The organism is Phytopseudomonas dryadis, assembly GCF_004327355.1.
Taxonomy (GTDB): Bacteria; Pseudomonadota; Gammaproteobacteria; order Pseudomonadales; family Pseudomonadaceae; genus Aquipseudomonas; species Aquipseudomonas dryadis.
On the sequence record NZ_QJUM01000004.1, the window covers coordinates 1 to 57,671 of the forward strand.

Sequence of the window (57,671 nt, forward strand, 5' to 3'; positions counted from 1 at the left end):
CGATATTCTTCTGCGACCCTCATAGCCCTTGGCAACGCGGCAGCAACGAAAATATCAACGGCCTGATCCGTCAGTACCTTCCCAAGGGGATGGACTTGTCGGGACACAGCCAAGAACAGTTGGATGCCATTGCCTTGCAACTGAATATGCGCCCCCGTAAACGCTTCGACTTCAAATGTCCGATCGAAATGATGAGTGAGGTGATGCAAAAGGCCATGGCTATGCGGCACGATGCGCCCACTTCAATTCAATAACCGTGTTGCACTCAGCTACTGCAACCGCCGAGACTTTAAAGGGCGGTGGATAAAAAAGCGTTATCCACCCTACTTGCTGAACGTTTCGCCACCATCGCCGCCGATTACTATCCGCCGCTCGGCGAACCCGCCTACACCCACGACCGCATCGTCCCCGGCATCAAGCTGCGCGGCCTCTGGCTGCAACAGGCCGGCTTCCAGGTCAACGAGAAAATACGGATTCGCGTCATGCAGGGCTGTTTGGTGATTACAGCGGAGTGAGGAGACAGGGCCCCCGGCTTAAACGCCGGGGGGCGTTGGACGATCAGGGATTTCCAGATAAAACGATTCCGCATGAACTTCCCAAAACATCCATCCAGGCCCAGGAGGAACGTCAAGAACACCTTCCAACAAATACTCTTTTATGTTCGACCGCGTGGCTTTCGGCAGATCAAACCTCTCTATAAGCTCGCCGCCTCCCGGCTCTTTCCTGCCTTCGATATATTTGCCTATCTTTCTAACCGAAAAAGAAACACCCTCAAAAACAAACCAACAATCTCCAACGTATTCATACTTTAGGACTTCCGTGCTTATTGTCCTATCCTCATATTTCACCCACTCTCTGGAGTTTTCCAGCCGTCCAACAAGAAGCCCATCGACTTTTTTGGCCTCACTATATTTATTCCCGCTCCATGGGTCATAGAAATACTTTCGAGGAAATACATCTATTAAGCCCGAAGACACGCCAAGCCCATCCTTCAGATAAACCTTCAGCATATTCCCTGAAAAGACATGAGTCCCATATACAGACATATATGTGTCCAGTGAATCAAAGTCAGCATCCAGTCTCATTTGATTCGCTCCAAGATAATTGTCCTCATACTTGAAATGTCTTTCACTGGCGTCACCCCATCCGATTGCATGAACGTCTGGCCAGCAAATCGTGAATCCAAAGTCCCATTATTCTGTACAACTCTTAGCCCTAAAGAGTCCAGCTCCGCCTGACTAGGCAATTTCCCGTAAGGGTTTGCAGCATTCGCGTTGATATAAATTTTTCCTCCGGGCTCCACTACGCGAGTAGCCTCCGGCAGAAAACTCATCATCTTCCCGCCGGGGCCCATATATGGATTTGTAGCAACTACCTGGCCTAGCGATCCGTCTTTGAAAGGCAATTTCGTTGCATCGGCACGGATGCCTGATTGAATATCGGCGCGGATATCTACGTTTATTGCGCCGGGAATCTGCGCATTCTTCCCGCCGAACAGCTCAACGGTAGGTTTCCCGCCTGTTCCTTTTGCCCCGCTCTCACTCGGTTTACTACCCGCCCCCCTGCCCGGACTAAACAGACTCGCCATCGCCAGCAGCGTTTCATCCGATAACCCCGCCGGGGTCTGCGCCAGAATATCCCGGATGCTGTCGTATTCTCTAGAGGGTGCGTACTTGGTATAGCCCTCAAGGTCATTTTCAATCAGATCGTTATGCTGGGCTCTCCACTCCGAGGCTCTTCGGCTTCAGCATGGTTCAAGTAGTTGTAACTGGTCGCGCCCCCTGCCACCGCCGATGCGACCTGCAGGCTTTCGGCATCCCCGCCTTGCAATGCCGCCGTGAACACGCCAATCAACTGCGAGTTCATCACCAGCAGCTTCTGCCGTTGCTCATCGTCCATTTCCTGGTACTGAGCATCCAGCTTGGCGACCAACAGCTCATTCACACCCGCCGCCAATGCACCGGTCTTGAAGTCACCGCCCATGGCTTCGGCGACGAGGCCACCCATCACGGCATGCAAACCGATCTTGACCGGCCCGCCGTCGTTATGAACGCCATACGTGACATCGCCAATCCAGTTGAACCCCGCCGCCATGAAGGTATTGGCCAGGGTGCTCTGCAGGGCATCGCTGAAGCTGCCATCCTGGCCGACGAGTTTGCTCAGCGCCGCCGAGGTGGTGTTCTGCAGCGCCTGGTTGATGGCGAATTTGCCGATGCCCGACCAACTGCTCAGGCCCGATCCGGGCACGCTGACGACACCGGCATTGCTCAGCGGGGTATTGGCGCCCACCGCATTGCTCGTGCTGCTGGCCGTGGTTTCGGTGCCCGTCCACTGGTCGTAGAGGCCCGCCGTCAGGCCGGCCGTGACGCCGGTGACCAGGTAGCCTTTCAAGGCATCGCTGGAGGTCACATCCTTGAACACCGCCCCCAGGTCGCCACGGTTGTTCACCACGCTAACACTCGCATTGGTCGCGGCACCGCTCGCAACGGCGCCTGCAATAGCCCCTGCGGTGCCGCCTCCTACCGCTGCGGCGGCCATGGGCCCCACCACCGCGGCCATGACGATCGCGATGATCAACTGCGCCGCGACACCCAAGCCTGAATGGCTGTACTTGAAGCTGTCGTGGATTTCCTTGACCTGACGCCAGTCCACGTCGCCACGCTGCTCTATCTCCTTCAGCCAGGCCAGATCCGGATCGGCCTGCACCATCGCGTCGATGCTCTGGCTCACCGGCAACGCGATGGCATTGCCGCTGACTGGCACGGCGTAAGAGAATGCCGCGCATCGACCACCAACAGGGCAGGTTCTGAATGAGCTTCACTGAGCGCTTCTTGCAGCTACGCAAGCAAAATGGTCTGACCCAGCAGCAAATGGCCGAAACCGTGGGCATTCACATCACCCAGGTGAAACGCTATGAAGCCGGAGAAACCCAGCCATCGCTGGAGGTTTTGAAGAAAGTGGCTGTAGCCTTTGGCGTGACCACCGATTGGTTGATTTTCGAGGAAGGCGAACGCGAGCCACAAGACGAGTTGAAACTGAAGTTCGAGGCTGTTACCCACATGGATGAGGAGGAGCGCCGTTCGATACTGGTCGTGCTCGATGCCATGATTCTCAGGTACCAGACCAAGCGCTCCCCTCCCAAGAGCGCCGCCCCTACCAACTGACTGAAAGCCAGAAAGAACGAAGAAACCAGGTACACCGACAACCGAGCCCAGCGGCAGAACCAGTAACACAGCAAGAGCCCAATCCTTCGCCCCCTCCCCCCGATAGCAGGAAATTGCTGCCTCCATCCCCATCAGCGCCTTGATAAGAACCCATATAGATACTATATTAGTATCCGAATGGATTTTTTCTTGTCGCATTGAAGTGACCGTGCTGTTTATCAACCACCACCAGAGCATGTCTTGGATGAGCTTCACTGAGCGTTTCTTGCAGCTACGCAAGCAGAATGGTCTGACCCAGCGGCAAATGGCCGAGGCGGTGGGCATCCACGTCACTCAGGTCAAGCGCTATGAAGCGGGCGAAACCCGGCCATCACTGGAGATTCTGAAGAAAATTGCCGTAGCTTTTAGCGTGACCACCGATTGGTTGGTGTTCACGGAGACTGAGCGCGGGATTAAAACAGGACGCCTGGGGCCATCGCGCAGATGAGCGAGGGAGCAGGGCTGTCCTGGTGCCGGAAAAGACACGGGCCCAAGGTGCGCTAACACCTTGAGCCCGCTAACCACAAGCAGCTATAGGAGAGCTGAATATGGCTAAGGCCAATCATAGGGCAATCACACCCAAAACTGAACGCTTCGCCACCGTCGCCGCCGACTACTACCCCCCATTGGGCGAACAGTTTTATGCCGGCGACCGCGTTATCCCCGGCCTCAGGCTGCGTGGACTCTGGTTGCAACAGGCCGGCTTCGAGGTCAACGAGAAGATACGGATTCGTGTCATGCAGGGCTGTTTGGTGATTACGGCGGAGTGAAATAAATAGCCTCGGCAGTGCCGGGGCTATTTGTCTAAGAAAATCAATCTTGCATTCTGGCAGGACTACTCCTCAATTAACCCCAGCGCCTCACCTAGACCCTCCACAAAATCTGCCTGTTCCCCAGAATATCCCACTGCAATATTTTCAAACTGCGAACACAAAGATGATTTAGCTTTAGAATCCGCCATTTGCAATGTCGAAGCCAGTTGCTCAAGGGCCTGTATAGCAGCATCCTGATTTACTGCCGTCTCTTCCGAAAACTCGAGAAATACAGCAAGCTCAACAATCGCCTGCGCAACGTACTTATTAATTTCCTGGCTCACGAATCACCTTCACTGAAATGTTTTTAATACCCAGCTCATCAAACATTTTCTGAGCCCTAGTTGCTTGAGCTTGAGTCGGTACTTCCCAGCGTGCAGTTAGCCCATTCTGACTCAAAACCTCAGACTGCCTAAGCGCCTGATCTTTCGATTTACTTGTCGTCACAACCGAAACCTTACGATCAACTAAGACATTGCCATCCACACCGTCAAACTTGACCAACCTCGTTGAGCCATCGGGCATCGTTCTTTCTAGTGCAGGGGCTTGGCCAGACTGGGTTACAGGATTTGAGCGCGCACCAGTTGCAGAATCATTGTAGTCGCGAGCCCGCGAACTCATACCCGCATTCTCATCAACCCACTTAACTTTACTTGAAGCAAGATCATCAACAGCCTTACCAGTTCCTTTTGCCCCATTAACTTATCCAGGACACCTGATCTTCATCTAAATAATAGAGCCCCTCAAGCTCCCCTGAAATCTCAGGCAGCCCGAGAAGATGTTCTGAAACATATGAAATAGGAAAGACCGCCCTTAGTTCTTGGGCTCTTGCAGAGAAGTCTCCCCAAGAGGGCTTAATCACCCCATTCCAAAATGTAATAGAGGAACCATCCTCAAGAAGAATAACAGGTTTTAAGTATTCAACTTCACCACGACCATCCCAGTACAGATAGCCTAAGTAACTAGAACCATCTGCTCCAACAAAGCCAGTCCGAACAATTATTTGGGCATCAGCACAAGCCTCTTTTTCAAGAAGAGGACGGACTGTCAGCTCATCTTCTACAGACTCATCCATAGGAAAGAACCAAACACTATAAATAATAAGGTCTTCAATAGCCAATTCATATACTTGTTTATCAGTCATAGCCGCACACCTATTTAATCAGATGCTTGATAGAGTCAAACAATTCGGGTCGTCCTATATCACTATAAGCTCTCTGCAACCCCGAACTTATTTGTCCAGAAGTATACTCAGCCGGCTTACCACCTACCATAGGAGGCAAATACTTACTTATAGCCTTATGCATAGCATCAGGATTCACCTTTCCAGTATGGGAGTACTGGGTAATTAGAGTCGCAGGTTGATCCAGCATGTCATTCTTCGTATACCCCAGCATCTTCCCCAAATATTGAGGCAAAATGTGATGAGCCTGAAACCCTTTATTTAACCCCTGAAGATCTCGGTAAGTAGGGCTAATTACGTCAGGTACAATCTGGCCTGTCGCTTTTGCCCCGCTCTCACTCGGTTTACTACCCGCCCCCCTGCCCGGACTAAACAGACTCGCCATCGCCAGCAGCGTTTCATCCGATAACCCCGCCGGGGTCTGCGCCAGAATATCCCGGATGCTGTCGTATTCTCTAGAGGGTGCGTACTTGGTATAGCCCTCAAGGTCATTTTCAATCAGATCGTTATGCTGGGCTCTCCACTCCGAGCTGTCCTTGTAGGGGCCATAGCTTTCCAGGGCAGCGAACGCATCTGCTCGCAGTGATTTACAAGCCGCACTTTCCAGGGCCCCCCGGCAGGCGAACTTCAGCTCTTCATCTCGCTGCTTATCGAGCAGATTAAGCTGGTCACGTCGATCACATGCTTCTTGATCGCCCGCTTGGCAAGCCTGATGTTTCTCCAAGCGCTCTTCGGCTTCAGCATGGTTCAGGTAATTGTAACTGGTCGCACTCCCAGCCACCGCCGACGCTACCTGCAGGCTCTCGGTATCCCCGCCTTGCAATGCCGCCGTGAACACGCCGACCAACTGAGAGTTCATCACCAGCAGCTTCTGCCGTTGGTCATCGTCCATTTTCTGGTACTGAGCATCCAGCTCAACGACTAGCAGCTCATTCACCCCCGCCGCCAATGCACCGGTCTTGAAGTCCCCGCCCATGGCTTCGGCGGCAAGCCCCCCCATCACGGCATGCAGGCCGGCCTTGGCGACGCTGCCGTCTTGCAAATCCCAGTTTCCGGGCAGGCTTTGATCGCCAATCCAATTGAACCCCGCCGCCATGAAGGTATTGGCCAGGGTGCTCTGCAAGGCGTCGCTCAGGCTGCCATCCTGGCCAACGAGCTTGCTCAGCGCCGCCGAGGTGGTGTTCTGCAGCGCCTGGTTGGCGGCGAATTTGCCAATGCCCGACCAACTGCTCAGGCCCGATCCGGGTACGCTGACGACGCCGGCATTGCTCAGCGGGGTATTGGCGCCTACCGCATTGCTGGTGCTGCTGGCCGTGGTTTCTGTACCCGTCCACTGGTCGTAGAGACCCGCCGTCAGGCCGGCCGTGACGCCGGTGACCAGGTAGCCTTTCAACGCATCGCTGGAGGTCACATCCTTGAACACCGCACCCAGGTCGCCGCGGTTGTTGACAGTGCTGATGGCGGCACTACTGGTAGCAGAGGTCGCCACAGCAGTGAGCGCTACGTTGGCCCAACCGGCGGCCACTGTTGATCCCACGGCAGCACCACCTGCTACTGCCGAGGCACTTGCCGTGCCAGCCGCTGCCATAGCTGTTCCCGATCCAGCGCCAGCTCCAGCGGCACTTCCGATCAACCCACTCGCAGCACCTGCTGTGAAATACGCCACGATAATGGCGATGACCATCATCGCCGCGCCACCCAACCCCGAGTGGCTGTACTTGAAGGAGTCGTGCACTTCCTTCACCCGATGCCAGTCGACATCACCGCGCTGTTCCATCTCCTTCAACCAGGCCAGTTCGGGATCGGCCTTGACCATCGCATCGATGGTCTGACTGACCGTCTGCTGGTTCACCTGCTTGACGTCGATGTTCAGGCCGTCCACCGCCTTGATGACGATGTCGCCCTGGGCGAGCATCTGGCTCTGAAGGAGCGTCTCGTCGGTCGTCCCCTTACCCTTGGCCGACGTCCACATCGAGCTGCTCTTGCTCTTCTCGTGGCTCTCCTGATCCAGGTCCTTCACCGCTTCGAAGGTGATCGCGCCACCGCTTTCCAGGGTCAGGTCGGCGCCGCTGTCCAGGCGGGCGCGCTGGTAGAGCTGGTCGCCTTCGCTGACCAGGGTCAGCTCGCCACCGCTGGTGATGGTGGTGCCGACGTTGCGAACCGTGGTCACCTCGTCGCGCTGGGTCTTCTTGCTGCCCCAGGAGCCTTTCTTCTGCATGTCGTACAGCGAGTAGTCGCTGTTCTGCTCGGCCAGCAGCGACAGTTCGCCGCCGGCGTAGAAGAAGGCTTCGTCGCCGCTGCGCAGGTCGCTGGCCACCAGCGTCATATCAGAACCGGAAACCGCCACCAGGCTGCCGCCGGCTTCGATTTCGGCCTGCTGCTGGCTGACGCTGCTGTCGATGCGCTGGGTCTTCTTGCCCGCGTGCTTGCGGTACGACTCCTCGTGGCTTTCATTGGCCGCCGCGGCCACCACCAGGTTCTCCGCCGCTTGCAAGGTGATATCGCCAACCGCCTCCACGCGACTGGCAATGATGCCCAGGTCGCGCCCGGCGCTGATGGCCAGGTCGCCACCCACCTGCAGCTCGCTGGCGTGCTGGGTCACCTGGTACTGGCTGCCCGTCTCGCGACGCTGCTGGTAGCTGTAGCGGTCTTCTTCGCGCTGGCTGGCGATCAGCACATCGCGACCGGCTTCGATATGGGCGTCGCCACCGGCCTGGATCACGCTGCCCAGGCTGTGCACATCGCGTCCGGCGACAAGGCTCAGATCGTTGGCTGCCTCGATGCGCGAGGCAGCGGTCACCACATCAGCGCGGTACTGGTAGCCACTGCCGCTGCCACTGACCGTGGTCACGCTGCGCTCGTTGATGATGTCGCCATCGCGGGCGATCAGGCTGACGTCGCGCCCGGCGATGATGCCGCCGGCGGCATTGCGGATGCTGTCGGTGGCCAGCAGTTCCAGGCGGTTGCCCGCCTCGATCAGGCCACGGTTATCGATAGTGGTCGCGCTGGCGGCCAGGTCGTTGCTCGCCCGCAGGGTACCGCTGTTGTTCAGTTCGCCACCGCTGATCAGGGTCACGTCGCGGCCCTGGATCAGCGCGCCGTTGGCCATCAGGCGGTTGTCCGGCTGCGCCAGGTAGAGCACCGGCACCAGGACCGTCTCGCCCAGCACCTCCTGCTCTTCCATCCACACGATGTCGTGGGTCAGCGCCGCCACCTGGGCCGCACTCAGGCTCACGCCCAGCGACAGGTTCAGCGCTTCCTTGCTGGCGATGGCGTTGTCCATCAGGTAGCGGAACATCGCTTCGTCGCTGTCCAGCCCGGCGATGAAGCGCTGGCCGGTGCGGGCGACGATGGCCTCGCGGATCAGGCGCTGCTCGTAGAGGCCGTCGCCCAGGCGTTTCTGCGCCTGATCGGGGTCGTAGCCCAGCAGCCCGAGCAGGTAGTCGGAGTTGAGGAAATTGCCCAGGCTGGCGAACGCCGGGAGGGTGCAGAAATATTCTGGGAAAGTGCAGAGCAAGCGGCGGGACGTCAGTTGACGCCCCGCCGTGATCCCTTTTATTGAGATTTTAAAGAGCGGTGGATAAAAAAGCGTTATCCACCCTACTTGCTGCCGGTCACGCGTCTATGCTTGCGCCCCTTGGGTGGTTGGTGCACGCAATACAGCGGTACGAGATGCGGCGCACTGCGCGTCATCTCTATCAGGCCGAGCGAGCGTGCAGTCGATGTTGCCTGCTTGTAGAGCTGCTTGATTGGCTCCCATTGGCCCAACTCGTTGCGATATGAGGTCTCGATTGCGCACACGCCCAACGTAGTGCCAGCCCTTGGCTTCGACAGCCTGGAACCAGGGTCGCCGAAAACCAGCATCGGTCACCAGGATCGGAACGCAATGCTTAGGGAGCATGAGCGCCAGGGCATCGAGCAGTTGGCCCTGCCGCTTGGGGCATCCTTCCCGATCATGCACCGCCTCGTAAATTGGAAATGCCCTCCCGGCAAGCGGAATAGAGGCACGCAACAGATAAAGATCAGAGGCTGCATTGATCGGCGACCAGTCCACCAGGATCACAGGATGACGCAGTGAGCCAAGCAAGGCCCCGAGCATCTTCCAGTAGAACAACGAACGTTCGAGATGCAACTGGCGATTACCGAGCAAACGATCCACGCGCTTGATCGAGTGTTTGACGTAAGCCTTGCCCGGCAAGCTCCTACCGAGGCTGGTCAGCGTCAGGCGATGACCGCGAAGCAAGGATGCAACACAACTCATCAAGGAGGTCAGGCGCTTAGCATGAATGGTGGGGAGTGCTTGGGAAAATGACTTGTGTAAAAATCGTACGGCCTGCATGAGTCTCGGGTGGTTGGTGTGTTTGGCGACTACCAAACTGCCCGACTCATGCAGGCTCTATCAAGCTATCTGACTGATTCAAAAGGGAATTTTTCGGGGATTCCTCAGAATCTGTCCCCTTTTCTTAGTATCCAACGTATCGACGGAAGCGCCTTCGGCGATTCCATCTTAAAAATCCGCCTTTCCGTGGTCACGTACAGCGGCTTAGTGCCAAAAGGAGAGCGGCACCAACATCTTCAGGCGAGCAATCGGTTGCAATGACTACATAATCATTTTCACTTAACCCTTTTCCGCTCCAGCCCTCAAGTTTCTCATGATGGCTAGGCCTCATAGTTATGAGGCCCTCTCTCTTCTCTACGCTACAATTTTTCATATCCTTGAACAAAGACCTTTTATTTTTATAACCATATCTGCTCATTAATTGCTGCGTCCAATTCTTATGGCGCTGTTCCGTTGCCTCGAAATCATATAGTTCACTGTCGAAAGTAGCTTCCGGATGAATCCATACATCATTTCTAGGCTCCGGCAATACGAAGCGGCTTTTCGACAGTGCATCTAGCAACGCCTCGCCAACTACTTGGTTGCTAGCATCGACAGATAATAAATGCATTGCACCTTTGTAGTCGGCCCGACAGCTTCCGTATCCTGAATAGGTCTGAACACAAAGAAACTCTCTATTCATCTTTGCGTTGGCCCAAGCCATCTTTACCAAATCATTCACTCAATCACCGTCACTGTCAATTTAACTTCTTGGCTTTTAGCATATTGTATTGCTTTATTGATTTCTACCCACTGCGCCGGGGTGGTCGCCTTAGGAATCGCCACCTGAACTTCACGAGAGGCGATTTGGCTTGCATATAAAGTTCGTGAACCAAGGGTATATTCGTCAAATTTTACCACCGCATCAATATTTCCCTTCAAGGACGAGTACACTTGGCCAGGATTGGCAATTTTGGCCGCCGTGGTGGTATCCAGCGTCTTAGCGCTAGTTGCTGCTTTTGTTGCTTCATCAAAGAAGTCAAATGTCTTGAAATTCGCCGGCAACCGCGAACTCGCTGGCACCTGCGAGGCCAAGTAATTCTCCCAAGGCATTCCCTGCCCCTGGATTCCTTTACCCCACTCAATCCCCGTCGTTACACGGTCTACAGTGTCCAAAGTCCCTTTTGTAGAAGTTTTACTCGACAACCACTTGGCGAGATTCTTCGTTGCATCAACCGTAAGCTTGCCAGCCCCTGCCCCAGCCAGTGACATCGCAATGTCGACATCCCACGTCACTGGCAGGATGCCTCCATACGCCACAGTAGCCATTCGCTCGAACGCGGCATCTAGAGCATCTGGGCTTGTCGCTGCTGCTTGGGCGATTTCCCTCAGGTATCGGTTGGCATCCGCAGTTCCGAATTGCTCCTTCCATACCCCAGGTACCAACTCCGTGTAGGAGGCATGGTAACTGGTGGACTGTTTGTCACTCCAATATGTATTGAAGAGATTCGAATCCAGATACTGATCCTGGGTGGCCTGAAATGCGTATACAGGCTCACCATGTGCCGTAATGGCCTTCCCATCGCTCCAGGTCAAGAGAACATTCTGGCTGGCTAAATCATTGATGACGGCGTACGCACGACTCATGTCATCAACGAAGTTCTGGAACTCAGGATTGCTTTCCCCCCCATAGATATTCGCCACTGCCTGAAGGCGAGCATTCTCCGCCGCATCCAGTTCGGCTCCAGAAGCTATGAGCAGCAAATCATCCCAAGGCAAACCCGTCTTGGATTTCCCCGTCTCCGCTCTTAATTTTTCGGCTTCTTTCTCTAACTGCTGTTTTTCATAGTCATGCAGATGTCGGTTATACGCCGTCGCATTCTTCGCCAGCTCCGCTGCCTTGGCCGGATCGCCACCGGTTGCCGTAGCCGCCGCCACGCCGATCAGTTGCGACACCGCCAGTTCCAGGTTCTTGTCGCCGTTGATCACACCGGCAAGCTGTTCGACCAGCAGTTCGTTGGCGCCACCTGCCAAGGCACCGGTCTTGAAGTCGCCACCGATCGCTTCGCTGAGCAGGCCGCCGACCACCGCATGCAGGGCGATCTTCTCCGGGCTGCCTTCCGCCCAGTTTTTGCCGTCGGCGAAATCACCCACCGCGTTGAACACACCGGCCTGCAGCAGATGCTGAACCTGGTTGGTCAGGGTGCTTTGCAGATTGTCGCCAAGGCTGCCGCCCTGGATCGCGGTTTGCGCCACGGCCTGCACCGCGCCCTGCGCACCGAGATAGGAACCGAACTTGGCCAGATCGCCGGCCTTGCTCAGGTCGAAGCCCTTGGTGACCTTGTTGACGTTGTCGCCGGTTACGCCAAAGGCGCTGTCCAGCACCCCCGAGGTGAAGCCCGCCGTCAGCGCCGAAGTGGCATAGCCCTTCAGGTTGCCACTGCTGAAGGTGTCATCCAGCACTGCCCCCAGGTTGCCACGGTTGTTGATCGTGCTGATCGCAGCATTGCTGGCAGCTGAAGTCAGTACGGCTGTCGCGGCTACATTCGCCCAGCCAGCGGCAGTTGTGCCTGCGGCGGTTGTGACCGTTGTCGCCCACGCCGCGCCTGCTGCAGTGGAGGCACCACCTGCCCCTGCTGCTCCCGCCACCAGCCCACTCGCCGCACCCGCCGTGAAGTAAGCCACCACGATGGCAATAATCATCGCCGCCGCCCCACCCAGCCCCGAGTGGCTGTACTTGAAGGAGTCGTGCACCTCCTTCACCCGATGCCAGTCGACATCACCGCGCTGTTCCATCTCCTTCAACCAGGCCAGTTCGGGGTCGGCCTTGACCATCGCATCGATGGTCTGGCTCACCGTCTGCTGGTTGACCTGCTTGACGTCGATGTTCAGGCCGTCCACCGCCTTGATGACGATGTCGCCCTGGGCGAGCATCTGGCTCTGAAGGAGCGTCTCGTCGGTGCTGCCCTTGCCTTTGGCGGACGTCCACATCGAGCTGCTCTTGCTCTTCTCGTGGCTCTCCTGGTCCAGGTCCTTCACCGCTTCGAAGGTGATCGCGCCACCGCTCTCCAGGGTCAGGTCGGCGCCGCTGTCCAGGCGGGCACGTTGATAGAGTTGGTCGCCCTCGCTGACCAGGGTCAGCTCGCCACCGCTGGTGATGGTGGTGCCGACGTTGCGAACCGTGGTCACCTCGTCGCGCTGGGTCTTCTTGCTGCCCCAGGAGCCTTTCTTCTGCATGTCGTACAGCGAGTAGTCGCTGTTCTGCTCGGCCAGCAGCGACAGTTCGCCGCCGGCGTAGAAGAAGGCTTCGTCGCCGCTGCGCAGGTCGCTGGCCACCAGCGTCATATCCGAACCGGAAACCGCCACCAGGCTGCCACCGGCTTCGATTTCCGCCTGCTGCTGGCTGACGCTGCTCTCGATGCGCTGGGTCTTCTTGCCCGCGTGCTTGCGGTACGACTCCTCGTGGCTTTCGTTGGCCGCCGCGGCCACCACCAGGTTCTCCGCCGCTTGCAAGGTGATATCGCCAACCGCCTCCACGCGACTGGCAATGATGCCCAGGTCGCGCCCGGCGCTGATGGCCAGGTCGCCGCCCACCTGCAGCTCGCTGGCGTGCTGGGTCACCTGGTACTGGCTGCCCGTCTCGCGACGCTGCTGGTAGCTGTAGCGGTCTTCTTCGCGCTGGCTGGCGATCAGCACATCGCGACCGGCTTCGATATGGGCGTCGCCACCGGCCTGGATCACGCTGCCCAGGCTGTGCACATCGCGTCCGGCGACAAGGCTCAGATCGTTGGCCGCCTCGATGCGCGAGGCGGCGGTCACCACATCGGCGCGGTACTGGTAGCCACTGCCGCTGCCGCTGACCGTGGTCACGCTGCGCTCGTTGATGATGTCGCCATCGCGGGCGATCAGGCTGACGTCGCGCCCGGCGATGATGCCGCCGGCGGCATTGCGGATGCTGTCGGTGGCCAGCAGTTCCAGGCGGTTGCCCGCCTCGATCAGGCCACGGTTATCGATAGTGGTCGCGCTGGCGGCCAGGTCGTTGCTCGCCCGCAGGGTACCGCTGTTGTTCAGTTCGCCACCGCTGATCAGGGTCACGTCGCGGCCCTGGATCAGCGCGCCGTTGGCCATCAGGCGGTTGTCCGGCTGCGCCAGGTAGAGCACCGGCACCAGGACCATCTCGCCCAGCACCTCCTGCTCTTCCATCCATACGATGTCGTGGGTCAGCGCCGCCACCTGGGCCGCACTCAGGCTCACGCCCAGCGACAGGTTCAGCGCCTCCTTGCTGGCGATGGCGTTGTCCATCAGGTAGCGGAACATCGCTTCGTCGCTGTCCAGCCCGGCGATGAAGCGCTGGCCGGTGCGGGCGACGATGGCCTCGCGGATCAGGCGCTGCTCGTAGAGGCCGTCGCCCAGGCGTTTCTGCGCCTGATCGGGGTCGTAGCCCAGCAGCCCGAGCAGGTAGTCGGAGTTGAGGAAGTTGCCCAGGCTGGCGAACGCCGGGTTGGTTTCGATCAGGTACTTGTGGCTGTTGCCGGGAATCACCGGTTGCTCGACGGCCTGTACACCGCCGACCGCGAGCGGCGGCGTGGCGCCGACGGGTACCTCGGGCTGGCCGCTGCCGTCTGGCAGGGTCACCTGCTGGCCTGGCTGGGTCACGGCCTGTTGGCGCTGCTCGGTGTCGCCCACCGCGACGCCCTGGCCGACCGCCACGGCCTGCTCGCCGGCGCCGCCGACCGCGCTGGCGAGGGCGTCCTGGCCCGCCTGCTGGTTGAGGCGGAACAGACCGTTCTGCCCGCTGGGCAGGCTGAAGCCCGGCAGGCTCAGCGGGTTGATCTGCTTGTGCGCCAGGTCGGGCGGCAACTGCGAGGTGATCGCCGGCAGTGGTGTGGTGCTGGCGTCCACCGTTGTGTCGACACCCCTGGAGGTATCGCCGACGTAGGCGGTGGCGGAGCGCAGCACGCTGTTGTTGAGCTGCTCGCTGGCGGTGATGTTGACCGAACCCGCCGCCTGGACGATGGCCGAGGCAACGACGCTGCCGGCAACCGGCACCACGTAGGAGGAGGTCTGGTAATAGGCACCGTTGGGCGCCGAGGCGATCACCTGGTCACGCGACAGGGTGGCCGGCGCATAGCTGGCCGAGTTCGGGTCGTTGTACTGGTTGAACAGGTTCTTCTGGCGGATGAAGGTGTTGTAGATGCCGCGGTCACGGGTATACACCCCGGAACGCAGGTGCCGTTCCTCGCCACCGCCGGCGCCGATGTTGTTGAACACCTCGGTGCCGATGGTGATATCGCCACCGGCCGACACGGTGCTGTGGCGGTTGTCGAACAGGCTGCCGCTGAAGCTCAGGTCGCCACCGGCGCCGATGAAGCCGGCGGCGGAGGCACTGCCGTCGACGATCACTTCCTCGAAGCGCTCCACCGAGGTGAAGTACCACTCGCAGCCCCGGCCGTCGCAGTAGTCGTCCCAGTAGACGCTGATGTTGCCCGACACGCGCTGCTGCTCGGTGACGAAGCGGTCGCGCTGGTTGCGCAGGGTCGCCGCCTGTATGCGCAGGTCGCCGACGCTTTCCAGCGTCCCGGAGTTGTTGTCGATCAGGTTGGCGCGGCTGCCCGCGACCTGGCCGAGGATGTCCAGGTCGCCCAGGCTGTAGACATCGGCCTGGTAGTTGACGAAGTCGCCCACCTGCAGGGTCATGTCGGCGCCGCTGAAGAGCAGGCCATTGTCGTTGCTCAGGTATGGCGTGGTGATGCGCAGGCCGGCGCTGCCGCCCAGGGTGCCGCGGTTGTCCAGTTGCGCGGCGACCAGGCTCAGATCGCCGACCGCGGTGAGAACACCCTGGTTGCTCAGCCGGCCGCTGCTGGTGATCCCGCCCAGGCCTCCAGCGCTGATGCGGGCGTTCTGCGCCAGGGTGATGTCGGCCGCGCTCAGGCTCAGGTCGCCGAGGCTGCTCAGGCGGCCATCGCCGCTGTAGGCGCCACTGAGCGTCAGGCTCAGGTCGCCATCGCTGGCCAGCAGGCCGTGGTTGATCCAGGTGTCGCCGCTGCCGCTGAAGGAGTCGCTGGCCAGCAGCTGGCCGCTGGCGGTCTGGGTGAAGTGGCCCACGTTCAGCACCAGGCGGGCGGCCTGCAACAGGCTGCTGTTGACCCAGGTGGCGGCGCTGATGTCGAGCACGCTGCCGGTGACCAGGCTGCCACCGGCCGCCAGTACCTGGGCGGTGGTCAGGCCGAAGGCGCCGGAACCCAGGTGCCGGACAAGGCCGGCGAGGTTATCCAGCGTGCCGACCTGTAGCCGCAGATCGCTATTGGCGGTCTCGATCAGGCCGCCGCGGTTGTCCAGCAGACCGATGTCGAGGTACGTGGCGCCGACGCTGCCCAGCGAACGCAGGCTGCCGCCCTGGTTGTCCAGGCTGGCGGCGCGCAGCAGCAACTGGCTCTCGCTCTCGATCAGGCCACCCTGGTTGTTAAGGGTGCCGCCGAGGCCGAAGTCGATATGCCGGGCCGCCACCTGGCCATTGGCGTTGGCGAAGCTGTCGGCGCGCAGTTCGAGCGCGCCCTGGGCATACAGGCCGCCATCACGGTTGCTCAGCGCCCGGGCCTGGATGCGGCTGTCACCAGCGATCGCCGAGAGATGCCCGCCGTCGTTGTCGAGATCGGCGCTGGTCACCTCCAGGCTCTGTCCCTGGACCGTACCGCCACGGTTGTCGAACAGACCGGCGATGTCCAGTTGCAGGTGGCCGGCCGCGCTGTCGAGGATCCCGCCCTGGTTGTCCAGGTTCGCAGCGCGAAGGTGCAGGTCGCCGCTGGCGCTGACCAGGCGTCCTTGCTGGCTGCTCAGGTCGGTGCCGGCCAGCACGCTGAGGTCGCCTTCGCTCTGCAGGGTGCCGCCGTCGTTGACGACGCTCCCGGCTTCGACCAGAAGGCCGTCGGTCTGGCTATAGATCAGCCCGTCCGCGCGGTTGTCCAGGCCGGCGGTGAGGCGGATGGCCAGCGCCTGACGCGCCAACAGGGTGCCGGCGTCGCTGTTTTCGAGGCTGGCGGCGAGCAGTGTCAGCACGCCCTGGCTGACCAGGTTGCCGCCACGGTTGTCGATGTGTCCGGCTTCGATGCGCAGCGGCCCGGCGCTGGCCAGTTGCGCCTGATCGGCGTTGAGCAGGTCGCCCTGCAGGGCCAGGGTCAGGGCGGATGCGCTGCTGAGTACGCCGGCCGTGTTGTCCAGGCTCGTGCCGCGCAGATGCAGCGCCTGGCCGGCGACGATCTGCCCGGCGCGGTTGTGCGTGTCCCGAGCCTGCAGGCGCAGTTCGCCCTGGGCGCTGATCAGCCCGGCATCGAGGTTGTCCAGCTGGCCCGTGAGCTCGAGGTCGAGCGCGCCCTGGCTGGAGACGATGCCGCCCTCGCCGTTGTTCAGGCCGGAGGCGACGATGTGCTGGTCGCCGTGGCTGACCAGCGCGCCTTCGTCGTGGTTGTCCAGTTGGCCGCTCAGCGTCACGCGCAACGCGCCATCCTTGCTCGACAGGGTGCCCCTGGCGCTGTTGTCGAGCTGGCCGCCCTTGACGTCCAGGCCCTGCCAGCCGGAGATCAGGCCACCCTCGCTGTTGTCCAGTACCTCGGCCTCGAGGCTCAGGGTGCCGGCACTGATGAGCCGTCCCTGATCGCTATTGTCCAGGCTGGACGCGACCAGCCGGTAGGACTGCGCGGAAAACACCTCGCCGCCCTGGCGGTTGTCCAGGGCCCGCAGGTTGTCGATGCTCAGCGGGCCGACCGCTGAAATCAGGCCGCCGCGGTTGTCCAGCAGGCCGCCGCGCAGATCCAGGGTGACGCCGGCTTCACCGATCAGCGCGCCCTGGCGCTGGATCAGTTCGGCCACGCGCAGGTACAGGTCGCCCTTGGCCGAGACTTCGCCCTGATGGCTGGAGTCGAGGGTATCGGCCGTCAGCTCGAGGGTGGCGCCGCTGGTGATCAGCCCGCCCTGGTTGTCGACCGCAGCGGCGTCGAGCCGCAGGCCCTGACGGGCGCTGAGCACACCATCGTGGTTGACGAAAGTGCCGAGCTGCGCCGCCAGGTCGCCCTGGGCGAGGATCTGCCCGCCCTCGTTGTGCAGTGTCTCACTGGCCAGTTCCAGCCCGGCGCCACTGGCCAGCAGGCCGGCATTGGCGTTGTTCAGCGTGGTGCTGTGCAGCCGCAGCGTGGTGGCGGCCGACAGCGTGCCGCGATCCTGGTTGTCCAGCTCGCTGGCCAGCACATCGAGTTCGCCGCCGCTGCTGAGGATACCGCCCGCGCTGTTGTCCAGACGGGCGCTGGCCACACTCAGGCCGGTGCCGCCGGAAAGCACGCCGCCGAGGACGTTCTTCAGCCAGGTGTCGATGCGCAAGCGCAGTTGCCCGGCGCTGAGGATGCGCCCGCCGCTGTTGTCCAGGCTGCCCGCCGCCAGGAGGAAACCCTGGTCGCTGGAGATTTCCCCGCCCCGGCTGTTGTCCAGGGCCTTGATACCGCTGAGCGTCAAGGCACCGCTACTGGCCAGCAGGCCGTTGTCGCTGTTGTTCAGGACGCCCTGGCGCATGTCCAGGCTCAGGCTGGATTCGCTGAGCAGTTGCCCGCCGCGCTGATCCAGCGCCCCCGCCACCGCGCTCAAGGCGCCGCTAGCGGCGATGCGCCCGCCGTCGCGATTGCTCACCTGCTCGGCCCGCAAACTCAGCGTGTCGCCGCTGACGATGCGCCCGGCCGCATCGTTGTTCAGCGTCACGCTGTCGAGGCTGACCCCGGCCTTGGCGCTGATCACCCCGGCCTGGCTGTTGTCCAGCTCGCTGCCGACCACGCTGAGGTGACCATCGGCAAGCAGCCTGCCAGCGCGGTTGTCCACATGGGCGACCGTGACGCTCAGGGTATCGGCGCTGGACAGGGTTCCCGCCTCGCGGTTGTCCAGGTGCGCGGCCTCCAGCGCCAGGCGCCCTTCGCTGACCAGCAGGCCGCCGGCATGGTTGTCCAGCGTGCCGGCCAGGGTGATGTCCAGGGCCACCAGGCTGCTGAGGGTGCCGCCTGCGCTGTTGTCCAGGCTGCCGCCGCGCAGCAACAGGCCGTCGCGCCCGCTGAGCACGCCCTTGGTGTGGTTGAGCAGGCGCTGTACGGTCAGTTGCAGGCCCTGGTCGCCGATCACGCGGCCGGCCTCGCTGTTGTCCAGCGCGGCACTGACGATACCGACCCGGCCCGCGCTGGAGATTTCCCCGCCGCGGTTGTCGACAGTGGCAAGTGCCAGGTCGATGGCCCGGCCCGCGGCGAGCAGACCGCCATGGCTGTTGTCGAGCCTCTCGCCCTGCACGCTGAGGGCACCCTGGCTGACCAGTTCGCCGCCCTGCTGGTGCAGCTCGCCAACCCGCAACGACAGGTCGCCCTGACTGGCGATCCGGCCCTGGGCGGCGTTATCGATGCGTTCGGCGCTCAGGCTCAGGGGACCATCGGCGACCAGGCTGCCGGCGTCGCGGTTGTCCAGGTGAGCGACGTCCACACGCGCCGCGCCGCGGCTGTCGATCACACCCCGCGCGCTATTGTCGACGTGCCCCACCTCCAGGCTCAGCTCATCCCCGGCGAGCAAGCGCCCGCCGCGGTTGTCCACCTGAGCGGCTTGCACGTCCAGGCGGCCCTGGCCGACCAAGGCGCCATCGGCGCTATTGTCCAGCAGCCCGTCGACCTGCACCCTCAGCACATCCTGGCTGATCAACGTGCCCTGGCCGCTGTTGTCCAGGCTGCCGGCACGCAGCTCCAGGCGCGTGTTCGAGGAGAGCACGCCCTGGCTATTGCGCAGCCCGCCGCTGGCGTCGATGCTCAGCGCCTGCTCGCCGATCAGCCGGCCCTGGCGGTTGTCCAACTGGTCGCCAGCGATACGCAGCGTGCCCTGGCTGGAGATTTCGCCCTCGCGGTTGCCCAGGGTCTCGGCCTGCAGCGTGACGGCACGGCCCGCCGAGATCAGCCCGGCATCGGCATTGTCCAGGCTGGTGGCGCTCAGTTGCACCTCGTCCCGGGACAGGATCCGCCCCTGCCGGTTGTCCAGCGCCCCGGCCTGGACCTGGGTCAGCGCCTGGCCGCTCAACGTCCCGCCCTGGTTATCCAGCGTCCCCTGCGCCTGCACCTGCAGGTCGCGGCTGGCGACCACGCGCCCGGTGTTGCGCAGGCTGGTGCTGTCCAGGCTCACGTCGCCCGTGGCATTGCGACTGTTGTTCGCCTCCACGCCGGCCTCGACGATACCGCTGTTGTCCAGGTGCCCGGCCTGCAGGGCGATGCTGCCGGCCGCCGCCAGGCTCTGGCGGTTGCTCAGCGTAGCGGCGCTGTCGATGGCGACATTGCCGCCGGCATAGGCCGGCCCGCTCAGGTCGACGCCACGCGCGGCCAGCGACAGGTTCTCGCTGGCTGCCGTACGCGCCAAGGTCAGTTGGCCATTGGCATCGATGTGGATATCCCCGGCGCTGGCCGCCAGGTCGCCGGCCAGCTTCACCCCCACACCAGCCTCGGTACCGACCAGACGAATCGCCCCGGCGTACATGCCGCCCAGCGCCGAGCTGTCGATGGCCAGCAACGGCGCCTCGCTGCCGTCGGCCGTCTTGGCCGTGGCCTGCAGGGTCGCGGCATCCACTTCGTTGCGGCCAGTGATGACGTTCAGGCGCTGGGCGTGCAGCTCGGCATTGAGCTTGGCGCTGCGGGTGATCAGGTCGAACTGGTCGAGGTTGCTGGCATTCAGGCCGGCGCCCTCGATGGCGATGTCGCCGCCATTGACGTCGAAGCTGCGCAGCTGGCCATTGTCGATCACCGGCGTGCCGGTGCTCAGGGTCGCGCGCGGGGTGTTGAGGAAGCCGCAGCCGTCGCAGCTGATGCCGTGGGGGTTGGCGACGATGACGTGGGCCGCCTGCCCCGCCACCTCGGTGTAGCCCTGGAGCTGGCTGCGGTTGCTGCCGGTGACTTCGTTGAGGATCACCCCCGCCGCCCGGCCGTTCAGGTTCGGGTTGCCGAGGATGATGCCGCCCTGCTGGGTGCCCTGCAGGCGCTCGGTGGCGTTGTTGAGGATCAGCCCCTGCTGGCCGACGTTGTAGTCGCTGAATTTGTTGTGCGACAGGCCGCTGCCATTGGGCGTGGCGATGTTGACGATGGGCACGCCGTTGCCCGCCTGGCCCAGGCTGGTGTTGCCGCCGGCCTGGGCATCGACCGCCAGTTGCGCCGCCGTGGCGACGATGGGGTTGAGGAACAGCACCCCGGCGAGGATCAGGGCGATGTTCTGGAAGAAGGGGCTGCGAACGTCCATGTCAATGACTCCAAGGCGCATCGAATCAGAAAATGAAAATCAGAAGAAAACGTCGAGACGGAAGTGCACCGGCCGCTCACGTTCGGTGATGGCGTCGGGGCGTTCCAGGGAGTGGGCGAAGGTCACCGTGGCGGCCAGGTGTTCGCCACGGGCGCCGAGTTCCAGGGCGTGACCGCTCATGCGCCCGCTCTGCCCGGCGCTGTACCGGTCGTGGCTGATCACGCCGACGTCATAGGCCAGGGTCGCACTGTATTGCTGCACCCAGGGTTGCAGCGCCGCCCAGGTCACCGGCCGCGTCCAGCGCACCTGGTTGCGCCAATAGCCGCCACTGTCGCCGGACAGCGACTGGTCCTTGAAACCACGCACCGAGCTGAGGCCGCCGAGGCTGATGCGCTGCGGGCTGTACAGCACGTCTTCGCTCTTCTGCCCGGTGGCCAGGCTGTCGAAGCTGAACGACTCGCGCCACAGGCTGAACGGCTGCAGGTAGCTCAGGGTGAGGCTGTACTTGTCGTAGCGCGCCACCGGCTCGCTACCCCGGGGATCGCCATTGCTCTGGGCGCCGAACAGGCCCACGCCGCGCTGCCAGCCGGCGTCCAGGTTGACGAAGGCGCTGCCGATGCGCCGGCCATGGTTGAAGCCCAGTTGCGCCTCGCTGAGGTGCGGGCTGGAGCCCTGCAGAAAACTGTCGAGCAGGTAGTTGCGCGAGCGCATGTGGCTCAGGCCCAGGTTGACCGCCGTCTTGCTCAGGTTGTCGCGGTGCAGCACCCGCTCGCCGCGCAGGGCATGGGTGCGGCTGTCGCCGTCCTGCTTGAAGTCGAAGCCGTTGCCCTGCCCCAGGGTGCGGTAGTAGCTCTGGCTGTAGCTGTAGTCGAAGCGCCACCAGCCGTAGGGCAGGCTGTAGGACAGGCTCTGGTTGTGCGAATGACGGTAGCTGTCGCTGACCGCGTCGCGCCCGGCGCGCAGGCTCAGCTGGTCGGCCAGGCCCAGCGGGCTGTCCCACACCAGGCCCAGGCCCCACTGCTGCTCGCCGGTGCTGCGCTGGCCCTCGTTGTGGCGGTTGAGGTTGGCGTGCCAGGGTTTGCTGCGCTCGCCCTGCAGTTGCACGCGGCTGCCGCCGACCTGCTCGCCGGGCACCAGTTCCAGCTGGGCGCGGCGCGAGGGCAGGCGGCCGAGGTTTTCCACCAGTTGTTCCAGTTCGCGCAGGTTCAGCACCTCGCCGACCTGGCCGGGAAAACCGATGGCCAGTTCGCGGTCACTGGCCAGGGCGGAGCTGTCCAGCCCTTCGAGGCGCCCTTCGACCACGATCACCTGCAGGGTGCCGCGCGACAGGTCCTGCTGCGGCAGGTAGGCGCGGGTGGTCACGTAGCCGCGGTCGATGTAGTGGTCGGTGATGGCCTTGAGCAGCTCATTGAGCTGGCCGACGCCCAGGCAGCTGTCGGCGAACGGGGCGAGGATCGCCGTGCGCTCGGCTTCGCTCAGCAGGCTGGCGCCGCTGATCTCGATCTGTTCGATGGCGAAGCAGCGTTCATCGCTCGGTGGCGCTTCGGCCGGCGCCTCGACGCCACGGCCAGGCAACTGCTGCAACTCCTGCAGACGCCGCTGCTGCTCCTGCAGCAGGCGCTCCTGGCGCTCGCGGATCAGGTCCTGATCCAGCGGCGAGGGCAACCCCGGCGGTGGGGTCTGGGCCAGCGCCAACAGAGGCGCCGCCGCGAAAAACAAGGTGAATAACGAACGCATCACGATCCATACCTGGAGAAGGAAAAGACATCCCTGCCGATGCGAGGCATTATGCCATCATCCCTTCAGATGACCCGAGACCTACCACTCATTTTTCGCTCGGGGGAATGTGCTGCGTTTCACAACCTGGCCGCGAGGTCACCAGCCATGCCGACCCGAACCCCTGGCGATACGACACCTGCCCCGGGCCAACCGTAAAAACATCAGGGAACTCCAGCCCCCCGCCAGCAGCCCAATGGGCCAGTACCCCATCACTTTCGGGCGCCACGCCTGGCCGGTCTTTCAGGAATTCACAGCATGTATGTAGAAGGTTTTTTCGAGTCACTCGGCGAGGCGTTCGGCTCGTTCATCCGTTTCATCGTCGACGCCCTGAGTGGCTTCTTCAACCTGCTGGGCGGCGCGGTGGCCAGCTTCATCGATGGCATGTCCGGCGCCCTGGGCGTCACCCCGTCGCTGCTGAGCATCGCCGTGCTGCTGATCGGCCTGATCCTGCTCTACAGCGCCGTACGATCCTTTCTCCGCGGCTCGGTGATCGGCGGCCTGATCTGGCTGTTCCTCGGCCTGTGGCTGCTCAGCGGGTTGATTCACTGAACACCGCTTTCAGCGGGTCGCCACGTTTCCGTACGCGCCACCGAATCCGCCATTCAGTCCTGCTGCAAACGGCGTAGCTGCTGCTGGCTCAGTTCCAGCCATTCCTTGTGCAGCGTGCGGTAGTGGCGGGCGGCTCGGCGAGCATGCGCCTGGATGGACTGCAGGTGTTGCAGCGCCTCGCGCTCGCGTCCCAGGCGGCAAAGCAGCAGGGCATAGCGGTAGGTCGCTTCGGGGCCGGCGTAGTAACGCACCAGGGCTTGATACTCCTCTTCAGCCAGGCGCTCCTCGCCAAGCGCTTCCAACGTGCGGGCATACAGGAGGTGGCCGTCCGCCGAACGAAAATCGGGGTTCCTGGCAATCAGTTCCTCGAGATTCTCGCGACAGCCCTTGAAGTCCTCCAGGGCGAAGCGCGCCCTGGCCAGGCCAAGCAATATGTCCGGCGCGGCGCCGGCGGTACCGCGCAAGGCAATCTGGTAATGACTGGCAGCCTCTTCGGCCTGGCCCAGGCGCAGCAGTTCTTCAGCCAGATTGACCCGGGTCTCGGGGGTGTCGCGGATTTCCAGTTCGTCGCGGAGCACGCGCAGGTGGCGCTGAGGATCGACGCTGTCGTGCAGACGGGAGATCGCACGGCGGCCTCGGCGACTGCCGAGCAGGTCGGGCAGCATGATGCCGAGAAAGTAGATCAGGCAACCCAGGCCCGGCAGGGCGATGATCAGGTACAGCCAGTATCGCTCCTGGTCAGTGCGTACGACATGAAGACCACAGGTGATCTGGCAGGCCAGAACGAGCAGGGCGAGTAGGGGCATGGCGATCCGGTCCTTTGCCGTGTGAACGAAACAGGCCTTAATCAGAACATGGATGCCGGCCGATTGTCAGTGAACCAGTCGCCTTCAGCGAACGCGAAAAAGCGCGCTTCCCCGCCGACCGCGCCCGACATCGGCGCCTTTGTCGGAAGCCAGGTGACCCAGCCGCATCCGCCGGCCAGAGGCGACGTTTCCCCCATCGCTCCCTATAATGCGCAGCCCAATGGGAGCCCCGCATGCTACGTGACGCCTGGCGCCATGCCCCGACCCACCGCAAGGTGTGGGCGCTGGCCGCACCGATGATTCTGTCCAACCTTTCCGTACCGCTGGTGGCGCTGGTCGACACGGCGGTGGTCGGCCACCTGCCGCACGCCCATCAACTCGGCGCGGTAGCGGTGGGCAGCAGCCTGTACGTGCTGATCGTCGGCCTGCTCGGTTTCCTGCGCATGGGCACCACCGGTTTCAGCGCCCAGGCCTGCGGCCGGGGCGATGGTGGCGCGTTGCGCCAGGTGCTGGTGCAAGGCCTGTTGCTGGCGGGCCTGCTGGCGCTGTTGCTGGGCCTGCTGGCGGTCCCCTTCAGTGGCGCCGCCCTGGGCCTGATGAAGCCGTCCAGCGAACTCGACGCCCTGACCCGCGAGTTCCTGCATACCCGCCTGTTCGGCCTGCCGGCGGCACTGGCCAATTACGCCCTGATCGGCTGGTTGCTGGGCACGCAGAACGCCCGGGCGCCGCTGGCGATCCTGCTGACCACCAACCTGCTGAATATCCTGCTGTCGCTGTGGTTCGTGATCGGCCTGGAGTGGCAGGTGCTCGGCGCCGCGCGCGCCGCCGTGCTGGCCGAATGGGGCGGGGCGCTGGTCGGCCTGGCCCTGACCCGTGACGTGCTGCGCCGGCACCCGGGGCGCATCCGCTGGGCGGCGATGGCCAGGTGGCAGAGCTGGCGCGCCCTGCTGGCGGTCAACCGCGATATCTTCCTGCGTTCCCTGGCGCTGCAGGCGGTGTTCCTGCTGATCACCATACAGGGCGCGCGCCTGGGCGATGCCACGGTGGCGGCCAATGCCCTGCTGCTCAATGGCCTGCTGATCACCGCCTACGCCCTCGACGGCCTGGCCCATGCCGTCGAGGCGCTGTGCGGGCATGCCATCGGCGCCCGTGATCGGCTGGCGCTCAGGCGCAGCCTGATCGTCGCCGGCGGCTGGTCGCTGCTGGTCGGCCTGGTGTTCGCCCTGGCGTTCCAGGCGGGTGGGCATCTGTTCGTCAATCTGCAGACCGACATCGCCGTGGTGCGCGATACCGCGCAAGCGTACCTGCCCTATCTCGCCCTGCTGCCGCTGATCGCGGTGTGGAGCTACCTGCTCGACGGCCTGTTCATCGGCGCCACCCGCGCCCGGGAGATGCGCAATGCGATGCTCGTCGCCCTGGCGCTGAGCATTCCCCTGGGCCTGCTCCTGCAGGGCCTGGGCAATCACGGCCTGTGGCTGGCCTTTCTCGCCTTCATGGCGTTGCGTGGCCTGACCCTGGGCCTGCTGGCCTGGCAACTGGCGCGCCGCGACATCTGGTTCGCGGCGCCAGGAGGCAAGTGATGCCAGACTGACGCCCAGGAAACGGTTAGATAGTGGTGAGTTGCAAGGCGATAGCGGCCTTCGGCCTTCGATCAAAAGCGCTTGAGGCGGGAAAGCTGGACGAAAGAGCCTGTGCGATTTGCTTGTCGTTCAGCCTCCAGCGCTCTTATCGGCCGTCCGCTTTAGCCATCGAATTTGATCGACTCGTTGCGTACCGATACGACAATAAACGCCATCCGTTCAACCCGGGAGTACGCCATGGCCAGCGCCATCGTCGCCTATCTGCACTATCTGTCGATCTTCGTGCTGTTCGCCCTGCTCACCTTCGAACATGTGCAGTTCAAGTTGCCGCTGGATCTGCCCAGAGCGCGCAGCCTGGCGCGCATCGACATGGCCTATGGCATCACCGCACTGCTGGTGCTGGGCAGCGGCCTGGCGCGGGCGCTGTGGTACGGCAAGGGTCCGGCGTACTACCTGCACAACGGCCTGTTCCATGCCAAGGTGACGCTGTTCGTGCTGGTCGGCCTGCTGTCGATAGTGCCCACCCTGATGTTCATCGGCTGGCGCGGGGCCCTCGGGGCCGGCCAGGTGCCCCGGGTCGATGAACGCCAGGGGCACCGGGTGACCCTGCTGATCCGTCTGGAATTGGGCCTGCTGCTGGTCATCCCGCTGCTCGCGGTATTGATGGCGCGCGGTTACGGGATGTTCGGGGCCTAGCCGCGATGCGTTCAGCGTTATCGAAGGCCAGTCGCGGCTGAAGCCCCTCCCACAGCATGCCGACAGTCAGGGCACCAGCGGCAGGTCGCGCTTGTGCTGGGTCTTGTCGTAGGTCTGCACGATGATCCGGTAGACCGACTCCTCGACCGGCTGCCCCTGCAGGAAGGCGTCGATGTCGTCGTAGGTGACGCCATGCACGTGCTCGTCCGGGATGCCGGGGCGTTCGTCTTCCAGATCCGCCGTCGGCACCTTGCCGACCACGCTGGCCGGCGCGCCGAGGCGCTCGGCGATACGCCGCACCTGCCCCTTGACCAGGCCGCTCAGCGGCGCCAGATCGCAGGCACCGTCGCCGAATTTGGTGAAGAAGCCCATCACAGCCTCGGCCGCGTGGTCGGTACCGATGACCAGGCCATCGCGCGCATTGGCCACGGTGTACTGCGCCAGCATGCGCATGCGCGCCTTGGTGTTGCCCAGCACGAAGTCACGGCGCGCGCTGGTCAGCCCGCCCAGTTCGCCGACCTGTCCGGCCAGGCCGCTCACCGCCGGGGCGATGTCGATGGTCAGCGCTTCGTCGGCGGCGATGAAGCCCAGGGCGGCCTGGGCGTCGGCCTCGTCGTGCTGCACGTTGTGCGGCAGGCGCACCGCGACGAAGCGGTAGCTGTCGTCCTGCTGCTGGCTGCGCAGTTGCTCCACCGCCAGTTGCGCCAGGCGCCCGGCCGTGGAGGAGTCGACCCCACCGCTGATGCCCAGCACCAGCACCTTGCTGCGCGCGGCCAACAGGGTGTCCTGGATGAAGGCGATGCGCCGGGCGATCTCGGCGTCCACATCGGCGTCCGAGGTGAAGGGGGCGATCACGCCCAGGGCGGTGGCGATTTCGGCTTGTCGATTGCTCATGAGGAAACCTCCTGATTGGCGTCGATACGGAAAACGTGTTTGAGATAGGCCACGAAGTTGGGGTCGCGACACTGGGTCTTGCCGGGGGTATCGGAGATTTTCGCCACCGGCTGACCGTTGCAGTCGATCATCTTTATCACGATATTCATCGGTTCGACACCGGGGATATCGCAGGTCAGGTTGGTGCCGATGCCGAAGCTGACCTGGATGCGCCCGTGCAGCGCGCGATACAGCTCCAGCGCCTTGGGCAGGGTCAGGCCGTCGGAAAACACCAGGGTCTTGCTCAACGGGTCGATACCCAGATTCTCGTAGTGCCCGATGGCCTTGTTGGCCCACTGCAGCGGGTCCCCGGAGTCGTGGCGCAGGCCGTCGAACAGCTTGGCGAAGTACAGGTCGCAGTCGCCGAGGAAGGCATCCATGGAAATGGTGTCGGTCAGGGCGATCCCCAGCAGGCCGCGGTATTCCTTGACCCAGCACTCCAGCGCCGCCTTCTGGCTGTCGATCAGCCGCGGGCCGAGCTGCTGGTGGGCCATGAACCATTCGTGGGCCATGGTGCCGATCGGCTTGAGTTCGAACTCGCGGGCCAGGTGCACGTTGCTGGTGCCGACGAAACGCCCCGGGAAATCGCGCTTGAGGATGTGCACCACCTCTTCCTGCACCCGGTAGGAAAAGCGCCGGCGGGTACCGAAGTCGGCAAGCTGGAAGCCGGCCAGCTCCTCCGCCGTGGCCTCGCCCTTGAGCCAGTCGAGCTTCTCGTACAAGCGCTCGCGCACCTGCTCGATGACCACTTCGCGATAACGGTAGCGGTTGCGCACTTCCGAGACGATGGCCAGCAGCGGGATCTCGTAGAGGATCACGTGCAGCCAGGGCCCGCGCACGCGGATCGACAGCTGCCCCGAGGCGTCGGTACCGACATGCACATAGCGCATGTTGAAGCGGAACAGGCTGAGGAAGCGGATGAAGTCGGCCTTGATGAAGGGGATTTTCTCCAGGTAGCTCAACTGGTCGGCCGTGATCGAGGTATTCACCAGTTGCTCGATCTGGTAGCGGATCTCGGCCAGGTAGGGGGTCAGGTCCTCGCTGCTGCGGCAGCGGAATTCCCACTCCACTTCGGCGTTGGGGTAGTTGTGCAGCACCGCCTGCATCATGGTCAGCTTGTAGAAATCGGTGTCCAGCAGGTTCTGGATGATGCTTGGCGCGAATACGCTCTCACTCATGGTCGCTCTCCTCGAGGCGGGCCAGCTCGGTGTCGAGTGCGCCGCTGTCGGCGCAGATGATGATGCCCTGCGCACGCATCTGGTCGATGGCCGCGGTCGCCCCGGCCTCTGAAATCGCCCGGCACGCCGGAAGATACAGCAGCACCTGGAATCCGCCAGCGCGTAATTGCAGGGCGGTGTTCTTCACGCAGAAGTCCAGGGCCAGCCCGCCGACCACCACCGCGTCGACCCCGGCCACGCGCAGGTACTCGATCACGCCGGTGCTGCGCTTGCCGGCCAGGTCGTGGAAACAGGCGCCGTAAGGGTGCAGGTCGGGTTCGACCCCCTTCCAGACGAAGAAGTCGTAGTCGATCGGCGCCGGCAGTTCGTCGAGCAGTTCGAAGCCCGGGGTGCCCGGCACACAGTGGCGCACCCAGGTCAGGTCGGCATTGGCGTGGCTCAGGGGCTGCAGCATCTGCGCATGGCTGGCCACCACCCAGAGCGCATTCGGCGCGTGGGCATCCTTGCTGCCCAGACGCAGGGTGCCACGGCGCGCCATCCGGTTGAGCGACGCGGCGATCTCATGGCCGCCGGCCACCGGCAGCTCGTCGGGGCACAGCTCGGTGAAACCCTTTTGCGCATCGACATCGAACGTGGCGATCTTCATCTGGCACCTCCTGTTCATGAATCCCGGCGACGATGGAAAACGTCGGGGGTGGCAACATATTCCACCAGGTGTATTATGTATGTCAACACCCACGACCAAGGAGTCGCGCCATGCTTCGCTCAACGCCTCCCTCTCTCGCCGACAGCTCGATGCTGGCATTCGCCGCCGGCAGCCAGACGGCCACCCGCCAGCGCTTCGCCGTGGCCGTGTACGGCGGCGCCTTCGACCCGCCCCACGCCGGGCATCTCAGCGTCATCCAGCGGGCGCTGACCTTGGCCGAGCGCGTGCTGGTGGTGCCGAGCTACCGGCATGCCGACGGCAAGCGGATGGTGGATTTTCCCCTGCGCTGCGCCTGGATGCGCCGCCTTGCCGCACGTTTCGGCGATCGGGTCGAGTGTTGCGAGGTGGAGCGGACGCTGGGCGAGCACGGCGCCGTGGTCTACAGCTACGATCTGCTGAGCCATCTGGCGCGGCAACTGCGGCTGCCGACCCGGGCCATGGCCCTGGTCATCGGCGAGGACAACCAGGCCCGTCTCGCCGGCTTTCACCGCGGGGCCGAACTGCGCGAGGCGTTCGGCCTGCTGGTGGCGCGCGAGGAGATGACGGTGCACAGCCGCGAGATTCGCGCGATGATCGCCACCGGCCAGGCGCTGCCGCCGGCCTGGCAGTTGCCGGAAACCGAACCCGAACTGATGGTCTACAGGAGTGCGATGTGAGTTCTGCAGAAGTACTGGCCAGCGTCGACCTGATCGCCCTGCGTATCGATCCGTCCAGCCAAGGCTTGCAGCTGTTGCTGCACCGCCGCGATCGCCAACCCTTCGCCGAGCAATGGGCGCTGCCCGGGGTGATCGTCAACGGCAGCACCCGCGATGCCACGCTGCAGGACGCCGCCCAGCGGGTGCTGCACGACAAGGCCCAGGTGCTGCCCAGGCACCTGGAGCAGGTCGGCACCGAAGGCAGCTCCAGCCGCGACCCGCGGGGCTGGTCGATGAGCACCTACTACCTGGCCTTGCTCGCCCCGGATACCGAGGCGGCCGACGAGCGCCTGCGCTTCGCCGCGCTGGACGAGGTGCTGACGGCGGCTATCGCCCTGCCCTTCGACCACAACCGCCTGGTGCAGCTGGCGGTGGAGCGCCTGGCCGGCAAATCGGTGTACACCAGCCTGCCGCTGTACCTGACGCCGGCGCGCTTCACCGTGCTCGACGCCCTGACCGCCGCCCAGGCGTGCCTCGGCACCACGGTGAACAACACCTCGCTGCGCAAGCGCCTGGAACGGATGAGGGAAGCCGGCTGGATCCGCGATACCGGCGAAAAGAACTTTCCCAAGATGGGCCGGCCGCAACAGCTGTTCGAGCTGACCGAACAGGCCGAGGGCGCCTTCGTCTTCGACCGCAGCCTGCTGACCGAGCGCGCCTGAGCCTACCGGCGCATAGCGCTGGCCAGACGCCGGGCCTGGTGCTCGACGGGAAAGAAGGTGCCAGCGGTAGACTGGCGACGTCCTCGGCCAAAAAGCCGAGCAGACGTTGAGCTGCAAGCCACAAGCTTCAAGCTAGAAGCGAGGCAACCTGTAGGATGGGTGAAACCCATCAATCGCCGATGGGTTGCACCCATCCTACGGCCGGCCGCTTTCGCCTTTGAACACCCCATCAGCCTGTCCGCCCGCTTGCCCTGGCGGACGCTCGTGTGGCATCACTCGGCGCGCCGCATGGGCATGCGGTCGATGCTGGAGAAGATCGCCTGCAGGTCGGCATCGGCGCCCTGCTGGATCTTCTTGCCGCCATCCTTGCCGAGCAGGATCACCTGGGGCCGCGCACGGCCGGCATCCAGCGCCAGCAGCAGGCGCTTGGTGGCGATGTCGTCCAGTGGCTGATCGTTGCGCCGCCCGTGTCTGCCGATCACCGTGTAGAGCACCATGTCGCGCTCGGCGAAGGCGGCGCGGTTGGCGGGCTCCTGCAGCGCCGCCCGCACGCGGGCCAGTAGCGGATCAGCGGCGTCGGCGGCGAGCACGATGAGCGGCCGCGTGTTCCAGCGTTCGGCCTGCAGCGGGTTGTTGTCCGAGGCTTGAACGGTGATGGCGAGCGTCGACAGTAGCAGGGCCAGAAAAGCGTTCATCGCAGTGCCTCCTTAATTACGGATGCCCCGCATCCAGGCGCCTGGCGCCAAGGCAGCCGAGTGGCGATTCATGGCACGACACGACGTTGCAGCATGGCCACCAGCGTATCGCCCCGGGGTCGGGGCTCCTACGCTAGCGCGCTCAGACCGGCGATTGCTGGGCTCGATGGCTGCTCAGGACGACAGGTAGGACGAGCGTGTCAGGCCCAGGCGCAGGGCATCGAGGAACTGGGTGCGCTCACGCGCGCCGATCCTGGCGCTGGCCACCTTGTCGCGGTAGTGGGTCATCAGTTCCTCGGGCGACAGGTGCACGTAGCGCAGCATATCCTCGATGGTGTCGTGGGTCTCGATGCCGGCGTGGTACACGCTGCCGTCCGGGTTCTGGTAGATGTTCACCGAGTCGGTGTCGCCGAACAGGTTGTGCATGTCGCCGAGGATCTCCTGGTAGGCGCCGACCAGGAAGATGCCCAGCACGTAGTCCTCGCCCTCGCGCAGCTCGTGCACCGGCAGGCTGGTCTCGATGGACTGCTCGTCGACGTACTGGTTGATCTTGCCGTCCGAGTCGCAGGTCAGATCCTGCAGCACGGCGCGGCGCAGCGGCTCTTCATCCAGGCGACCCAGCGGCAGGATCGGCAGGATCTGGCCGATGGCCCAGGTGTCGGGCAGGCTCTGGAATACCGAGAAGTTGCAGATGTACTTGTCGGCCAGCTTGTCGTTGAGCTCGTCGAGCACCTGGCGATGGGAACGCTGGCGGGCCTTGAGCTGGTTGTACAGGCGGCGGCAGATGGCGAAGTAGCACTGTTCGGCCAGGGCCTTCTGCGGCAGGTCGAGCTTGCCGGCGGAATACTGCGCGGCCACTTCGCTGACGTAGTGGGTGGCGCGCCAGTAGCTTTCGGCGACCATTTCCGGGTCGCTGTCGCCGAGCAGGTCGATCAGCACCTGCAGCACTTCCGGCTGCTCGACGCTGCGGTCGATGTCCGGCACCTCGTCGTTGTGCCGCTCGACGTCGGTGACCTGCACCAGCAGCACCGCGTGGTGCGCGGTCATCGCCCGGCCACTTTCCGAGAAGATGTGCGGATGGGGGATTTCCTGGCGGTCGCAGAACTCCTTGAGCATGTCGACCACGGCGTCGGCGTAGTCCTCCATGTCGTAGTTGATCGAGCTGGCGTTGCGCGAGTGGGTGCCGTCGTAGTCCACCCCCAGGCCACCGCCGACGTCGATGTGATCGACCGGCAGGCCGAGGGCGCGCAATTCGCCGTAGTAGCGGATGGCCTCGCGGAAGCCCTTGCGGTAGTCGGCGATATTGGCGATCTGCGAGCCCATGTGGAAATGCAGCAGGCGGATGCCCTGATCCAGGCCCGCGGCGCGGAAGCGCTCGACCACCGACAGCAGTTGCGCCGCCGACAGGCCGAACTTGGACTTCTCGCCGCCGGTATCGGCCCACTTGCTCGACGCCAGGGACGACAGGCGCACGCGCAGGCCGATCTGCGGCGCGACCTTGAGCTCGGCCGCCTCCTCGATCACCAGGGCGACTTCCGACTCCTTCTCGATGACGATGAACACGTTATGGCCGAGCTTCTGCCCGATCAGCGCCAGGCGGATGAATTCGCGATCCTTGTAGCCGTTGCAGACGATGGTGCCGCCCTTCGGCGCCAGGGCCAGCACGGCCAGCAGTTCGGGCTTGGAGCCGGCTTCCAGGCCGATGGAGACGTTCGGCGTGGCGATGATGTTCTCCACCACCGCCTCCTGCTGGTTGACCTTGATCGGGTACAGCGCAGTGTAGCGGTTGCCGTACTCCAGGCGCGCGATGCTGGCGTCGAAGGCGCCGGTGAGCTTGCGCACGCGATCCTGCAGGATGTCCGGGAAACGCACCAGCAGGGGCAGCGAAAGGCCGCTCTGACGCAATTCATCGACCTGTTCATGGAGGTCGATGGGGGTGCTGTTCGGCCCGTTGGGGCGCACTTCGACGCGGCCCGCCTCATTGATCGCGAAATAACCCGCGCCCCAATGGCGGATGCCATAGACGCTGCGGCTGTCCGCCACCGTCCACTGGCTTCCATCGTCCTTGCGTGTGCGTCGTGCGGCCATCGAGGTCTCCCGTAAATAATGAATGCAGCCGTGTCGGCAACGTATTGAAGATCAGTTTAGAAGGGCTGCACGACGACAAGGTTGCAGTCGCGGTAAAGAGCAACACCATTCAGCTTGAAGCTTGAAGCTGTGAGCTTACCGCTGCCGCTAACCGCCGGACTTCTTCGCGGTGAAGCCACGCTTCTGCAGTTCCGCGATGAGCAGTTCGACGTGATCGCCCTGGATCTCGATCACCCCGTCCTTCAGCGCCCCCCCGCAGCCGCAGCGTTTCTTCAGCACCGAGGCCAGCTCCCTGAGCGGCTCCTCCGCCAGCGGCACGCCACGCACGGTGGTCACCGTCTTGCCGCCACGGCCCTTGGTCTCGCGCCGTACGCGCGCCACGCCATCGCCCTCGGGGAGCGCCGTTGGCTTGCATACGCAGGCATCCACCGGCTGGGCACAATCGGGGCAGTGCCGACCGCTGTCGGTGGAGTACACCAGCCCGCCGAGGCCGGCAAATGAAGAGGCTTTCTTGACCACCGCGCGGGCCCTCGATAGGGGTCAGGATCGCGACAGGCCGACCAGCGTCGACCGCGAAGCGGCGCAGTTTAACGGCAAAGGCCGGCCATGCTAAGGGCAAAAATGCGCCATGGGCTGATGAATTGGCGACCGCCCGGCCCTGGCGCGGAAAGATCGCTTGGCGGCGAGCGCCGCAGCGGGTCGTGTTTCCCGGGTTCCTGACGCGGGGCTCGCTCCCCTCCTTCAAGGACGAGGGCCGGGATCGCGCACGATGACACCCGCCAGCAGGCGTCATCCGGCTTGGCGACGCGCCAGGTAATGCCGCAAAGCCTGCAGCGAATCCGGGCAATAGGCTTTCGCCCGAGCCTCGCGCAGCGCCGCCTGCGGGCTCATGAAGCAGGCCTCCAGCACCTCTTCGGGCTGCAGCACCAGGGGCGCGTCGGACACCGCCGAGAACACCGCGCACCACAGGCGGTTGTCCGGCTGGTCGAAGAAGAAACGGCCCTCCTCGAGCAGCCGCGCATCACCGATACCCAGTTCCTCCTGCAGTTCGCGGGCCGCCGATTGCGCATAGCTTTCGCCGGCGGCGACCATGCCCCCGGCGGCCACGTCCCAATAACCGGGGTATACCGCCTTGCTCAGGGTGCGCCGGTGCACGCACAGCTCGCCGGCGGAGTTGAACAGCAGAATGAAGGTGCCGCGGCCGACCAGCCCGCGGCGGCGCAATTCGGCACGGGGCAGCTCACCGAGCAGCGTGTCCTGCTCGTCGACCCAGGCGATCAGTTCGGCATCGGACGCGGCGCGATGCGCCACTTCCGCTTCGCAGGTGACCGCCACGATCAGCCCTGGGACAACAGTTGACGCAGGTCGATGACCGCCGCGTTGGCCCGCGAGATATAGTTGGCCATGACCAGCGAGTGGTTGGCCAGGATGCCGTAGCCGCTGCCATTGAGGATCATCGGGCTCCACAGGGTCGCCTGCGCGGCCTCCAGCTCACGGATGATCTGCCGCACGCTGACGGTGGCGTTCTTCTTCGCCAGCACGTCGGCGAAGTCCACTTCGATGGCGCGCAGCAGGTGCGACAGCGCCCAGGCCTGGCCACGCGCCTCGTAGAACACGTTGTCGATCTGCAACCAGGGCGTTTCGTAGCTGCGCTCGGTGACGGCCGGCACTTCGCCCGGCGCCAGGGCGTCGGGATCCTTCAGGTCGCTGTTGAGGCGCACCTGGCCAACGCTGGCGGACAGCCGCTGCGACAGCGAACCGAGACGGGTGGCGACATCGCCGAACCAGTTGTTCAGGTTATCGGCGCGGGTGTAGAACTGCGCTCCGCTCTGGCTCGGGTCGGACAGTCGCGCCAGGTAGCGATCCAGGGACTTGAGGCCCTCGCGGTACTCCGACTCGGCGGCCGGCAGCGCCCAGCTCTTGTTGTCGAAGTTGAAGCGCGGCTCGGCCCGGGCCAGATCGCCATCCTCGGTGGACTGCGACTGCGAACGGGCGAAATCCTTGCGCAACGCCCGTGACAGGTCGCGCACCTGCACCAGTACGCCGTACTCCCAACTCGGCATGTTGTCGAGCCACAGGCCCGGCGGGGCCAGATCGTTGGACAGGTAGCCGCCCGGCTTGTCGAGCAGGGTCTGGGCGACCTGCTTGAGGGTTTCCACCGTGGTGTAGCCGCTGACCACCTGGCGCTGGGCACTGTCGGCCGCCGCCTGGACACGCTGCTGTACCGGGAAGCGATCCGGCTCCTGGCTCCAGTACCAGCCCACCACCAGCGCCACCAGCAGGTAGAGCCCCAGCAGGCCCGCCACGAGTCGACCGATTCGCCCACCACGGCGCCGAACACTGTCTGCAGAGCCCTCGCCGCTACGCGCGCCTGAGGTGCGGTTCTTCCAATCGAGCATGGCAATATCCTTTGATCTACGACATTCGGGGGTTTCGACCACAAGCCGCTGCCAGTGTTGCGCCGAATGCAGGGGGATGCTGCAAATGACGAACAACCTGCGATCCGGCCACGCGGCGGGTTCGCTATTGCGAAGCGCGCGCCGCGGCACAGTATCCGGCCAGCGACAGGAGGCACTATAAGGGAAGCGCGCCCCGCTGCGCAGCGCTCGACGGCAAACTCGAGCATCGGGCCGGCCTGCCGGAACCATCCAGCTGCAGGCGGGGTCGGCATGCAGCCGGCCGTGGCGCCCTTCGATCCAGCGCCATGCGAGGCCATTCACAGTATTGGCGCCAAGGTAATGGCAAAACCCCCAAGCGGTGGTAGCATACAGCCATCACGCGGTAGCGATTCGCCACCCATAGCAGACTACGGGCCATGACCGAGCACGAAGATCCAAGCCGCGACCGACTGAAGCAGCACTTCGCCCAGCGCGTCATCCACCAGGCACGCCAGGTACTGGAAGTCTGGCAACGCCTGCAGCGGGCCGAGTGGAACGACAACGGCATGCAGGAACTGCACGAAGCGGCGCTGCTTCTGCAGCGCTATGCCGAGCGCTTCGATCAGGTCGAGCACAGCCACCTGGCGCAGCGCATCGCCGAAAGCCTGAGCGCCGTGAAGGCCAACCACGGGCGCCTCAACAGCGCGGTGATCAGCGACCTCAACCAGCTGATGCAACGGCTGTCGCGCACCGGCCTGCGCCACGGCGACCGTTTCGAGCAGACCGTGCTGCCCCCGCTGCGCAAGCCGGTGTACCTGGCCCTGCAGCACCTGGAACGGGCCGAGCGCCTGGCCCAGCAGCTGGAATTCTTCGGCATGAACGCCCAGCCCCTGGACACCGCCAATGCCTTTCGCGAGGCGATGCTCGAACGCCATCCGGCGGCCATCCTCATGGAGATCGACTTCGCCGGCCCCGGTAACGGCCTGCAACTGGCCCAGTCCATCCAGGCAGGCCTGGCGGAAAAGATCCCGCTGCTGTTCTACAGCCACGAGGACACCGACACCCCGACCCGTCTCGCCGCCGTGCGCGCCGGCGGCCAGGAATTCTTCACCGGCACCCTGGACGCCTCCAGCCTGCTGGAACGCGTCGAGGTGCTCACCCACGTCGCCCAGTACGAACCCTATCGCGTGCTGATCGTCGACGACTCCCGGGCCCAGGCCACCCATACCGAGCGCGTGCTCAACAGCGCCGGTATCGTCACCCGGACCCTGACCGAGCCGATCCAGGCCATGGCCGAACTGGCCGAATTCCAGCCGGACCTGATCATCCTCGACATGTACATGCCCGAATGCAGCGGCACCGAGCTGGCCAAGGTGATCCGCCACAACGATCGCTACGTCAGCGTGCCGATCATCTACCTGTCCGCCGAAGACGACCTGGACAAGCAGCTCGACGCCATGAGCGAAGGCGGCGACGACTTCCTCACCAAGCCGATCAAGCCACGTCACCTGATCGCCACGGTGCGCAACCGCGCCGACCGGGCGCGCAACCTCAAGGCACGCATGGTGCGCGACAGCCTCACCGGCCTGTACAACCACACCCACACCCTGCAACTGCTCGAAGACGCCCGCTACCGCGCCCAGCGCGATGCGCAGCCGCTGAGCTTCGCCATGCTCGATATCGACTTCTTCAAGAAGGTCAACGACAACTACGGCCACCCCATGGGCGACCGGGTGATCAAGAGCCTGGCCCTGTTCCTCAAGCAGCGCCTGCGCAAAAGCGACCACATCGGGCGCTACGGCGGCGAAGAGTTCGCCGTGGTCATGCCGCATACCGATGCCAGGACCGCCGCCAAGGTGCTCGATGAGATCCGCCGGCGCTTCGCCGAGATCCACTACCCGGCACAACCCCAGGACCTGTCCTGCACCTTCAGCTGCGGCATCGCCGAACTGCAGGGCGACATGGACAGCAAGCACCTCTCGCAACAGGCCGACGAAGCCCTCTACGCAGCCAAGCATGGCGGCCGCAACCGCGTCGAAGTATTCGGCTGAGACAACGGATCCGCCGGCGAAAGCGGCCTTCGATTAAAAACGCTTGAGGCTGGAAAGCTGGACGAAAGAGCCTATGCGGTTTGCTTGTCGTTCAGTCGTAGGGTGGACGACGCTTCATCCGTCCACCGCTCCGCGATCGCAAGGGTGGATGAAAAAAGCGTCATCCACCCTACGCTCTTGAAGCTTGAAGCTTGAAGCTTGAAGCTTGAAGCTTGAAGCTTGCCCCACAGCGTCATACGCCTGTCATCGATACGCAATAACTTACCGATACGTCGCCGCACTGCATGGCGCAGTGCCACCGTTCCGTAGTCGGTCGAGTTCTATGCGCCTGAAAACCCTCACCAACCTCAACACCCTGCTGCTGGTCGGGGTCGGCATCGCCCTGGGGACCACGCTGTGGTGGTCACAACGGGCGCTGGAACGCCCCTATGCGCTGATGGAGCAGTACCTGGACATGGCGCAGCAGTTCCAGCACGAGGCCGCGGGCAACATCCTCGGCTACCTGGACAGCGGCGACGCGCTGAAGCACAGCGCCGCCCTGCAGGCCCTGGATACCCTACAGCAGTCGCTGGGGCAGTTGCCCATGACCCTGGCCGGCGATCTGGGCAGCAGCCTGGACGAACTGAAGGCGTTCAGCGCCAGCGAGCTGCTGGCCGCCGGCAAACTGGCCGGCGATCCCCAGGGGCTGCTGATCCAGGCGGAACGGGAAATGGCCGGCAACCTGGCCCTGCTCGCCCAGTACGCCGACGAGGGCGGGCGCGAAGCCGCCCAGGACTATCGCCGGCCCCTGTTCGAAGCCGCGCAGCACCTGGCGCGCCTGGCGCTGGCCCGCGACAAGCTGGTCAGCAGCGGGCGCAGCGAACTGGCCGCCGACGTCGAGCGCGAAGTGCAGGCCCTGCAAAGCCAGGCCCAGGCCCTCGACGCCCTGCCGCTGCTCGGCGTGACGCAGCAGAGCGCATCGGGCAGCGCCGCCTTCGCCTCATTGCTGGGCCTGGGCACCGACGACAGTCAGGACAGCGAAGCCGAGGATCGCGGCATCGGCCTGAAACGCGACCTCGGCAGCCTGCTCGGACGCTACCCGGGCGAGCTGGCGCGCACCCGTACGCTCATCGAACAACGCGCCCAACTGTCCGCCGCCACCCGCGCACGCCTGGATGCCGTGCAGCAGGCGTTCACCGCGCTGGAACCCCAGGTGCGTGCCGAGCACGGCCGCATTCAGAGCGAAGTGCGCCTGCTGCTCGGCGCCATGGTCGCCCTGATCCTGCTGATCGCGCTGATCATCGACACCCTGCAACGGCGCCTGGCCCGCCTGCTCGGCCGCCTGGTGCCGGCACTGTCCGCCTGGGCCGCCGGCGACTTCGCCCAGGACATCCACCTGGCCACCAAGACCCGCGAGCTGCGCGACATCGAAGAATCGCTGAATCGCCTGCGCGCCTACCTGGTGGATCTGGTCGGCACCATTCGCCAGCATGCCGGACAGGTCGCCGGCTCCAGTCGCACCCTGGCCGATCTCAGTGGCGGCCTGCACGATGACGCGCAACGCCAGGCCGGCGATACCGCCCAGATCCGCGACGCCCTCGGCGAACTCGAGGCGACCATCCTGCAGGTGGCCGGGGACGCCAGCCAGACCGCCGGCGCCAGCCGCGACGCCGACCGTATCCTGGTGCAGAGCCAGCAGATCATTGGCAACAGCCTCACCGGCCTGCACGCGCTGGTCGAGGAAGTACAGGGCAACGCCCAGGCCATCGAACGCCTGGCCGAGGAAACGGGCACCATCGGCAGCGTGCTGACGGTGATCCGCGGCATCGCCGAACAAACCAACCTGCTCGCCCTCAACGCCGCCATCGAAGCGGCCCGCGCCGGCGAGGCCGGCCGTGGCTTCGCCGTGGTGGCCGACGAAGTACGCTCGTTGTCGCAGCGTACCAGTGCCGCCACGGCGCAGATCCAGGAGGTCATCGGCCGCCTGCAGCAGGCCGCCAATCAGTCCGTGGGGGCCATGCGCAGCCAGGTCGAACATGCCGAAGCCACCGCCAGCCAGGCCAGAACCGCCGATGGCGCGCTGGACGAAATCGTCACCGCGATCCGCACCATCGCCAGCATGGCCGGACGTATCGCCGACGCCACGGCGTACCAGGGGAGCTCCGTCGGCGAAATCCGCGACCACAGCGAACGCATCCACCGGCTGGGCGCCGACAACCTGCTACGCATCGGCCAGGGCCGCGCGCAGAGTGGCGAGCTGCAAGAGTTGAGTGGCCAGTTGAACCAGGCGGTGCAGGCGTTTCGCGTGTAAAAAAGCTGGAAGCTGGAAGCCTCAAGCAAAAGCACTGACACTCCAGCTTCTGGCTTCTGGCTTCTGGCTTCTGGCTTCTGGCCTCCAGCCTCCAGCCTCCAGCTTACGTTATCATTGCTCGTCCCCAATCTTACGAGCTCCCCATGCCACGCTTCCTCTGCCTGCTGCTGTTGCTCATCGTCGTGCCGGCCGGCGCCGGTGTGTTCGACAGCCGCCCGAACGCCGCGCCCCTGGGCGCAGCGCTGAACAACAGCGCGGAGTTCCTGCCCGTGCGCGAGGCTTTCAGGCTGAGCCTGGTCGACAGCTCGCCCACCTCGGCGACCCTGCGCTTCGTCGCCGCCGAGGGCTACTACCTCTACCGCCACCAGTTCAAGTTCCAGGTCGAACCCGCCGAACTGGCCGGCGCCCCCGTCGAGCTGCCGGCCGGCCTGCACAAGACCGACGAGTTCTTCGGCGACGTGCAGGTGTTCTACGAAGTGCTGGATGTCGAGGTACCGCTGAACAACCCCGACAAGCGCCCGCTGAACCTGCTCGTCACCTACCAGGGTTGCGCCGACAAGGGCCTGTGCTATCCACCGGAAACCGAGACGCTGGCCATCAATGGCGGCCTCGGCGACACTGCCGCGGGCGGTGCCGTGCCGGCCGGCTGGCGCTGGGTCGACCTGGCCCTGTTCTTCGCCGCCGGCCTGGGGCTGACCTTCACCCCCTGCGTGCTGCCGATGTTGCCGATCCTCTCCGGCGTGGTGCTGCGCGGCCGGCCGAGCAACCGCCGCGGCCTGGTGCTGTCGCTGGCCTATGTCCTGCCCATGGCCGCCTGCTACGCGCTGCTCGGCGCCCTGATGGGCCTGTTCGGCGCCGGTCTCAACCTGCAGGCGATGCTGCAATCGCCCTGGGTACTGGTGCCCTTCGCGCTGTTCTTCGGCCTGTTCGCCCTGGCCATGTTCGGGATCTTCGACCTGCGCCTGCCGGCGTTCATCCGCGAGCGCCTGGATCGCCAAGCCGACCGCACCCGGGGCGGTACCATCGCCGGCGCCGCGACCCTCGGCGTGCTCTCCAGCCTGATCGTCTCGCCCTGCATCACCGCGCCGCTGACCGCCCTGCTGCTGTACATCAGCAGCACCGGCGATGCCCTGGGCGGCGCCCTGCAGCTGTTCGCCCTGGGCCTGGGCATGGGCACCCCGCTGGTGATCTTCGCCGCCGGCGGCGGTGCCCTGCTGCCCAAGTCCGGCACCTGGATGGTCACGGTGCGCAACGCCTTCGGCGTGATGCTGCTGGCGGTGTCGATCTGGCTGCTGGAGCGGGTGCTGCCCGGCAGCCTGTCCCTGGCGCTGTGGGGCCTGCTGGCCGCCGGCGTGGCCCTGTTTCTCGGCGCCCTCGAGTTCACCGTCAAGAGCGCCCGGGGCAAACTGGCCCAGCTCGCCGGCCTGGCGCTGCTGGTCTACGCCCTGGCGGCGTGGACGGGTGCCTTGCAGGGCCAGGACGATCCCCTGCGCCCGCTCGGCAGCGCCGCGGGCGGCAACTCGGCGGCCACGGCCAAGGCCGGCAGCTGGCAAACCGTCACCACGCCGGCCGAGCTGGACGCGGCGTTCTCCCAGGCACGCAGCAGCGGCCAGCCGCTGCTGCTGGACTGGTACGCCGACTGGTGCGTGAGCTGCAAGAAGATCGAGCGCGAGGTGTTCGGCTCGCCCCAGGTGGGCGCGCAACTGGCCGACTATCATCTGCTGCGCTTCGACATGACCGACAGCACCGCGGCCCAGCGCGCCGTGCTCGACCGCTACAAGCTGTTCGGCCCGCCGGCGATCCAGCTGTTCGATGGCCAGGGCCGGGAATGGACCGACCTGCGCGTGGTCGGCGAAGTGAGCGCCCAGGCATTTTCCGAGCGGCTGAGCCGGGCACGGGAACGATTCTAGGCAATCCAGTCACATATTTGGCACAACCTGCGGACATCGTGCTGTCTACTCCCGAAAACTGGACAGCCCGGCGACAACTCTGGCAGAGTCCGCGCAGCTAAAAAGCGCCCAGGGTCTGTTGACGTTTCAGCACGACCGCGCCGGAGCCCGTTTTGCCGCGAGGCAAGGCACGAGCTGCGAAGTTTAGCGGGCTAAATGAGCCGGCGAGAAACGCCGCATCGCGGCAAAACGGGCCCGGCCCTGCGGGTTGCGCGGGAAATCTCGCCATGCGTTGTTGGAGGACTTGGCAAGGGAACACGCGGACGGCTAGTCCATTCCCTGCGTCCTCCGCCTAGCCTGGCGAGATTTCTCGCGGCAACGCGGCTTGCGCTGAAACGTCAACAGACCCTAGAACAAGGAACAGCAGATCATGGCGACCCTACTGGTTTTGCACGGCCCCAACCTCAACCTGCTGGGCACGCGGGAGCCCGGTACCTATGGCGCCGTCACCCTCGAACAGATCAACCTCGACCTCGAGCGCCGCGCCCGTGAAGCCGGCCATCACCTGCTGCACCTGCAGAGCAATGCCGAGTACGAACTGATCGAGCGCATTCACGCCGCCAAGGGCGAAGGTGTCGACTTCATCCTGATCAATCCCGCCGCATTCACCCACACCAGCGTCGCATTACGTGACGCGCTGCTGGCGGTGAGCATCCCATTCATCGAAGTGCACCTGTCCAACGTGCACAAACGCGAACCTTTCCGCCATCACTCCTACTTCTCCGACGTTGCGGTGGGGGTGATCTGCGGCCTTGGCGCCAGCGGTTACCGACTGGCCCTGGAGGCGGCACTGGAAGGGCTGCAGAGCGAGACCGCCTGAACCGGCACCGACCTTGCGCTACGGCCTGTCGAACAACTTGAACGACCCTGAGACCTGACTGGGAGTTGAACACCTATGGATATTCGTAAAGTCAAGAAACTGATCGAGCTGCTGGAAGAGTCCGGCATCGACGAGCTGGAAATCCGCGAAGGCGAGGAATCGGTACGCATCAGCCGGCACGGCAAGCAACCGACCTACGCCCAGCCGACCTATGCGCCGGCCCCGGCTCCGGTCGCCGCCGTGGCCGCCGCGCCTGCCGCCGAAGCCGCGCCCGCCGCAGCCAAGCTCAACGGCACCGTGGTGCGCTCGCCGATGGTCGGCACCTTCTACCGCGCCTCGTCGCCGGCCTCGGCCAACTTCGTCGAAGTCGGCTCGACCGTGAAGAAAGGCGACATCCTCTGCATCGTCGAAGCGATGAAGATGATGAACCACATCGAGGCAGAGACCAGCGGCACCATCGAATCCATCCTGGGCGAGAACGGCCAGCCGGTGGAATACGACCAGCCTCTGTTCACAATCGTTTGATTCGCGGAGAGCCAGCGATGTTGGAAAAAGTTCTGATCGCCAACCGCGGCGAGATCGCCCTGCGTATCCTGCGTGCCTGCAAGGAACTGGGCATCAAGACCGTGGCGGTGCACTCCACCGCTGACCGCGAACTGATGCACCTGGCCCTGGCCGACGAGTCCGTCTGCATCGGCCCGGCCCCCGGCGCGCAATCCTATCTGCATATCCCGGCGATCATCGCCGCGGCGGAAGTCACCGGCGCCACCGCCATCCACCCCGGCTACGGCTTCCTCGCGGAAAACGCCGATTTCGCCGAACAGGTGGAAAACTCCGGCTTCGCCTTCATCGGCCCGAAAGCCGAAACCATTCGCCTGATGGGCGACAAGGTCTCGGCCAAGGACGCCATGAAACGCGCCGGCGTACCCGTGGTGCCCGGTTCCGATGGCCCGCTGCCGGAAGACGAGGAGACCGCCCTGGCGATCGCCCGTGAAGTCGGTTACCCGGTGATCATCAAGGCCGCTGGCGGCGGTGGCGGTCGCGGCATGCGCGTGGTGTACAAGGAAGAAGAGCTGATCAAGTCGGCGCGACTGACCCGCAGCGAAGCCGGTTCGGTGTTCGGCAACCCGATGGTCTACCTGGAGAAGTTCCTCGGCAATCCGCGTCACGTGGAAGTCCAGGTGCTGTCCGACGGCCAGGGCAACGCCATCCACCTGGGCGACCGCGACTGCTCGCTGCAGCGCCGTCACCAGAAGGTGCTGGAAGAAGCGCCTGCGCCGTTCATCGACGAGAAGGCCCGCGCCGAAGTCCTGCAACGCTGCGTCGATGCCTGCATCGAGATCGGCTACCGCGGCGCCGGCACCTTCGAGTTCCTCTATGAGGACGGCCGCTTCTACTTCATCGAGATGAACACCCGCGTCCAGGTCGAGCACCCGGTCACCGAAATGGTCACCGGCATCGACATCGTCAAGGAAATGCTCAGCATCGCCGCCGGCAACACGCTCTCGTTCAAACAGAGCGACGTGGTCATCCGCGGTCATGCCCTGGAGTGCCGGATCAACGCCGAAGACCCGGACAACTTCATGCCCTGCCCCGGCAAGGTCAAGCATTTCCACGCCCCGGGCGGCTTCGGCGTACGCGTCGATTCGCACCTGTACAGCGGCTACACCGTACCGCCGAACTACGACTCGCTGATCGGCAAGCTGATCACCTACGGCACCACCCGCGACGAGGCCCTGGCCCGCATGCGCAACGCCCTGGAAGAGATCGTGGTCGACGGCATCAAGACCAACGTCCCCCTGCACCGCGACCTGGTCGTGGACAAGGGCTTCTGCAAAGGCGGCGTGAACATCCACTACCTGGAAAAGAAACTGGGTATGGACAAGCACTGAAAGCGTCCTTAAAAGACGATAGAAGCGCTGGAGGCTGAAGGCTGGACGAGAAAGCGACAACTCGTTCGGCCTCCAGCCTTCAGCCGTTTTTCACGAGGTTCTTTATGCCCTGGTTACAAGTCCGTCTCGCCATCACGCCGGAGCAGGCAGCCACCTACGAAGACGCCTTGCTGGAAGTCGGCGCGGTATCGGTCACCTTCATGGATGCCGAAGACCAGCCGATCTTCGAGCCGGATCTGGGCACCACGCCGCTGTGGTCCAACACCCACCTGCTGGCCCTGTTCGAGGCCGATACCGACCCCGAGGCCCTGGCCGCGCACCTGCGGTTGCTGACCGATGGCGAACTGCCCGAGCACCAGTTCGAAAGCATTGCCGATCAGGACTGGGAGCGCAGCTGGATGGACGGCTTCGCCCCGATGCGCTTCGGCCGGCGCCTGTGGATCGTACCGAGCTGGCATGACGCGCCGGAACCGGACGCGGTGAACCTGCTGCTCGATCCGGGTCTGGCCTTCGGCACCGGCACCCATCCGACCACCGCCCTGTGCCTGCAATGGCTCGATGCCCAGGAGCTGGGCGACTGCAGCGTGCTGGATTTCGGCTGCGGCTCGGGCATCCTGGCCATCGCCGCCCTGCTCCTCGGCGCGCCGCGCGCAGTGGGCACCGACATCGACCCGCAGGCCCTGGAAGCGTCCCGCGACAACGCAGGGCGCAACGGTATCGCCGAGGAACGCTTCCCGGTATACCTGCCGGCCGACCTGCCCCAGGAGCCGGCCGACGTGGTGGTGGCCAATATCCTGGCCGGCCCGCTGGTCAGCCTGGCGCCGCAGATCAGCGGCCTGGTCAAGCCAGGCGGGCGCCTGGCGCTGTCGGGCATTCTCGCCGAGCAGGCCGAGGAGGTACGCGCCGCCTATGCGTCCGACTTCCTCCTCGACCCCACCGCGACCCAGGACGGCTGGGTGCGCATCAGCGGGATTCGCCGCTGATCAGAGAAGGTGACTGACCGGCTTCCCCCGGATTACGCCTTTGGCTAATCCAGGCTACGCAGGTCGCAACTGCCCGACGCCGCTGATGCCGAGTATTGGCTCGTCCGGCAGTTGAGTTAGACTACTCGCCCTGTTTTCGCCGCCACGTCGGCCGCCGGATCCCGCATGACCGAGAGTTTCGTCACCCAATGCCCGAAATGCCGCACCAGCTTCCGCGTAAGCCTGGCGCAGCTCGGCATTGCTCAGGGCGCGGTGCGTTGTGGCGCCTGCCTGCAGGTCTTCAATGCCGCCCGACAATTGCGTGAGCAGGGTCATCACGTGCCCGACGTACGACCAGCCGTGGCGCCGCCAGCGGCCAGGGTCGAAGCGCCTCCAGCGGCCGCCGCGCCAACGCCACCCGCGGCAAAACCCGCGCCCAGGATCGACGACGACACCCTGTGGATCCACGACGACCTGGATCTCGACGATCTCGATCTGGACGAAGAGCTGGCCAAGCTCGAGGCGCAGGAGCAACAGCTGTCGCAGCAGTTCCTCGAACTCGACCAGGCCACGCGCCAGCCCAACCGTTTCCAGCCGACCGCCGGCAGCGATGACGATGTGGACGACGAGCGCTGGGCCGAAGCCCTGCTGCGTGACGAGCCGCCACCCGCGCCACTGGCACTCGAGCCGGTGCACAAGGCGGAGCCCGCTCGACTGCCGCCGATCCCCGATACGCCGGGTATCCGCCACTTCGACAATCCGCCCCCGCCTGCCGAGGAGCCGGAACCGGACGCGGAGCCCGAGCCACGCTTCAGCCTCAGCGCCCAACGTGACGACGAGCCTTTCGATGACCAGGCCGAGGATGCCGAGCCCGCCCCCGAAGCGCCGCTGAAACCCGGCGCGCGCCAGGCTCGGCGCAGCGAGCCGAACCTGCGCGACGAGCACCTGTTCGACCTCGAGGAAGAGCCCCTGCAACTGGACTGGCAAGCGCCGCGCAAGCCCTGGGGGCGCTGGATCGGCTGGGGCCTGCTCAATCTGATCGCCGCCAGTGCGCTGGCCGGGCAGTACGTGATCTATCACTTCGCCGAGCTGGCTCGCCAGGACCAGTACCGCCCCTGGTTCGAGCAGGCCTGCCCGGTACTGGGTTGCGAACTGCCGTCCAAGGTCGACATCCAGCAGATCAGGAGCAGCAACCTGGTGGTGCGCAGCCATCCGGAGTTCAGCGGCGCCCTGGTAGTCGATGCGATCCTGTACAACCGCGCCGCCTTCTCCCAGCCCTTCCCGCTGCTGGAAATGCGCTTCGCCGACCTCAATGGCCAGCTCATCGCCAGCCGCCGCTTCAAACCCAGCGAGTACCTGGCCGGCGAGCTGGCGGGCCAGGCCGAGATGCCGCCACAGACACCGATCCACATCGCCCTGGATATCCTCGACCCGGGCGTACGGGCGGTGAACTACAGCCTCAACTTCCACTCGCCGGAATAAGCGGCGCGGCGAGGCAGCCGGCTGCGCCAGCGGCAGGCCGTTGCCAAACCTGGGCGACGACTGCCTGACCGCAGGAGATGGAGCGCCGCAGGCAGCCAAAGCCGAGGTCGTTTTTTCAACGACCTGCCAGCCGATCAACGGCTGCCGCCCCGAGACAGCCACGGCTACTGCCGCGCGACGCCGCACCACAGGGAAACTGTTCAGATTTTGTTCAAAACGACCTTTATCCGGTCATTCAGAGCGGGTATGATTCCCACCCTTTTTCACACTCTCCTCTTGGCCTCAACAGCACGTCTCTTGAGCAGGGAAGCCCTATGTCGGCGCTAAGCATCGGCCCTTATACATTGCCCAATCGACTGATCCTGGCCCCCATGGCCGGCGTCACCGATCAGCCGTTCCGCCAGCTCTGCCGCCGCCTGGGCGCCGGCATGGTGGTGTCGGAGATGGTCACCAGCGATGTGCGCCTGTGGAATACGCGCAAATCGAGCCTGCGCATGATCCATAGCGGCGACCCGGAGCCACGCTCCGTGCAGATCGCCGGTGGCGATCCGCAGATGCTCGCCGAAGCGGCCCGCGCCAACGTGCAGCTGGGCGCGCAGATCATCGACATCAACATGGGCTGCCCGGCCAAGAAGGTTTGCAACAAGGCGGCCGGCTCGGCCCTGCTCAAGGATCGCCAGCTGGTGCAGGCGATTCTCGAGGCGGTGGTGGCGGCGGTCGACGTGCCGGTGACCCTGAAGATCCGCACCGGCTGGGACAGACAGAACAGGAACGGCGTGGACGTGGCCAGGATCGCCGAGCAGGCCGGCATCGTCGCCCTGGCCGTGCATGGCCGCACGCGCGCCGACCTCTACACCGGCGAGGCCGAGTACGACACCATCGCCGCGATCAAGCAGGCCGTGTCCATTCCGGTGCTGGCCAACGGCGACATCGACTCCCCGGAAAAGGCGGCCCGGGTACTCGCCGCCACCGGCGCCGATGGCCTGCTGATCGGACGGGCGGCCCAGGGCCGGCCGTGGATCTTCCGCGAAATCGAACACTACCTGCGCACCGGGGCCCGTTGCCCCGCGCCGGCGCTGACCGAGATCGAAGGTATTCTGCTGGAGCACCTGGCCGCACTGCACGCCTTCTACGGCGACGTGATGGGCGTACGCATCGCCCGCAAGCATGTCGGCTGGTATCTCGCAACCTTGCCGGGCGCCAGGGAGTTCCGCGCCCAGTTCAATCGTCTGGACCGACAGGACGCGCAGTGTGCCAGCGTTCGCCAGTTCTTCGGCGAACGGTACAACGATGGAGAAGGGGTGGCTGCATGACAATGTTGAACGAGACCTTAGGAAGTGGAATTGCACCCGTGAGCGACAACACCAGCTTGAAACAGCACCTCAACACGCCGAGCGAAGAGGGCCAGACCCTGCGCGGCAGTGTCGAGAAAGCGCTGCACAACTATTTTGCCCACCTCGAGGGCGCGGACGTCACCGACGTCTACAACCTGGTGCTCACCGAAGTCGAAGCGCCGCTGCTGGAAACCGTGATGAACTACGTCAAGGGCAACCAGACCAAGGCCTCCGAGCTGCTGGGCCTGAACCGCGGCACCCTGCGCAAGAAGCTCAAGCAATACGACCTACTTTAAAAGCCGAAAAGGCAAAGCCGCTGGAGGCTGAAGGCTGGACGAGGGCGCCGCTCTTTCGTTCAGCCTCCAGCCTCCAGCCTCTAGCCTCCAGCGACTGTTCCCGATGAGATCGTTATGACCGACCAAACCCTCCGCCTTCCCGTGCGCCGCGCCCTGATCAGCGTTTCCGACAAGACCGGCATCCTCGAATTCGCCCGCGAGCTCGTCGCCCTCGACGTGGAGATCCTCTCCACCGGCGGCACCTACAAGCTGCTCAAGGACAACGGCGTGGCCGCGGTGGAAGTGGCGGACTACACCGGTTTCCCGGAAATGATGGATGGCCGGGTGAAGACCCTGCACCCGAAGATCCACGGTGGCATCCTCGGCCGTCGCGCCCTGGACGGCGCGGTGATGGACGAGCACGGCATCAAGCCGATCGACCTGGTGGCGGTCAACCTGTATCCCTTCGAAGCCACGGTGGCCAAGCCTGATTGCAACCTGGCCGACGCCATCGAGAACATCGACATCGGCGGCCCGACCATGGTCCGCAGCGCGGCGAAGAACCACAAGGACGTGGCCATCGTGGTCAACACCGGCGACTACGCCGGTATCGTCGAGGCCCTGAAAGCCGGCGGCCTGAGCTACGCCCAGCGTTTCGACCTGGCGCTCAAGGCCTTCGAGCACACCGCCGCCTACGACGGCATGATCGCCAACTACCTGGGCACCATCGAGCAGAGCCGCGACACCCTGAGCACCGAAGGCCGCGGCCAGTTCCCGCGCACCTTCAACAGCCAGTTCGTCAAGGCCCAGGAAATGCGCTACGGCGAGAACCCGCACCAGAGCGCGGCGTTCTACGTCGAGGCGAGGAAAGGCGAGGCCAGCGTCTCCACCGCGATCCAGCTGCAGGGCAAGGAACTGTCGTTCAACAACGTGGCCGACACCGACGCCGCCCTGGAATGCGTGAAGAGCTTCGTCAAGCCGGCCTGCGTGATCGTCAAGCACGCCAACCCCTGCGGCGTGGCCGTGGTACCGGAAGACGAAGGCGGCATCCGCAAGGCCTACGACCTGGCCTACGCCACCGACAGCGAATCGGCCTTCGGCGGCATCATCGCCTTCAACCGCGAGCTCGATGGCGACACCGCCCAGGCCATCGTCGAGCGCCAGTTCGTCGAAGTGATCATCGCCCCCAGTGTGTCCGCCGAAGCCCGCGCCATCGTCGCCGCCAAGGCCAATGTGCGCCTGCTCGAATGCGGCCAGTGGCCGGCCGAACGCGCGCCCGGCTGGGACTTCAAGCGGGTCAACGGCGGCCTGCTGGTGCAGAGCCGCGATATCGGCATGATCAGCGCGGACGACCTGAAGATCGTCACCCGGCGCGCGCCCAGCGAGCAGGAAGTGCACGACCTGATCTTCGCCTGGAAAGTGGCCAAGTTCGTCAAATCCAACGCCATCGTCTACGCCAAGAACCGCCAGACCGTGGGGGTCGGCGCCGGCCAGATGAGCCGCGTCAACTCGGCACGCATCGCCGCGATCAAAGCCGAGCACGCCGGCCTGCCGGTTCCCGGCGCGGTGATGGCCTCCGACGCCTTCTTCCCCTTCCGCGACGGCATCGACAACGCCGCCAAGGCCGGTATCACCGCCGTGATCCAGCCGGGTGGCTCGATGCGCGACAACGAAGTGATCGCCGCCGCCGACGAGGCGGGCATCGCCATGGTGTTCACCGGCATGCGCCACTTCAGGCACTAAATCGGCCGCACTGAAACCGGCATCTGCGTCGTTGCCCTGGGTTTCGCCAATGCTCATTGCCACTAGGCAACTCCGCTTGTCGAAACCCAGGGCGCCTAGCATCTACCGGCTTCATCGCGGCCTCGGAATTCGTAGGGTGGATAACGCTTCGCTTATCCACCGCGCGGGCTCAAGGCCCGCCTCCATTGGGAGAGAAGCATGAACGTATTGATCATCGGCAGCGGCGGTCGCGAACACGCCCTGGCCTGGAAAGTGGCGCAGGACAAGCGCGTCGACAAGGTCTTCGTCGCCCCGGGCAATGCCGGCACCGCCAGCGAAGCCAAGTGCGAGAACGTCGCCATCGACGTGCTGGCCATCGAGCAACTGGCCGACTTCGCCGAAAACAACGTGCAACTGACCATCGTCGGCCCCGAAGCGCCGCTGGTGGCCGGGGTGGTCGACCTGTTCCGCGCGCGCGGCCTGGATATCTTCGGCCCCAGCGCCGCCGCCGCCCAGCTGGAAGGCTCCAAGGCCTTCACCAAGGACTTCCTGGCCCGCCACGCCATCCCTACCGCCGACTACCAGAACTTCACCGAGGTGGAGCCGGCCCTGGCCTACCTGCGCGAGAAAGGCGCGCCGATCGTGATCAAGGCCGATGGCCTGGCCGCCGGCAAGGGGGTGATCGTCGCCATGACCCTGGGCGAGGCCGAAGACGCGGTGCGCGACATGCTCGCCGGCAACGCCTTCGGCGAGGCCGGTTCGCGGGTGGTGATCGAGGAGTTCCTCGACGGCGAGGAAGCCAGCTTCATCGTCATGGTCGATGGCGAGAACGTGCTGCCGATGGCCACCAGCCAGGATCACAAGCGCGTCGGCGACGGCGACAGCGGCCCGAATACCGGCGGCATGGGCGCCTATTCGCCGGCGCCGGTGGTCACCGCCGAGGTGCACCAGCGGGTGATGGACGAGGTGATCTACCCGACCGTGCGCGGCATGGCCAGCGAAGGCAACGTCTACACCGGCTTCCTCTATGCCGGGCTGATGATCGACAAGGCCGGCAAGCCCAAGGTCATCGAGTTCAACTGCCGCTTCGGCGACCCGGAAACCCAGCCGATCATGGTGCGTCTGGAAAGCTCCCTGGTGCTGCTGGTCGAGGCCGCCCTGGCCAGGGCGCTGGACAAGGTCGAAGCGACCTGGGACCCGCGCCCCACCGTGGGCGTGGTGCTGGCCGCCGGCGGCTACCCGGGCGATTACGCCAAGGGTGACGTGATCGCAGGCCTGGACGAGGCGGCCAGGCTCGACGGCAAGGTGTTCCATGCCGGTACCGCGCTCAAGGACGGCCAGGTGGTCACCGCCGGCGGTCGTGTACTCTGTGCCACCGCCATCGGCGCCAGCGTGGCCGACGCCCAGCGGCAGGCCTACCGCCTGGCCGAGCAGATCCGCTGGAACGGCCTGTTCTACCGCAACGACATCGGTTACCGCGCCATCGCCCGCGAGCGGGGCGAAGGCTGAGGCACGGCCTGACGGCGGCACGGGAGGCGTGCCGCCCGTCGGCCAGCTGCCGGCATTCCGATCATCACAGCATCCTGGCTGTCAGGATGATTCCGGCGTCATAGTCTGCGATAACGCCGGCTGGCTATAATCAGTCGGATAACTTCAAAGGGATTGCCACGTGCGACGGCTCAGGATTGCCATAGGTTTACTCGTCAGCCTGCTACTGGCCGGTGCCTGCCTGCAGGGTGCGTATGCCGAATTGCGGACAGCGGCGCCCTACGCCAGCGGTTGGTCGATGTTCGTCGATGCCGACGCGCAGATGGATCTGGACGAGGTGCGCGCCCAGCGCAACCAGTTCCTGCCCCTGGATAAACTGGCCTTCACCTTCCCCCTCAGCCAGCAAGCCGTCTGGCTGCGCTTCGACGTTCAGGCCCACCACGCCCCCTACTGGCTGTGGATCTTCGCCCCGCGTGTGCAATACCTCGATTACTACCTGCTGCAGGATGGCCAGATCGAGCAGAGCACCCACACCGGCGAGTCCATGCCGCTGAGTTCGCGTCCCCTGCCTTCGCGCGCCTACCTGATGTCGCTGCCCAACGACGAGCGGACGCGTGAAGTCTATGTGCGCATGACCTCCAATCATCCGCTGATGGCCTGGTTCAAGGTCATCGACGAGGCCGAGCTGGTCGCTCTGGAGAAACCCGCCTACGTGTTCGGCGCGCTGCTCGGCGGCCTGCTGCTGCTGGTGGTCTACAACCTCCTGCGCTTCGTCTACGCCCGCTCGGCCTGCAGCCTGTGGCTGGCCGGCATGCATGCCGGCCTGGCGGTATGCGCCGCGTCCAACCTGGGCATGCTCGCCGCCTGGATCCCCAGCCTGAGCTACAACCAGTCGCTGATCGCCGACATCAGCGCCCTGTTCGCCGCCATCGGCCTGCAGGCCTTCACCCTGAGTTTCCTGCAGGGTAGCCAGGCTCAACGCAGCAAGCTCAACTACCTGCTGCAGGGCCATGCCCTGCTGACCCTGTGCCTGGCACTGACCATCGCCATCACCGGGCTGCTCTGGTACAGCTCGCTGGTTTACCTGCTGGTGATGCTCGGCACCGTCAGCGTGCTGCTGGTGGCGGGCGCGCACTGGCACAACGGCTACCAGCCGGCACGCCTGATCTTCGCCGGCATGCTGGTGTTCAACCTCGGTTTCGGCCTGTTCGTTCCCATCCTGTTCGGCTTCGACCAGCTCAATCCGGGCTGGCTGGTGACCGGCGTGTTCAGCATCGCCACCCTCAGCGGCGTGCTGCTCAGCGCCGCCCTCGCCGAGCGCCAACGGCAGATCCAGCACGATGCCCTGCAGGCCAGCACGGCGCTGGCGGCCAGCGACGCCGAGCTCAAGGCCAAGGCCGAGTTCCTGGCCAAGATCAGCCACGAGATCCGCACGCCCATGAACGGCGTGCTGGGCATGACCGAACTGCTGCTCGGCACGCCGCTGTCGGCCAAGCAGCGCGACTACGTGCAGACCATCCACAGCTCGGGCAACGAACTGCTGAACCTGATCAACGAGATCCTCGACATCTCCAAGCTGGAATCCGGGCAGATCGAGCTGGACGATGTGCAGTTCGACCTCAATGCCCTGACCGAGGACTGCCTGGACATCTTCCGCGCCAAGGCCGAACTGCAGAAGATCGAGCTGATCAGCTTCATCCAGCCCCAGGTGCCGCGCATCGTCAGTGGCGACCCCACACGCCTGCGCCAGACCCTGCTGAGCCTGCTGGACAACGCCTTCAAGCAGACCAGCGAAGGCGAGATCCTGCTGGTGGTGGCGCTCGACACCAGCAGCGACACACCGCGCCTGCGCTTCGCCGTACAGGACAGTGGCCATCCGCTCAATGCCGGCGAGCGCGAGGCGCTGCTCAACAGCGAGCTGCAGAGCAAGGACTTCCTCTCCGCGACCAAGCTGGGCGGGCGCCTGGGCCTGGTCATCGCCCGCCAACTGATCCGCCTGATGGGCGGCGAGTTCGGTATCCAGAGCGGCGGCACCCAGGGTTCGACCCTGTGGCTGACCCTGCCGCTGGACAGCGCGCGCCTGCAGCAGCCGAGCACCGATATCGACGGGACGCTGCAGGGCGTGCGCCTGCTGGTCGTGGACGACAACGACACCTGCCGCAAGGTGCTGCTGCAGCAGTGCAACGCCTGGGGCATGAGCGTCAGTGCCGTGCCCTCGGGCAAGGAGGCGCTGGCGCTGCTGCGTACCAAGGCGCATATGCGCGAATACTTCGATGTGGTGCTGCTCGATCAGGACATGCCGGGCATGAGCGGCATGCAGCTGGCGGCGAAGATCAAGGAAGACCCCAGCCTCAACAACGACATTCTGCTCGTCATGCTCACCGGCATCAGCCACGCGCCGAGCAAGATCATCGCGCGCAATGCCGGGATCAAGCGCATTCTGGCCAAGCCGGTGGCCGGCTATACCCTCAAGGCGACCCTGGCCGACGAGCTGACCCAGCGCGAGCATGGCCAGAGCAGCGCCCTCGCCGTCGCCAGCAGCGCGCCGCTGGTGGTGCCCAGCGATTTCCGCATCCTCGTCGCCGAAGACAACAGCATCTCCACCAAGGTGATCCGCGGCATGCTCGGCAAGCTCAACGTGCAGCCCGACACCGCCAGCAACGGCGAGGAAGCGCTCAGCGCCATGAAGTCGCAGCGCTATGACCTGGTGCTGATGGACTGCGAAATGCCGGTACTCGACGGTTTCTCCGCCACCGAGCAGTTGCGCGCCTGGGAAACCGCCGAGCACCGCCAGCGCACCCCGGTGGTGGCCCTGACCGCGCACATCCTCAACGAGCACAAGGAACGCGCGCGCCTGGCCGGCATGGACGGCCACATGGCCAAGCCCGTGGAGCTGTCGCAGTTGCGCGAACTGATCGAATACTGGGTCGGCGAACGCCAGACCCGGCAGCATGACGACACCGTGCCGTCCTGAACGCCCTGTTAGAATCCAGCTCCATGGACATCAAACAGCTCAAGTTCCTCATCGCCCTCGACGAAACCCGGCATTTCGGCCAGGCCGCCGCGCGCTGCCATATCACCCAGCCGACCCTGTCCATGCGCCTGCGCAATCTGGAACAGGAGCTGGGGCTGGAACTGGTGCGCCGCGGTCAGCGTTTCGAAGGCTTCAGCGCCGAAGGCGAACGCATCCTGGCCTGGGCCCGCAGCCTGATGGCCGCCCATGACGGCCTGTACGCCGAGGCGGCGGCCTGTCGCGGACAGCTGGTCGGCACCCTGCGCCTGGGCGTGGTGCCGTTGGCGGGCTTCGACCCCATGCGCCTGGTGCACCTGTTCGCCCAGGAACACCCGGGGCTGCGCTTTCAACTGTTCGCCCTGAGCAGCGAGCAGATCCTCGAACGCCTGGGCAGCAATCAGCTCGACCTCGGCCTGTCCTACCTCGACCGTCTCGACCGCGAGCACTTCGACAGCCTGGAACTGGCGCCGACGCGCATGGGCCTGCTCTACGATCGCCGCCATTTCCAGTTCACGCAGGCCACGCTGCGCTGGGAAAGCCTGGTCGAGCTGCCGCTGGGCCTGCTCTCGGCGGGCATGCATTTTCGCCAGTCGATCGACCACAGCTTCCGCTCGCGCGGCCTGACACCCCTGCCGCGGCTGGAGACGGACGCCGTGCATCAATTGCTGCAAGCGGTCAGCGCCGGCCTGTGCTGCTCGATCATGCCGCTGCACAACGGCCTGGCCGAGTTCACCGAGCACCTGACACTGACGCCCATCGAGGATGCCCATACCCTGGCGCCCCTGGGCCTGATCCTGCGCCGCAGCGCGCCCCGCTCGGCCCTGGCCGATGCCTGCTTCGCCGAGGCGCGCGCGCTGATCAATGCGTGAGCGGCGGCTCGCTGCCCTCGCGCGGTAGCTGCACGCCGGTTACACCGCGATCGGCACGCCCCCCCAGATACCAGCCGAGCAGCCCCCAGATGGCCGCACACAGCGCTCCGATCACGGCGATCAACGCCACGCCGTAACCGAGCATGTCGATCAGGCTCTTGGCCCAACCGCTGATCGCATCCCCGCCGCGGTAGACCACCGTATCGATGAAGTTCTTGGCCTTGTACTTGCTCTCGGCATCCAGCGGGGCGAAGAGCATTTCCCGCCCGGGACGCACGAACGCGTACTCACCGATGCGCCGCACGATCATCAACCCCGCCAGCACGGCGAAGGTCGGCGCCATGGCCAGGGCGAGAAAACCCACGCACATCAGTACCGGCACGGCTGCCAGCAGCGTGCGCACGCCCAGACGCTGGGCGACCCGTCCGGTGATGAACAACTGCGCCAGCAGCGCGCCGGCCTGCACCACGAAGTCGATCAAGCCGAATACCCGGACCTGCTCGTCACGGTCCGGGAACAGCTCGCCGACCAGTCGCGCCTGCTCGAAATAGAGAAACGTGGTGACCGTGGCGAGCAGGATGACGAACGCGGAAATCCCCAGCAGGTAGGACGAACGCAGCACCCGGGTCATGCCACTGAAAGGGTTGCCGGCCACCGGTCGCCGCGGGCTTTCCGCCCGGATCGCGCCCGGGCGCCCGGCGCCGCCCCGTTCGCGCCAGGCCATCAGGTAATGCTTGAGCGCCATGGCGCCGGCCAGCAACAGCGCCGCTATCAGGGCCAGGCCGCTGGCGCCCAGCGCGCCGACCAGCAGGGCACTCAGCGCCGGTCCCGTCAGGCCGCCGACACTGGCGCCGGCGGCGATGAAGGCGAACAGGCGCTTGGCCTGGGGCGAGTCGAACACGTCGGCCATCAGGCTCCAGGCCACCGAGACCACGAACAGGTTGTAGACCGAGATCCACACGTAGAACACCCGCGCCATCCACAGGCTGTCGGCGAACAGGCTGAACGCCACGGCGAAGGCCAGCAGGTTGAGGCAGAAGAAGCCGTAGACCCAATCGATGAAATGAATGCGTGGCACCCGGGAATTGAGCCAGGCGAACAGGGGCACGGCGATCAGCATGACCACGAAGGTGGCGGTGAACAGCCACTGCAGGTTCTCCACGCCGGCCTGGATGCCCATGGACTCGCGAATCGGCCGCAGCATGAAATAGCCGCAGAACAGGCAGAAGAACAGCGCGAAGCCGGACAGGGCCGCGGCCAGTTCGCCTGGCTGCGCATTGATCGCACGGGCCGCGCGCTGTGACAGGGATGTGGCAATGGTCATTAGTGCTCCTCGGCAAAGGCGGGGACGACGGCGCAGCCAAGGGGACGCCAGCGTTTGCTAAGGGGGCAGCATCGCCGCCCCGTTCCATGACACCTCAGGCGAACAGCTCGACGATCCGCGCACGCTGTGCGGCATCCGGCAGTTGCCCCTGGCCGGCCAGCAGGTTGTCGAGCACATAGCGCGGGTTGGACGTGGCCGGGATCACCGTGGTGACCGCCGGGTTGGCCAGCACGAACTTGAGCATCACCTGGGCCCAGGAGGTCGCCCCCAGCTCGCTCTGCAACCATTGCGGCACCTCCTTGCCGCGCACCTTGCCGAACAGTTCGCCGGCCTGGTAGGTGCGGTTGATCAGCGTGGCGATGCCCTTGTCGGCGCAATAGGGCAGCAGCCGCTGTTCGGCATTGCGCGCACCGATGGAGTAATTGAACTGGACGAAGTCCACCGGTTCCTTTTCCAGCGTCGCGAGCAGGTCATCGTGGGCCGACTCCAGGTAATGGGTCACGCCGACATAACGAATCCGTCCCTGCTCCTTGAGTTCGCGCAGCAGCCCCAGCTGGGTGGCGGTGTCCTGCAGGTTGTGCACCTGGATCAGGTCGATGCGCTCGGTCTGCAGGGCCTTGAAGCTGGCCTCGATCTGCTGCAGGCCGGCCTCG

Annotated in this window: 44 protein-coding genes and 2 pseudogenes (1 of these 46 running past the window's edge); 24 read left to right on the forward strand and 22 right to left on the reverse strand. The window is 64.6% G+C overall.

Features of this window, described 5'->3' with window-relative positions; all coding sequences use genetic code 11:
• Window positions 1-254: IS30 family transposase (locus DNK34_RS04190; RefSeq protein WP_131199525.1), on the forward strand; the 254-nt coding region annotated here is incomplete at its 5' end.
• Window positions 255-299: 45 nt separating this feature from the next.
• A complete protein-coding gene (locus tag DNK34_RS04195; RefSeq protein ID WP_131174269.1) occupies window positions 300-515 on the forward strand; it encodes a SymE family type I addiction module toxin in 216 nt (71 codons plus the stop codon).
• Window positions 516-533: 18 nt separating this feature from the next.
• Here the strand turns inward: DNK34_RS04195 and DNK34_RS04200 are convergent, their stop codons facing one another.
• The 3 genes and pseudogenes from DNK34_RS04200 to DNK34_RS04210 form a co-directional block, all read right to left on the reverse strand.
• The gene (locus DNK34_RS04200) at window positions 534-1,085 is read right to left on the reverse strand and encodes a hypothetical protein (protein WP_131174270.1); all 552 of its coding nucleotides are present in this window, start codon (window positions 1,083-1,085) and stop codon (window positions 534-536) included.
• Window positions 1,082-1,588 (reverse strand): class I SAM-dependent methyltransferase, encoded by a 507-nt coding sequence (locus tag DNK34_RS04205; RefSeq protein ID WP_131174271.1) that lies wholly within the window; start codon window positions 1,586-1,588, stop codon window positions 1,082-1,084. The genes DNK34_RS04200 and DNK34_RS04205 overlap by 4 nt, the downstream gene beginning before the upstream one ends.
• Window positions 1,589-1,734: 146 nt before the next feature.
• Window positions 1,735-2,730, reverse strand: a pseudogene (locus DNK34_RS04210) (DUF637 domain-containing protein); the annotation flags it as partial.
• A gap of 80 nt (window positions 2,731-2,810) precedes the next feature.
• Between DNK34_RS04210 and DNK34_RS04215 the strand changes: the two are divergent.
• The 3 genes from DNK34_RS04215 to DNK34_RS04225 all read left to right on the forward strand — a co-directional run bounded on the left by DNK34_RS04215 (window position 2,811) and on the right by DNK34_RS04225 (window position 3,973).
• On the forward strand, window positions 2,811-3,164 hold the full coding sequence (locus tag DNK34_RS04215) for a helix-turn-helix domain-containing protein (RefSeq protein ID WP_131174272.1): 354 nt from the start codon (window positions 2,811-2,813) through the stop codon (window positions 3,162-3,164).
• Between the two features lie 208 nt (window positions 3,165-3,372).
• A complete protein-coding gene (locus DNK34_RS04220; RefSeq protein WP_207390867.1) occupies window positions 3,373-3,651 on the forward strand; it encodes a helix-turn-helix domain-containing protein in 279 nt (92 codons plus the stop codon).
• Window positions 3,652-3,751: 100 nt separating this feature from the next.
• Window positions 3,752-3,973: a SymE family type I addiction module toxin gene (locus tag DNK34_RS04225; RefSeq protein ID WP_131174273.1), complete on the forward strand. Its 222-nt coding sequence runs from the start codon at window positions 3,752-3,754 to the stop codon at window positions 3,971-3,973.
• Between the two features lie 65 nt (window positions 3,974-4,038).
• Here the strand turns inward: DNK34_RS04225 and DNK34_RS04230 are convergent, their stop codons facing one another.
• The 8 genes and pseudogenes from DNK34_RS04230 to DNK34_RS04265 all read right to left on the reverse strand — a co-directional run bounded on the left by DNK34_RS04230 (window position 4,039) and on the right by DNK34_RS04265 (window position 22,539).
• Window positions 4,039-4,299 carry a hypothetical protein gene (locus DNK34_RS04230; RefSeq protein WP_131174274.1) on the reverse strand — a complete coding sequence of 87 codons (261 nt, stop codon included), beginning with the start codon at window positions 4,297-4,299 and terminating at the stop codon, window positions 4,039-4,041.
• A complete protein-coding gene (locus DNK34_RS04235) occupies window positions 4,283-4,540 on the reverse strand; it encodes a hypothetical protein (protein WP_207401586.1) in 258 nt (85 codons plus the stop codon). The genes DNK34_RS04230 and DNK34_RS04235 overlap by 17 nt, the downstream gene beginning before the upstream one ends.
• A gap of 172 nt (window positions 4,541-4,712) precedes the next feature.
• Complete coding sequence (locus DNK34_RS04240; RefSeq protein ID WP_131174275.1) at window positions 4,713-5,159, reverse strand: hypothetical protein; 447 nt, start codon at window positions 5,157-5,159, stop codon at window positions 4,713-4,715.
• Between the two features lie 10 nt (window positions 5,160-5,169).
• A pseudogene (locus DNK34_RS04245) lies at window positions 5,170-8,685 on the reverse strand (DUF637 domain-containing protein); the annotation flags it as partial.
• 135 nt (window positions 8,686-8,820) lie between these two features.
• Window positions 8,821-9,537 carry an IS4 family transposase gene (locus DNK34_RS04250; RefSeq protein ID WP_131174277.1) on the reverse strand — a complete coding sequence of 239 codons (717 nt, stop codon included), beginning with the start codon at window positions 9,535-9,537 and terminating at the stop codon, window positions 8,821-8,823.
• A gap of 190 nt (window positions 9,538-9,727) precedes the next feature.
• Window positions 9,728-10,258, reverse strand: coding sequence for a contact-dependent growth inhibition system immunity protein (locus tag DNK34_RS04255; RefSeq protein ID WP_131174278.1), 531 nt, complete (start codon window positions 10,256-10,258; stop codon window positions 9,728-9,730).
• Complete coding sequence (locus DNK34_RS04260; RefSeq protein ID WP_165497293.1) at window positions 10,255-20,802, reverse strand: two-partner secretion domain-containing protein; 10,548 nt, start codon at window positions 20,800-20,802, stop codon at window positions 10,255-10,257. The genes DNK34_RS04255 and DNK34_RS04260 overlap by 4 nt, the downstream gene beginning before the upstream one ends.
• Before the next feature lie 39 nt (window positions 20,803-20,841).
• On the reverse strand, window positions 20,842-22,539 hold the full coding sequence (locus DNK34_RS04265) for a ShlB/FhaC/HecB family hemolysin secretion/activation protein (protein ID WP_131174427.1): 1,698 nt from the start codon (window positions 22,537-22,539) through the stop codon (window positions 20,842-20,844).
• Window positions 22,540-22,836: 297 nt separating this feature from the next.
• On the opposite strand from DNK34_RS04265, the gene DNK34_RS04270 reads away from it, so the two are divergent.
• A complete protein-coding gene (locus DNK34_RS04270) occupies window positions 22,837-23,130 on the forward strand; it encodes a hypothetical protein (RefSeq protein ID WP_131174280.1) in 294 nt (97 codons plus the stop codon).
• A 53-nt stretch (window positions 23,131-23,183) separates the two neighbouring features.
• Here the strand turns inward: DNK34_RS04270 and DNK34_RS04275 are convergent, their stop codons facing one another.
• The gene (locus tag DNK34_RS04275) at window positions 23,184-23,936 is read right to left on the reverse strand and encodes a tetratricopeptide repeat protein (RefSeq protein WP_131174281.1); all 753 of its coding nucleotides are present in this window, start codon (window positions 23,934-23,936) and stop codon (window positions 23,184-23,186) included.
• A gap of 233 nt (window positions 23,937-24,169) precedes the next feature.
• Between DNK34_RS04275 and DNK34_RS04280 the strand changes: the two genes are divergently transcribed.
• Entirely contained in the window at window positions 24,170-25,516 is a 1,347-nt protein-coding gene (locus tag DNK34_RS04280; protein WP_131174282.1) for an MATE family efflux transporter, read from the forward strand.
• A gap of 237 nt (window positions 25,517-25,753) precedes the next feature.
• Window positions 25,754-26,212 (forward strand): DUF2214 family protein, encoded by a 459-nt coding sequence (locus DNK34_RS04285; protein WP_131174283.1) that lies wholly within the window; start codon window positions 25,754-25,756, stop codon window positions 26,210-26,212.
• Window positions 26,213-26,278: 66 nt separating this feature from the next.
• On the opposite strand, the gene nadE is transcribed toward DNK34_RS04285, so the two are convergent.
• The 3 genes from nadE to DNK34_RS04300 are packed head-to-tail and all read right to left on the reverse strand — an operon-like array spanning window position 26,279 to window position 28,969.
• Entirely contained in the window at window positions 26,279-27,106 is an 828-nt protein-coding gene (gene nadE / locus DNK34_RS04290) for an ammonia-dependent NAD(+) synthetase (protein ID WP_131174284.1), read from the reverse strand.
• Window positions 27,103-28,323, reverse strand: a complete 1,221-nt coding sequence (gene pncB / locus DNK34_RS04295; protein ID WP_131174285.1) for a nicotinate phosphoribosyltransferase — start codon at window positions 28,321-28,323, stop codon at window positions 27,103-27,105. The genes nadE and pncB overlap by 4 nt, the downstream gene beginning before the upstream one ends.
• Window positions 28,316-28,969, reverse strand: a complete 654-nt coding sequence (locus tag DNK34_RS04300; RefSeq protein ID WP_131174286.1) for an isochorismatase family protein — start codon at window positions 28,967-28,969, stop codon at window positions 28,316-28,318. The genes pncB and DNK34_RS04300 overlap by 8 nt, the downstream gene beginning before the upstream one ends.
• A gap of 110 nt (window positions 28,970-29,079) precedes the next feature.
• Here DNK34_RS04300 and DNK34_RS04305 point away from each other — a divergent pair, with 110 nt between their 5' ends.
• Together DNK34_RS04305 and DNK34_RS04310 are read left to right on the forward strand one after the other, a co-directional pair.
• The gene (locus DNK34_RS04305) at window positions 29,080-29,685 is read left to right on the forward strand and encodes an adenylyltransferase/cytidyltransferase family protein (protein WP_242675113.1); all 606 of its coding nucleotides are present in this window, start codon (window positions 29,080-29,082) and stop codon (window positions 29,683-29,685) included.
• A complete protein-coding gene (locus DNK34_RS04310) occupies window positions 29,682-30,386 on the forward strand; it encodes an NUDIX hydrolase (RefSeq protein WP_131174287.1) in 705 nt (234 codons plus the stop codon). The genes DNK34_RS04305 and DNK34_RS04310 overlap by 4 nt, the downstream gene beginning before the upstream one ends.
• A gap of 272 nt (window positions 30,387-30,658) precedes the next feature.
• On the opposite strand, the gene DNK34_RS04315 is transcribed toward DNK34_RS04310, so the two are convergent.
• The 5 genes from DNK34_RS04315 to DNK34_RS04335 all read right to left on the reverse strand — a co-directional run bounded on the left by DNK34_RS04315 (window position 30,659) and on the right by DNK34_RS04335 (window position 35,568).
• Window positions 30,659-31,081, reverse strand: coding sequence for a DUF4174 domain-containing protein (locus DNK34_RS04315; protein ID WP_131174288.1), 423 nt, complete (start codon window positions 31,079-31,081; stop codon window positions 30,659-30,661).
• Window positions 31,082-31,255: 174 nt separating this feature from the next.
• The gene (gene speA, locus DNK34_RS04320) at window positions 31,256-33,169 is read right to left on the reverse strand and encodes an arginine decarboxylase (protein ID WP_131174289.1); all 1,914 of its coding nucleotides are present in this window, start codon (window positions 33,167-33,169) and stop codon (window positions 31,256-31,258) included.
• A 147-nt stretch (window positions 33,170-33,316) separates the two neighbouring features.
• Window positions 33,317-33,688 (reverse strand): translation initiation factor Sui1, encoded by a 372-nt coding sequence (locus DNK34_RS04325; protein WP_131174290.1) that lies wholly within the window; start codon window positions 33,686-33,688, stop codon window positions 33,317-33,319.
• A 270-nt stretch (window positions 33,689-33,958) separates the two neighbouring features.
• Complete coding sequence (locus DNK34_RS04330; RefSeq protein WP_411269296.1) at window positions 33,959-34,504, reverse strand: NUDIX hydrolase; 546 nt, start codon at window positions 34,502-34,504, stop codon at window positions 33,959-33,961.
• Window positions 34,505-34,506: 2 nt separating this feature from the next.
• Window positions 34,507-35,568 carry a DUF2333 family protein gene (locus DNK34_RS04335; RefSeq protein ID WP_131174291.1) on the reverse strand — a complete coding sequence of 354 codons (1,062 nt, stop codon included), beginning with the start codon at window positions 35,566-35,568 and terminating at the stop codon, window positions 34,507-34,509.
• A gap of 416 nt (window positions 35,569-35,984) precedes the next feature.
• On the opposite strand from DNK34_RS04335, the gene DNK34_RS04340 reads away from it, so the two are divergent.
• The 14 genes from DNK34_RS04340 (at window position 35,985) to DNK34_RS04405 (ending at window position 55,694) form a co-directional block, all read left to right on the forward strand.
• Window positions 35,985-37,598: a diguanylate cyclase gene (locus DNK34_RS04340; protein WP_131174292.1), complete on the forward strand. Its 1,614-nt coding sequence runs from the start codon at window positions 35,985-35,987 to the stop codon at window positions 37,596-37,598.
• Between the two features lie 322 nt (window positions 37,599-37,920).
• Window positions 37,921-39,888 carry a methyl-accepting chemotaxis protein gene (locus DNK34_RS04345; protein WP_131174293.1) on the forward strand — a complete coding sequence of 656 codons (1,968 nt, stop codon included), beginning with the start codon at window positions 37,921-37,923 and terminating at the stop codon, window positions 39,886-39,888.
• 143 nt (window positions 39,889-40,031) lie between these two features.
• Window positions 40,032-41,798, forward strand: a complete 1,767-nt coding sequence (locus DNK34_RS04350; RefSeq protein ID WP_131174294.1) for a protein-disulfide reductase DsbD — start codon at window positions 40,032-40,034, stop codon at window positions 41,796-41,798.
• A 409-nt stretch (window positions 41,799-42,207) separates the two neighbouring features.
• Window positions 42,208-42,657 (forward strand): type II 3-dehydroquinate dehydratase, encoded by a 450-nt coding sequence (gene aroQ / locus DNK34_RS04355; protein ID WP_131174295.1) that lies wholly within the window; start codon window positions 42,208-42,210, stop codon window positions 42,655-42,657.
• Window positions 42,658-42,732: 75 nt separating this feature from the next.
• Window positions 42,733-43,182, forward strand: coding sequence for an acetyl-CoA carboxylase biotin carboxyl carrier protein (gene accB / locus DNK34_RS04360; protein ID WP_131174296.1), 450 nt, complete (start codon window positions 42,733-42,735; stop codon window positions 43,180-43,182).
• A gap of 17 nt (window positions 43,183-43,199) precedes the next feature.
• Window positions 43,200-44,549 (forward strand): acetyl-CoA carboxylase biotin carboxylase subunit, encoded by a 1,350-nt coding sequence (gene accC, locus DNK34_RS04365; protein WP_131174297.1) that lies wholly within the window; start codon window positions 43,200-43,202, stop codon window positions 44,547-44,549.
• Between the two features lie 104 nt (window positions 44,550-44,653).
• Entirely contained in the window at window positions 44,654-45,532 is an 879-nt protein-coding gene (gene prmA / locus DNK34_RS04370; RefSeq protein WP_131174298.1) for a 50S ribosomal protein L11 methyltransferase, read from the forward strand.
• Window positions 45,533-45,697: 165 nt separating this feature from the next.
• Window positions 45,698-46,993 carry a DUF3426 domain-containing protein gene (locus DNK34_RS04375; RefSeq protein ID WP_131174299.1) on the forward strand — a complete coding sequence of 432 codons (1,296 nt, stop codon included), beginning with the start codon at window positions 45,698-45,700 and terminating at the stop codon, window positions 46,991-46,993.
• Between the two features lie 314 nt (window positions 46,994-47,307).
• Window positions 47,308-48,306 carry a tRNA dihydrouridine synthase DusB gene (gene dusB, locus DNK34_RS04380; RefSeq protein WP_131174300.1) on the forward strand — a complete coding sequence of 333 codons (999 nt, stop codon included), beginning with the start codon at window positions 47,308-47,310 and terminating at the stop codon, window positions 48,304-48,306.
• Entirely contained in the window at window positions 48,303-48,623 is a 321-nt protein-coding gene (fis, locus tag DNK34_RS04385; protein WP_131174301.1) for a DNA-binding transcriptional regulator Fis, read from the forward strand. The genes dusB and fis overlap by 4 nt, the downstream gene beginning before the upstream one ends.
• A gap of 114 nt (window positions 48,624-48,737) precedes the next feature.
• A complete protein-coding gene (gene purH / locus DNK34_RS04390) occupies window positions 48,738-50,345 on the forward strand; it encodes a bifunctional phosphoribosylaminoimidazolecarboxamide formyltransferase/IMP cyclohydrolase (RefSeq protein ID WP_131174302.1) in 1,608 nt (535 codons plus the stop codon).
• 198 nt (window positions 50,346-50,543) lie between these two features.
• Window positions 50,544-51,833 carry a phosphoribosylamine--glycine ligase gene (gene purD, locus DNK34_RS04395; RefSeq protein ID WP_131174303.1) on the forward strand — a complete coding sequence of 430 codons (1,290 nt, stop codon included), beginning with the start codon at window positions 50,544-50,546 and terminating at the stop codon, window positions 51,831-51,833.
• Between the two features lie 160 nt (window positions 51,834-51,993).
• Window positions 51,994-54,786 (forward strand): hybrid sensor histidine kinase/response regulator, encoded by a 2,793-nt coding sequence (locus DNK34_RS04400; protein WP_131174304.1) that lies wholly within the window; start codon window positions 51,994-51,996, stop codon window positions 54,784-54,786.
• A 23-nt stretch (window positions 54,787-54,809) separates the two neighbouring features.
• Entirely contained in the window at window positions 54,810-55,694 is an 885-nt protein-coding gene (locus DNK34_RS04405) for a LysR family transcriptional regulator (protein WP_131174305.1), read from the forward strand.
• On the opposite strand, the gene DNK34_RS04410 is transcribed toward DNK34_RS04405, so the two are convergent.
• A complete protein-coding gene (locus DNK34_RS04410) occupies window positions 55,684-57,018 on the reverse strand; it encodes an NTP/NDP exchange transporter (RefSeq protein WP_131174306.1) in 1,335 nt (444 codons plus the stop codon). The two genes, DNK34_RS04405 and DNK34_RS04410, sit on opposite strands and share 11 nt — an antisense overlap.
• Window positions 57,019-57,112: 94 nt before the next feature.
• Window positions 57,113-57,671, reverse strand: partial view of an aldo/keto reductase gene (locus DNK34_RS04415; RefSeq protein WP_131174307.1) — the 3' portion only. The gene runs 362 nt beyond the window's last position; only the last 559 of its 921 coding nucleotides appear in the window; its start codon lies off the right edge, out of view; it ends in the stop codon at window positions 57,113-57,115.

Bases quoted from the DNA above. Each gene is read 5' to 3' on its own strand.
- purH (WP_131174302.1), top strand. From the start codon at position 48,738: ATGACCGACCAAACCCTCCGCCTTCCCGTGCGCCGCGCCCTGATCAGC.
- accC (WP_131174297.1), top strand. From the start codon at position 43,200: ATGTTGGAAAAAGTTCTGATCGCCAACCGCGGCGAGATCGCCCTGCGT.
- DNK34_RS04405 (WP_131174305.1), top strand. From the start codon at position 54,810: ATGGACATCAAACAGCTCAAGTTCCTCATCGCCCTCGACGAAACCCGG.
- DNK34_RS04265 (WP_131174427.1), bottom strand. From the start codon at position 22,539: ATGCGTTCGTTATTCACCTTGTTTTTCGCGGCGGCGCCTCTGTTGGCG.
- DNK34_RS04345 (WP_131174293.1), top strand. From the start codon at position 37,921: ATGCGCCTGAAAACCCTCACCAACCTCAACACCCTGCTGCTGGTCGGG.
- accB (WP_131174296.1), top strand. From the start codon at position 42,733: ATGGATATTCGTAAAGTCAAGAAACTGATCGAGCTGCTGGAAGAGTCC.
- DNK34_RS04240 (WP_131174275.1), bottom strand. From the start codon at position 5,159: ATGACTGATAAACAAGTATATGAATTGGCTATTGAAGACCTTATTATT.
- DNK34_RS04235 (WP_207401586.1), bottom strand. From the start codon at position 4,540: ATGCCCGATGGCTCAACGAGGTTGGTCAAGTTTGACGGTGTGGATGGC.
- dusB (WP_131174300.1), top strand. From the start codon at position 47,308: ATGTCGGCGCTAAGCATCGGCCCTTATACATTGCCCAATCGACTGATC.
- DNK34_RS04260 (WP_165497293.1), bottom strand. From the start codon at position 20,802: ATGGACGTTCGCAGCCCCTTCTTCCAGAACATCGCCCTGATCCTCGCC.
- aroQ (WP_131174295.1), top strand. From the start codon at position 42,208: ATGGCGACCCTACTGGTTTTGCACGGCCCCAACCTCAACCTGCTGGGC.
- DNK34_RS04350 (WP_131174294.1), top strand. From the start codon at position 40,032: ATGCCACGCTTCCTCTGCCTGCTGCTGTTGCTCATCGTCGTGCCGGCC.
- DNK34_RS04250 (WP_131174277.1), bottom strand. From the start codon at position 9,537: ATGCAGGCCGTACGATTTTTACACAAGTCATTTTCCCAAGCACTCCCC.
- DNK34_RS04275 (WP_131174281.1), bottom strand. From the start codon at position 23,936: ATGCCCCTACTCGCCCTGCTCGTTCTGGCCTGCCAGATCACCTGTGGT.
- DNK34_RS04410 (WP_131174306.1), bottom strand. From the start codon at position 57,018: ATGACCATTGCCACATCCCTGTCACAGCGCGCGGCCCGTGCGATCAAT.
- DNK34_RS04280 (WP_131174282.1), top strand. From the start codon at position 24,170: ATGCTACGTGACGCCTGGCGCCATGCCCCGACCCACCGCAAGGTGTGG.
- fis (WP_131174301.1), top strand. From the start codon at position 48,303: ATGACAATGTTGAACGAGACCTTAGGAAGTGGAATTGCACCCGTGAGC.
- DNK34_RS04200 (WP_131174270.1), bottom strand. From the start codon at position 1,085: ATGAGACTGGATGCTGACTTTGATTCACTGGACACATATATGTCTGTA.
- nadE (WP_131174284.1), bottom strand. From the start codon at position 27,106: ATGAGCAATCGACAAGCCGAAATCGCCACCGCCCTGGGCGTGATCGCC.
- DNK34_RS04335 (WP_131174291.1), bottom strand. From the start codon at position 35,568: ATGCTCGATTGGAAGAACCGCACCTCAGGCGCGCGTAGCGGCGAGGGC.
- DNK34_RS04225 (WP_131174273.1), top strand. From the start codon at position 3,752: ATGGCTAAGGCCAATCATAGGGCAATCACACCCAAAACTGAACGCTTC.
- DNK34_RS04340 (WP_131174292.1), top strand. From the start codon at position 35,985: ATGACCGAGCACGAAGATCCAAGCCGCGACCGACTGAAGCAGCACTTC.
- pncB (WP_131174285.1), bottom strand. From the start codon at position 28,323: ATGAGTGAGAGCGTATTCGCGCCAAGCATCATCCAGAACCTGCTGGAC.
- DNK34_RS04375 (WP_131174299.1), top strand. From the start codon at position 45,698: ATGACCGAGAGTTTCGTCACCCAATGCCCGAAATGCCGCACCAGCTTC.
- DNK34_RS04300 (WP_131174286.1), bottom strand. From the start codon at position 28,969: ATGAAGATCGCCACGTTCGATGTCGATGCGCAAAAGGGTTTCACCGAG.
- DNK34_RS04315 (WP_131174288.1), bottom strand. From the start codon at position 31,081: ATGAACGCTTTTCTGGCCCTGCTACTGTCGACGCTCGCCATCACCGTT.
- speA (WP_131174289.1), bottom strand. From the start codon at position 33,169: ATGGCCGCACGACGCACACGCAAGGACGATGGAAGCCAGTGGACGGTG.
- purD (WP_131174303.1), top strand. From the start codon at position 50,544: ATGAACGTATTGATCATCGGCAGCGGCGGTCGCGAACACGCCCTGGCC.
- prmA (WP_131174298.1), top strand. From the start codon at position 44,654: ATGCCCTGGTTACAAGTCCGTCTCGCCATCACGCCGGAGCAGGCAGCC.
- DNK34_RS04285 (WP_131174283.1), top strand. From the start codon at position 25,754: ATGGCCAGCGCCATCGTCGCCTATCTGCACTATCTGTCGATCTTCGTG.
- DNK34_RS04270 (WP_131174280.1), top strand. From the start codon at position 22,837: ATGTATGTAGAAGGTTTTTTCGAGTCACTCGGCGAGGCGTTCGGCTCG.
- DNK34_RS04305 (WP_242675113.1), top strand. From the start codon at position 29,080: ATGCTTCGCTCAACGCCTCCCTCTCTCGCCGACAGCTCGATGCTGGCA.
- DNK34_RS04205 (WP_131174271.1), bottom strand. From the start codon at position 1,588: ATGGCGAGTCTGTTTAGTCCGGGCAGGGGGGCGGGTAGTAAACCGAGT.
- DNK34_RS04215 (WP_131174272.1), top strand. From the start codon at position 2,811: ATGAGCTTCACTGAGCGCTTCTTGCAGCTACGCAAGCAAAATGGTCTG.